Below are 53,964 nucleotides of genomic sequence, written 5' to 3' on the forward strand. Positions count from 1 at the left end.
CTAAATTAATTCGTAATGAATTAACTGTTGTTCACTCTTCAAGACTTTAAAACGTATTTTTTTGTGATACGGTCTTGTGAGTGCCCACACAGATTGTCTGATTAATTGTTAAAGAGCAGGCTGAAATAAAACGTGATATTCTCGTTCAGCCGGGCTGCGTATACTACGCTTTTCGCCCGCAGAGTCAAGCGCTTATTAGCTTTTTCTCTGCCCGACCTCACAATGTTTATCAGCGTTGTGTCGGTCAGTGGTGGCGCATTATAGGGCGTTCTTTGACGCTGGCAAGCGTTTATTTAAAAAAAACTGCCGTTAGCAGTTTTTTTCAACAAAATACTGATAAAAAGAACAAATAGGTCATTTTTTACTCACCACTTTAAGGAAATCATCGGTAAAATGATTAACTTGCTGCCAGTCGGTATATTCAACTTCTTTAGTTGTATCAGTTTCCCCACCGGTCATTTTCATAATTATTTTAACCATTATCCGATCCAACCAATGATAACGAGGATAAAGTAATGCACCAGCAAAAACACCACACAAATCTGGCTTCCACGGGGTATTAAATAGAAACTTACGAACATACACATTCGTTTCTGGTGTACGTTTCTCTGGCTTCCTTGCTGTCAAATTTACGCCAAAAAATGCGGTTGGCATTTTATTAAGTTGTTGTTGATGACAGATTGCAAACTTTTTCAGTGCTGAATTGAAATGACCATATCTGATCGAAGCTCCAACCATAATCTTGTCATAAGATTCCAAATTGATCGTTTTTACTGTTGCTAAATCTCTGAGCTCGCATACCTCCCCTGATCTGCGTAGATTTTCAGCAATGCGGGTAATGATTTTCTTAGTCTGTCCATCCCGACTGGAATAAAGTAATAAACAATTCATAGCCATATCCCTCTCCCAATAGACTATTCACGCCAGAAGGTTGGTGTAAATAAAACTAATAAAGTGAATACTTCCAAGCGACCAAACAACATCGTTATAACTAATATCCATTTGGCTGCCGGATTCATTGCAGTGAAGTTATCCGCAACAACACCCAACCCTGGCCCTAGATTATTTAGTGTAGCGGCTATTGCAGAAAACGCAGAAAGTTCATCTACACCAGTTGCGATAAGTAATAATAAACTAATGATAAATACCAAAGCATAAGCAGAGAAGAATCCCCAAACAGCTTCAATAATTCTTTCAGGTAATGCTCTTCGCCCTAGCTTGAGGGTATAAACCGCATTTGGATGAACCAATCTCTTCAATTCACGGGAACCTTGCAGGAATAGCAGTAAGATACGAATCACCTTCAGTCCTCCTCCCGTCGAACCTGCACAACCCCCAATAAAAGCGGAACACAACAGCAGTATTGGCAAAAATGATGGCCAACGAGCAAAACTATCTGTGCTGAACCCAGCTGTTGTCGCCATTGAAACAACCTGGAAAAAAGCTTGGTTTAGTGTCTCTATCCCCGACTTATAAATAGCGTGATGCCATAAGATCAGAGTGCAAATAATAACAAGCACTAATTGAATGGAGATAAACATACGGAATTCAGGGTCCCGCCAATATACTGTCAGGCTACGTCCCGTTAATACCGCGAAGTGCAAACCAAAGTTACAACCAGAAATCAGTAGAAAAATCGCAATAATGGTATTTATCGCGGGGCTATTGAAATAACCAATACTCGCGTCATGTGTAGAAAATCCACCAATTGCGATAGTTGAAAAACTGTGAGAAATGGCATCAAAAACTGACATACCCGCAGCCCATAACGCTAAAGCGCAGGCGATTGTCAGTAACACATAAATCAACCATAAAGTTTTTGCTGTTTCAGCAATTCGCGGGCGCATTTTATTATCTTTCAAGGGGCCAGGCATTTCAGCCCGATAGAGCTGCATTCCCCCAACCCCAAGTAGAGGCAGTATTGCAACAGCCAGCACTATAATCCCCATACCACCTAACCATTGCAGCATCTGCCGGTAGAAAAGAATCGCTTTAGGCAAGGAATCAAGCCCAATCAGTGTCGTAGCACCCGTTGTTGTTAAACCGGAGAAAGATTCAAAAAATGCATCTGTAATAGAAAGATTTGGCTGTTCAGAAAAAATGAAAGGTAAAGCCCCAACACTACCAAGTACTGTCCAAAACAAAGCAACGATAAGAAACCCTTCCCGGGGCTTTAATTCATGTTTTTGCTCCCGATTTGGTATCCAAAGCATCAAACCGATAATTAAGGCAAAAATAAATGTCTGACTAAATGCACGCCCAGCGCCATCACGATAGATAAGTGCTACCAACCCTGGAATTATCATGGTGACAGAGAAAAGAATGACAAGCAGCCCAACAATACGGGTTATGGCACGAAAATGCATTTAGCTGGTTCCTTAGAAATCCAGTTACAGAGAATATTTACAGATCAGGTGTTAAATACAGTACACCGCGACTTAGATCACGTAATTTATCACCGACTTCCCCCACTAAGGTAGCTGGAAGTGAAATTCGCAAAGTAACATTCTCTGCATACTCACTGGAAATAATTTGCCCTGATGATTTCTGTAATAACTGTTCAATCATAGAGATATGGGCATATTCACACTGCAAGGAACAGGGTTTCTGTGGAACCTTATTTTTTGTCTCCAGCAATTTCAGCGCCTGTTGGGCACCACTTCCATATGCCCTTACCAACCCACCGGTACCTAATTTTATTCCACCAAAATAGCGAACAACAACCGCGGTTATTTCACCGATATTATTTCCCATAAGTTGGGACAGTATCGGCTTACCTGCGGTTCCTGAAGGTTCCCCATCATCTGAAAAACCCAACTGTTGTGAATCATCCGGTGCACCAGCAACAAATGCCCAGCAGTGATGGCGGGCATCAGGGTACTGAGCTTTGATTTTCTGGATAAACGCTTTAGCCTCATCCACCCCGTCAGTATGCTCCAGCAAGGTAATAAAGCGACTTTTTTTAATCTCTTCAGTAAAACTCACTGAAGCTGCGGGTATCAAATAAGGCTTCATTATGGCAATTGAAGATCCCGAGTCATGTTTTCCACTTTATTTTCATGGATCACAATATTATCTTCAATACGAATACCACCGAAAGGTTTAAGCGTCCCAATTTTATTCCAGTCAAAATGTTTGCTGAACTCACTTTCACGCCAAGATGCAAGCAGCGATTCGATGAAATAAAAGCCTGGCTCGATAGTCAGCACCATGCGAGGTTCTAGAATACGGGTACAACGCAGATAAGGATACATATCCGGAGCGGCTAAATGTGTACCTGTATCATCCTGCATAAACCCTGCCACATCATGGACCTGTAATCCAAGAGGGTGACCAATGCCATGTGGAAAGAATGGCGTTGTCAGTCCTTTTTCAACCATGACTTCTTCACTGACATCTTTCACGATACCATATTTTTTCAACAACTTAGCAATCCGATGATGCATCTGAATATGATATTCGGTATAGCGAACTCCTGCTTTAATTGTACTAATTAACGCTTTTTGTTCAGCATCCATATCTTTAATTAGAGAAGCAAATTCATTATTACTTTTTGCTGAATAAGTGCGGGTGATATCTGCTGCATAGCCATTATATTCAGCACCGGCATCAATCAGGAAACTACGAATATCCGAAGGTGCATTGTGCTGCAATGCAGTGTAATGCAAAACAGCCGCATTCTCATTCATAGCAATAATATTGTTATAAGGCACATCTGTATCACGATGACCTGTTGCCATAAGATAAGAGATATTAATATCAAATTCACTCATCCCAGCCTGAAATGCTTCATAAGCTGCCAAATGCCCGACAATAGCCGTTTTTTGTGCTTCACGCATACAGACTAGTTCATAATCTGTTTTGTATGAACGATGGAAATGCAAATAATCAAGAACAGACTTTGGATTAATATTGCGTTCAGAGAAACCAATCTCTTTTGCTCTTTGCAGTGAACAACCGATGTAAGCAACATTCTGTTTCACATAAGTGCTTAACTCTGAATTGATATCTCCAGCATTTGCCAGATGAATCATTTCAACTTCTTTAGTCCAGTAGCTAGTCGGCAATGGTTCTACGCTGTGCCAATAATCTACCGGCGAGTAAAACCATAATTTAGGTTTATTAATACCATCTACCCACAACCAGCAATTAGGCACTTTAGTTACTGGTACCCAAGCTTTGAAGTAAGCATTAACTTTGAAAGGGTAATCTCTATCATCAAGAAAAATACGCTGTAACTCACCAGAGTGAATAAGCAAAGCATCAAATTGATTACGGGCCAATGCTTCACAGGTACGTTGCTGCAATGTAGAGATATGTTCGTGGTACAGAGATGCCAACTTTTCCATTTCAATTGACCTTTTTTATTTTATGACTAAACCATTAGCTTATCACAACCGTTGATATTTGCAGGTATCACCCAAAAATCTTCTCAATTTATCGACCCCCACTAACACCTTATTTATCAAGATATAAAAACAATTATTGCCAATGAGATACAAATCTCACTTGTGATCACCCTTGCAAAAAACTAATCACTCATTTGCATTTACTTAACATAATAACCACAATCAAACCCATCTGGTCATACCAGATGGTATGCGCTCATTTAGGAGAACGACATGCTCTATCAAAGTGAAACAATTCAAGTAAGCTGGTTGAAAGATGGCATTGCTGAACTGGTTTTCAATGCCCCAGCCGCGATTAATAAACTAGATACCAAAACCGTTGCATCTCTCGATAAGGCTGTTACCAGCCTAGAGCAACAAACTGGATTGAAAGGCGTTTTATTACGTTCTGAAAAAGCCGCATTTATTGTTGGTGCAGATATTACTGAATTCCTCTCTTTATTCGATTCACCTGTAGAAAAACTGCAAGAATGGCTTAACTTTTCAAATAGCATTTTTAACCGGATAGAAGATTTACCCGTACCAACCATTTCAGCAATAAACGGTTATGCTCTTGGTGGTGGCTGTGAATGTGTTCTGTCTACAGATTTCCGTGTGGCCTCCCCGGATATACGCATTGGGCTGCCAGAAACCAAACTTGGTATTATGCCTGGTTTTGGTGGCTCAGTTCGCCTTCCACGCCTGATCGGGACTGATAATGCACTGGATATCATTGCCGCAGGTAAAGACATTGGTGCAGAAGAAGCATTGAAAAACGGTTTGATTGATGCTGTTGTTCCCAAAGAAAAATTGGTTGATTCCGCAGTATCAATGCTGGAACAAGCAATTGCAGGGAACCTTAACTGGAAAGCCGCACGTCAGCCAAAATTAGAGCCTTTGAAACTCAATGAAATTGAACGAGGCATGAGTTTTAGTGTGGCAAAAGGTATGGTGATGAAAGTCGCCGGCCCTCATTATCCAGCTCCTATCACCGCAGTTAAATCCATAGAAAAAGCCGCTACATTTGGTCGCGATGAAGCATTGAAACAGGAAACCGCCAGCTTCATTCCTTTAGCACAGACAAATGTTGCCCGTGCCTTAGTGGGTATTTTTCTTAATGACCAGTACATAAAAGGACTGGCAAAAAAACATCTGAAAGAAGTCACAACACCTGAGTATGCCGCAGTTCTTGGTGCTGGAATTATGGGTGGTGGTATAGCCTATCAATCTGCCCGCAAAGGGATTCCTGTCATGATGAAAGACATCAGCCAGCAAGCCCTTGAATTAGGTATGAATGAAGCCGCGAAACTTCTAAACAAGCAGTTTGAACGTGGCCGTCTAGATGCTATAAAAATGGCGAGAACCCTCTCTTCTATTCAACCTACCTTAAATTATGCCGGTATCGAACAGGCTCAAATCGTGGTTGAAGCTGTAGTAGAGAATCCTAAAATCAAAGCGGCTGTACTATCAGAAACTGAAACTCTGGTTAATGAAGATTGTGTCCTAGCTTCCAACACATCAACAATTCCAATTTCAGAATTAGCTAATTCCCTAAAACGCCCGGAAAACTTCTGTGGTATGCATTTCTTCAACCCGGTACACCGCATGCCATTGGTTGAAGTAATTCGCGGTGAAAAAACTTCTGAAAAGACAATTTCAACCGTAGTCGCCTATGCCAGCAAAATGGGTAAAACTCCGATCGTCGTTAACGACTGTCCAGGGTTCTTTGTAAACCGGGTACTGCTTCCTTATCTCCTTGGCTTCGGTCTGCTATTGCGTGATGGTGGTGATTTCCGCCAAATAGACAAAATCATGGAGAAAGAATTTGGTTGGCCAATGGGTCCTGCTTATCTCATTGATGTTATTGGTCTTGACACTGCACATCATGCTCAATCAGTCATGGCCCAAGGGTTCCCAGATCGTATGCAGCGTGATTATAAAGATGCCATTGATGTTTTATATGACAATCAACGTTACGGGCAGAAAAATGGCCTTGGTTTCTACAAGTACACTCAAGATAAGAAAGGTAAGCCTAAAAAAGAGCAGGACGAGCAAACAGACCAACTGCTGGCAACTATCTGCCAACAGAAGAGTAATTTCTCCGGTGAAGAGATCATTGCTCGTACTATGATCCCGATGATCAACGAAGTTGTCCGTTGTCTGGAAGAAGGTGTCATTGCCAGCCCAGCAGAAGCCGATATGGCTCTGGTTTATGGCCTTGGTTTCCCTCCATTCCACGGTGGTGTTTTCCGTTATCTGGAAACAATGGGAACAGCGGCTTACGTAAAAATGGCTGAAAATTATGCTCACCTCGGTGCTCTTTATCAGGTACCACCTGGTCTGAAAGCCAAAGCTGAACGTAATGAAAGTTACTACTCTACAGCAGCAACGATTGCTGTCAGCACCGGAAAAACAGCGTGAGGTCTGGAAACATGGAAAATGTAGTCATTATTGATGGCATCCGCACCCCAATGGGGCGCTCAAAAGGTGGTGCATTCCGTCAGGTCCGGGCTGAAGATCTCTCCGCTCACCTGATGAAAGAGCTATTTAAACGTAATCCGGCAATACAGCAACATGAAATCGATGACATCTACTGGGGCTGTGTACAGCAAACTCTAGAACAAGGTTTCAACATTGCCCGTAATGCAGCTTTACTGGCAGATATCCCTCACTCTGTACCAGCCGTGACTGTTAACCGCCTGTGCGGTTCATCAATGCAAGCGCTGCATGATGGCGCTCGTATGATCATGACCGGAGAAGCTAATGTCACACTGATTGGTGGTGTAGAGCACATGGGCCATGTTCCAATGACACATGGCGTGGATTTCCATCCTAAAATGAGTCTGAGTGTTGCCAAAGCCGCAGGAGTCATGGGCTTAACCGCTGAAATGTTGGCAAAGATTCACCATATCAGCCGTGAAATGCAAGATGCATTTGCACTCCGTTCACACCAACGAGCAACACAAGCAACGCAATCAGGTGCATTCTCCAATGAGATATCACCGGTTTATGGTCACGATGCCGATGGCATATTGAAACGGTTTGATTACGATGAGGTAATCCGTTCAGATGCTAATCTGAAAGATCTCGCCGCTCTGCGTCCTGTATTCGATCCAGTAACAGGTTCAGTCACAGCAGGCAGCTCTTCTGCTTTATCCGATGGTGCGTCTGCAATGTTGATAACCAGTGAAAGTTATGCCAAGAACCTGGGGCTGAAACCTCGTGCCCGTATCCGTTCTATGGCAGCTGTTGGTTGCGATCCTTCCATTATGGGATATGGCCCGGTCCCTGCTACACAAATGGCGCTCAAAAAAGCAGGTTTAGTACTAGGTGATATTGGCGTGATTGAACTAAACGAAGCATTTGCCGCTCAATCACTTGCCTGCCTGAAGGGCCTGAATTTGTTGGACGGTATGGATGACAAAGTTAACCTGAATGGTGGCGCAATTGCTCTCGGTCACCCACTAGGCTGCTCAGGTGCTCGCATCACAACAACATTGTTGAACTTAATGGAACGCCGCGATGTTCAGTTTGGCCTGGCAACCATGTGTATCGGTTTAGGCCAAGGTATCGCCACCATTATAGAAAGAATGGATTAAGAACTTATCTGTAAGAATTATTATAACTGAGTCGTTGTTGCCGTAATTCCCGCCTGTCAGGGGCGGGCTTTTTATTATTATTTTAAATGAATTCGAAAGCATCACCATACATGTTGTCAGTAGAAGCATCACGCTCACCACAAAAGCGCTCTCGAGCAATTTTTGCCATTTCAAATCGCCCTGCAATGTAGATATCATAATTGGCCAAACTACCAAAATCCTCTAGTACCGCTTTAAGCACTGTTCCTGTACGTCCACACCAACCATTCTCTGACTGTTCAACAACCGGAACAACCTTCAAATTAGGGTAGTGCTCTGTAAGTAACTGTAATTCAGCAAGATCATATAAATGTTGTGATTCTCTGCCCCCCCAATACATAGAGATCTGGCGTTCAGGTTGTTCTTCCAACGCTGTCAGCAATATAGAACGGGTATAAGAAAACCCCGTACCGCCTGCAATTAATAATAGCGGATTAGTGCTGCTTTGACGAAACCAGGCTTTACCATGAGGGATATCAATATCGATCACTTTCTGATCCAGAATTCTATCCATCACAGCCATTGCATACAAATTCAGTTCAGAAGCACCAATATGTAATTCGATAAACTCCTTTTCTGAAGGCGTTGATGCCATTGAAAATGGACGTTTATCTCTCTCACCCATTACCACCATCAGATACTGACCAGCGCGGAATGAGAACGGAGAATCGGGAAGTAACCGTACCCGATAAACCGTATCAGTAATAGCCTCTACAGAGGTTACTTTGCAGCTCAGTGTTGTCATGCGTTCCCTCTTATGGTCCTAAAATATCTAATTCATCCCAGATTTTGTCGACGCGGGTACGCACTTCTTCACTCATCACAATAGGACGTCCCCATTCCCTCTGCGTCTCTCCCGGCCATTTGTTCGTTGCATCCATTCCCATTTTCGAACCCAATCCTGAAACCGGTGATGCAAAATCGAGATAATCTATCGGAGTATTCTCCATTAATACTGTATCTCTTGCCGGGTCCATCCGCGTAGTGATTGCCCAAATGACATCGTTCCAGTCTCTGGCATTGATATCATCATCACAAACGATAACAAACTTTGTATACATAAATTGCCGTAGATATGACCAAACCCCCATCATGACCCGCTTGGCATGACCCGGATATTGTTTCTTCATAGTCACGACGGCAAGACGATAAGAACAACCTTCAGGAGGCAGATAAAAATCGACAATTTCAGGAAACTGTTTTTGTAAAATCGGTACCAGCACCTCATTCAATGCAACCCCCAACACAGCAGGTTCATCCGGCGGACGGCCAGTATAAGTCGAGTGATAAATAGCATCATGGCGCTGAGTAATATGTGTCACAGTGAACACCGGGAACATATCGATTTCATTATAATAGCCCGTATGGTCACCATATGGCCCTTCTGGAGCTAACTCGCCAGGCTCAATATACCCCTCCAATACGATCTCAGCACTTGCTGGTACCTCCAAGTTATTTGAAAGACATTTCACAACTTCTGTTTTATATCCTCTTAATAACCCGGCAAATGCATATTCCGATAATGTATCAGGAACTGGCGTCACAGCCCCCAATATTGTCGCTGGATCAGCCCCCAAGGCAACAGCCACCGGGAAACGTTCTCCTGGATGTGCCTGACACCATTCCTGAAAATCAAGCGCACCACCACGATGAGATAACCAGCGCATAATGAGTTTATTTTTACCCAATACTTGCTGACGATAGATACCAAGATTTTGCCGCTCTTTATTCGGGCCACGAGTGACTGTCAGCCCCCAAGTAATCAACGGCGCAGCATCCTCTGGCCAACAGTGCATAATCGGAATACGGGTTAAATCTACATCGTCACCAACCGAAACATGTTCCTGACAAGGCGCAGTATTAAGCCGTTTAGTTGGCATATTAAGGACTTGCTTAAATTTCGGTAGCTTATCCAGTAAATCACGAAAACCTTTCGGAGGATCGGGTTCTTTCAAAAAAGCTAGCAGCTTACCCACATCATGCAAGGCTTTAACATCTTTCTGCCCCATCCCCATAGCAACACGCTCAGCAGTACCGAACAAATTACACAATACAGGCATTGAATAACCTTTGGGATTTTCAAACAACAAGGCAGGCCCACCAGCGCGAAGGGTACGATCTGCAATCTCAGTCATCTCCAAATAAGGATCAACTTCAAAACTGATGCGTTTCAACTCACCTTTATGTTCCAATAAGGTTAGAAAATCTCTTAAGTCACGGTATTTCATACTATTCATTTATGCCGGTTTTTAAGGGGGAAAACATTATAAGCCATCCCACTCAGCTTTTTTGTGTTTTTTTCAGAAGACTACAAAGTAAACCAATAAGTTACTAAAAAGCAATGAGGTTAATTCAACCTTGCGACCTTAAAGTCAAATACAACGAAATAGAGGCTAATAAGTTAATATTTGAGCATTAAATTGCCCAGTAAGATGTTTAGTTGGAACATATTGCATTGGAACATCTCGATACCTTTGTTCTTACCACAGAAATAATGCTATCACTATCTCCTCTGGGTTCACTGCACAAGATGCAGCCAATTGATCACCACGGATTTCCCATATGGCTACTCAATGACTATCAAATTTTGCAATTACTCAACAGAAATACTGATATTTTTCTTTTATTAATATTTACTGAACAAATAACAACCAACTTTATATTAATTACTTTATCTGTTACTTACCAAAATATTACTCATCGCTTTTTTATTGAAAAACATAGGACCCACTCATAACAATAAATATGCATCATTAAACAATTATCACTAAGATAATACCTGTAATGCCCTTTTCTATTTTGCTATGCTTAATAGTCATTAGATTAAGGTTAAATAAAGATGGAAAACTGGTACCTCATTTACTGTAAACGTGGGCAAATTTCACGAGCAATAGAAAATCTGGAACGACAAGATGTTGCTTGCCTAACTCCTTCCGCGAGAATTGAAAAAATAACCCGTGGTAAACGTACTGTGAATATAGAACCACTTTTTCCTAATTATCTGTTTGTTCAGTTTGACCCTGAAATTATTCATACTACAACTATCAATTCAACACGCGGTGTTAGCCACTTTGTCCGTTTTGGCGTGCACCCTGCTATCGTACCGGAAACACTGATTAAAGAGATCGTATCAGCAACTGAGCAAGAATATGTATCACCAGATACACCTGTGGCTGGCGATACCGTATTAATCACCGAAGGTATTTTTGAAGGATTGCAAGCTATCTACAATGAGCCAGATGGAGAAACCCGTTCTATTCTGTTACTTAATATTCTGAATAAACAATTACCTAAGGCACTTGATAATAAGCAGTTTGTGAAAATTTAACCAGACAAAAAACGGGCAGAATTTACATTCGCCCGTTTTTAATCAAATATTAATGCTTCTGTTCATATAACTGTTGAGCAACCTGTTTCGCAAAATAGGTCAGTACACCATCTGCTCCTGCGCGCTTGAAGCATAACAGAGACTCCACAATTACCCGTTCTTGTAACCAACCATTCTGGATAGCAGCCATGTGCATGGCATATTCGCCAGATACTTGATAAGCAAAGGTTGGTACACCAAATGTGTCTTTTACCCTGCGAATAACATCTAGGTAGGGCATACCTGGTTTTACCATTACAGTGTCAGCGCCTTCCTGCAAATCCTGTGCAATCTCCTGCAATGCTTCATCACTATTCGCAGGGTCCATCTGATAGGTTTTTTTATTGCCCCCTTTCAGATTACGATTTGAACCGATTGCATCACGGAATGGGCCATAATAACTAGAAGCATACTTAGCGGAGTAAGCCATAATTTGAGTATTTACATGTCCTTCCGTTTCAAACAGTTCACGGATTGCTCCAATACGCCCATCCATCATGTCGCTCGGCGCTACAATCTCAGCACCAGCTTCTGCATGTGACAATGCCTGTCTGCCCAAGATCTCTTTGGTGACATCATTCATTACATAACCATCTTGGTCGATGATCCCATCCTGACCATGTGTAGTGAATGGATCTAATGCTACATCAGTTAGTAACCCTAGTTCAGGAACAGCATTTTTCAACGCCCGAACCGTACGCTGAATCAACCCATCAGGGTTATAAGCTTCTTCCGCATCCAGAGATTTTTTATCTGCTTCAATAACGGGGAACAGAGACAATACAGGAATCCCCAGTCGGGCAATCTCTTCAGCTTCTTTCAGCAAAAGATCCATCGTCAGACGATACACCCCTGGCATAGAAGGCACTTCTTGACGACGATTAGTACCCTCCATCACAAATACAGGATAGATTAAATCATTAACAGTTAATTGGTTTTCAGCAACCAGACGGCGGGAAAAATCATGACAGCGCAACCGGCGCATACGTCGACCAGGGAAAGTTCCTGGAAATGCATAGCTCATATAGCTCTCCTAACTCAAACCCAGCGCACTCGCGCTGGGTTAATTAATATGCTATCGCTTCGTGCTAATTATCTTAGCACTACAGAACAACATGTTAAGATTACTATTATCACTTTTCCGTATTCACTTCTGGCGCTTCCTGCTCATCTTCCTCTGAACGATCCCCCAATTTCCGCTGTCCGGTATAAAAACGGGAGAGCAAAATCCCCAATTCAAACAGCAGATACATAGGAATAGCCAGCAAGGTTTGCGAGAAAACATCCGGCGGCGTTAACAACATGCCAACAACAAAGGCCCCGACCAAAATATACGGACGCTTTTTCTTTAAGGATTCCGGTGTAACTACCCCACTCCAACATAACAAAATAATGGCAACGGGTACTTCAAAAGAGACACCAAAGGCCATAAACAGTGCCATGACAAAGCTTAAGTAGTTACTGATATCCGTTGCAATCAGCACCCCTTCAGGCGCCGTTTTAGCAAAGAATCCAAAAGCTATCGGAAATACAACAAAATAAGCAAACGCCATCCCCAAATAAAATAGCAGGCTACTGGAAACAAGCAAAGGGATCATCAAGCGGCGTTCATGCTTATATAACGCAGGTGCAATAAATGCCCATACTTGATAGAGAACCATAGGTGCAGATACGAATATTGACACCATGATGGTCAGTTTTATTGGCGTAAAAAAGGGAGAAGCAACATCTGTCGCTATCATACTGGCACCTTGAGGCAACTGCTTAATCAAAGGTGCAGAAATCATCTGATAGATGTCGTTAGAAAAATAAACCAATGCTAAAAAAACCACTAATACAGTAAGTAAACTGTTTAGAATTCGCTTACGCAGTTCAATAAGGTGACTGATAAGTGGTTGAGTATCATCAACAGCCATGTTTTAGTGTTCACCATTAACTTAATTAGAAGTTTTTTTCTTTGTTGCAGAAGCCGCTTGATCATCCACTAGAGCAGAAGGTCCAGATGAAGCCACAACCTGAGACGCTGCTGGCTTTTGTGCCACCTCATTTATTTCTGATGCGTTCATACTCCCCGCATCAGGTTCATTTTGGTATGCTTTTTTCAAAGACTCAGCAGTTTCTTTTAGCTCATCCATCGAAGCTTTTAGTTCCGGGGATAAATTCTGCAACCCCGCTTCTTCTTGAACTTTTTTCAGGCTTTCTTGGAGCTCCTGCAATTTCAGCTCTTGGGCCAACTCATTTTGGACGTTAGCAGCTAAAGAGCGCAGTGCCCTGATCCAACCAGCAACCGTTTTTACTGCCACCGGTAGCCGTTCTGGCCCCAAAACCACCAAGCCAATGACCATAACCAGCAGCAACTCACCAAAACCAATGTCAAACACGGTTTATACCTGCTCTTTGTTTTTGCTCTCAGATGGTTCAGATTGAGCTACAGATTGTCTTTCAGTAATGTTTTTAGTCTCAAAATCGGCATCACTACTGGTTTTTTGAGCCTGTTGAGGCTGATTATCATCCCCTATCGCCTTTTTAAAACCTTTAATAGATGCCCCAAGATCAGAACCTAAAGTACGGAGTTTATTTGTGCCGAACAACAGCACCACAATGACCGCAATAATGAGTAACTGCCAAATGCTTATACCACCCATTCTGATTCACCTCTATTCAACAGGGATTATTTTAATAGCTCATTATACCCGTTATCTTTCAAGTTGCCTCTTTGTTGGCTGCACTCGCTCACCCCAGTCACATAGTTATCTATGCTCCCGGGGATTCACTCCCTTGCCGTCGCGACGCATCTTGAAATCTTTAGGGTATATATATACGACGAACTATAACCAATCTTCAAAAAAATCTGACCTAAGACAAATTTTACTCAACTTTATTCAGACGACACCAGCCAAATAACCATGAAACGGTACCCGCGCCTATAAACAACCAAGGAATATTTGCTAAGCCAGATAACAAAAACAAGCTGCCACAGAGAAACAATATCGCACCAACACCAAGCAAATACTGCGACTGCCGCTGTTTTATCTGTTGCCCTTTCAAATGACCTGATAGCTTCTCAATGCTCACCTGCAAATGTTTATGCTGCTGAAGACTGTCATACACTAATTCAGGTAGTTCTGGCAACTTTTCTGCCCAATAAGGCGCCTTTTCTTTCAACGCTCGGATAACAGCCGGCAATCCAACCTGGCTATGTAACCACTCCTCCAGAAACGGTTTTGCTGTTTTCCACAAATCAAGCTGTGGATAGAGCTGCCGTCCTAATCCTTCTACATACAAAAGCGTCTTCTGTAGAAGAACTAACTGAGGCTGCACTGCCATATTAAAACGACGTGCAGTATTAAATAGATTCAGAAGTACATGACCAAATGAAATTTCAGCAAGTGGCTTCTCAAATATTGGCTCACAAACCGTACGAATTGCAAATTCAAAATCTTCAACATTGGTATCACTAGGAACCCAGCCTGAATCCACATGAAGCTCAGCAACTTTCCGGTAATCACGATTAAAGAAAGCAATAAAATTCTCAGCCAGATAACGTTTATCATCTTTATTAAGAGAACCAACAATACCGTAATCAATACCAATATAAAACGGATCTTCAGGATGTTCATAGCTGACAAAAATATTTCCCGGATGCATATCAGCATGGAAGAAGCTATCGCGAAAAACCTGTGTAAAAAAGACCTGTACGCCCCGTTCGGCCAGCAATTTCATATTGGTATTCTGCGCTTCCAATGCTTCAATATCAGAAACAGGGATACCATAAACCCGCTCCATTACCAGAACATTTTCACGGCAATAATCAGAATAAATTTCCGGTACATAAAGCGTTGAACTATTTTCGAAATTACGGCGGAGTTGAATTGCATTAGCCGCTTCACGCAGCAAATTCAGTTCATCAATTAACGTCTTCTCGTATTCACGTACAACTTCACGAGGACGTAAACGACGTCCATCGGGTAATAACATTGGTACCCAATTAGCCAGACGGTACATTAACCGGATATCCGCTTTGATAATCGGCAGAATATCAGGGCGGATGACTTTGATAACAATTTCCTGTCCATTCTCTTTTAACCGAGCAGTATGGACCTGAGCAATTGAAGCAGAGGCCAGAGCAATAGGTTCAAAATCATCAAACCAGGTTTCCAATGCCCCTCCTAAAGCGGTTTCAACATATTGACGCGCCAGAGCACCATCAAAAGAGGCAACTCGGTCTTGCAACAATGCCAGTTGATCCGCTATTGCTGGAGGAAACAGATCACGCCGCGTTGAAAGCATCTGTCCAAATTTAATCCAAACAGGCCCTAATTCCTGTAAGGCAAGCCGTAATCTCTCCCCAAGTGATTTATCTTTATGTCTATTTGGGATCCAGAACAACAAATAACGACCAAAACGAAGAGGCCAAGTTAGGCGAATCCGAGGAATTAGCTCCTCTAATCCGTAAGAAAGAAAAACCCGTATGATCAAATAAAGGCGCCTTAATTCACCTGGAGTCATATTTTCCCTCTAATACTGCCAATCGTTGTTCTATTTGCTCGATATCTTTGGCCAACATGCTAACTTCTTCACTGAAATAAGCCACTTCAAGCTGATTTGGGGCCAGTTTCCATTCTTCCGTTAACGCTTCCGCCAGATAATTTTTCTGGCATTCCATTGAGCCGGAAACACACTGAAATCCCTTTTTAAGGGCTTGACTAATACTTTCGGCAGCGATATCCCCGAAATAAGGAGAAAGATAATGGGCCAAATCCCATTCAACCATATCTAACAAAGCAGACCATTGCTGAACAACCTGCATATCCCCTTCAATAACCATTTCACCGCTATTGAGCAACTTGGAAATTTGTTGGCGATCCCGTAGTTTAAGCAAAGCAGAAAAGTGAGTTTTAACAGTGCAATCGGCAGATTCACCCCATTGGCTTAATACGTCCACCTGTTTTTCACTGAACACCAACGTGAGTGGTGTATTCATTTCTTTTAATTCTATCGACAAAACTTTGTCCACCAGCCGCATACGAGCTGGCCTTAACACGGGTTCACGGTACAACAGGTAATTCAACGATGTTTCCATCACTGCGGTTAAAACCGGCGCAAGTGTGGAATTAATAACTGTACTCAGTGATGGTCTTTCCATCTCAGAATTTAAAACCTCTGTGTAGTGCAACAATGCCGCCAGTCATATTGGTATAAGTCACCTGTTCAAAGCCAGCTTCTTCCATCATCGTTTTAAGCGCATCCTGATCAGGATGCATACGGATGGATTCCGCCAAATAACGATAACTGTCAGCATCCTGCACAAAAACCTGACCAATCTTTGGCAGCACATGGAAAGAATAAGCATCATACGCTTTGCTTAACGGAGCGAACAAAGGCTTAGAAAATTCAAGTACCAATAAACGCCCACCCGGCTTCAACACCCGAAACATAGAACGCAGGGCTTTTTCTTTTTCAGTAACATTGCGCAGCCCAAAAGAGATAGTGATGCAATTAAAATAGTTATCAGGGAAAGGCAACGCTTCCGCATTAGCCTGCACATAGCTGACATTACCAACAATACCAACATCACGTAATTTCTCACGCCCAACCTTCAGCATAGATTCATTGATATCAGCAAGAACAACTTCGCCTTTTTCACCAACTATGCGAGAAAATTTGGCGGTCAGATCTCCGGTACCACCGGCTAAATCAAGTATCCTCTGACCTCTGCGCACCCCACTGGCATCAATAGCCATACGTTTCCAGATACGATGGATACCAAACGACATTAAATCATTCATTAAATCGTATTTCGCTGCAACAGAATGAAACACTTCGGCCACCATGCCTGCTTTTTCATCCTTTGCTACAGTACGGAAACCAAAATGCGTGGTTTGTTTCGTTTGGTCTACCATGTTATTTGCCCATTTTTTATTCAAAGCGTTATAAAAGTGTATCAGCCTTTCAGATAAAACCCTATCCTGGTATTAATCATTAGCGCAGAATGATTGGCTGGCTTTATCAACCAATTCAGGATCAATCGGACGTTTCACCTCAACACCTAAATTACGAAAACTCTCCGCCTGACTTATCAGGTTGCCACGTCCCTCAGTCAACTTTTTCATTGCCAGTCGATAATTAAGTTGAGCCTTATCCAAGCTTTGCCCCAAACCTTGCATGTCATCGACAAACAAACGCATTTTATCGTACATACGGGCAGCCTTATCGGCGATTAAACGCGCATTTTGGCTTTGATAATCATAGCGCCACAAGTTATTAATAGTACGCACAGCAACCAACAATGTTGATGGACTAACTAGCATAATATTGTATTTAAGTGCTTCATCAAGCAGCTCAGGCGCCTTGTTCAGCGCAACCAGATAAGCGGGTTCAACCGGAATAAACATCAATACATAGTCCAACGATTTCAGCCCAGGCAACTGCTGGTAATCTTTGCGGCTCAAACCACGGATATGACCTTTAATTGAGTCGATATGTTCTTGAAGGGCTAATTCCCGCTGATGCTGATCTTCACTATTAAAATAACGCTCATAAGCAACCAGCGACATTTTGGCATCAATCACCACATCTTTCCCTTGCGGCAAATGAACAATAACATCGGGTTGGAAACGGCGGTTACCCTCTACCTTGATATTCACCTGAGTGCGAAATTCATGTCCTTCCCGTAAACCAGAAGCTTCCAAAATACGAGCCAACACCACTTCCCCCCAATCTCCCTGAATTTTATTATTACCTTTAAGGGCATTTGTCAGATTGATAGCTTCCTGCGCCATCTGGACATTGAGTTGCTGTAAATTACGGATTTCATGTGCAAGAGTATGCCGTTCACGGGCTTCCTGACCAAAACTCTCCTGTACTTGCCGATGAAGGCCATCGAGCTGTTCACGAAATGGTGCCAAAAGCGTATTGAGACTTTGCCGATTTTGTTCATCAGTACGGCGCCCCGTTTGTTCAAAAATACGATTAGCCAAATTCTCAAATTGAGTATTCAAACGTAGTTCACTGTTGATCAGCAACCGCTGTTTCTCTTCAGCCGCAAGGCGACTCTCTTCCAGACGTGTCGTCACTTCCCGCAGTTCAGATTCTTGCACGCTATTGATTTCTCTCTGAGCCCGCAATTCTTGGTTCAATTGTTCGCATTCAACCCGCCAATAAGCGGATTGTTCAAGTTTCTCATTGGCAACGGCAAGCTGGCTGTCCAATTTCCGTAATTCCAACTCTTGTTGTTGAATACGTTGATGAACGGAGAACCAAACGAGAATACCACCACCCAAAAGACCGCCAAGTGTACCTATCAACGTATATAACAACTGGATACCCACCGGTACTTCCTCTATCTAATGCTTAGACCAGATAAACTAAATTGCCACTGTATAGATGTCCAGAATGATTTATACAGATGGTTCAGTCTGCGAAGCCGCTCCCAATTAACTCACCCATTTCACTAACCATTGCAAACCAAATGCTCCTGGAGCTAATACGCCAAAAGACCAGATAAGTGCGGAACAGATATTGGCAATCTGGAAGTAGCGCAACGGCATGGTACAAATGCCCGCGACTAATGGCACAATTGCACGGAATGGCCCAAAAAACCGACCAAGGAAAATGCTCCAGATACCCCAGCGCTCAAAAAAATTATGCGCTCGTGTCAGCAGTTGTGGTTTACGGGAAATCGGCCAGATTTTACCAACATCACCTTTAAAATACGCACCGGCGATATAGGATACCCAATCGCCCAAAAAGGCCCCTATCGCGGCTGCCAACCAAATTGACCAGAAATTAAGGCCACTTTCACCTATTAATGCACCTAACCCAAGCAATATGATTGTTGCAGGTAATAACAATGAGAAAAAAGCCAGAGATTCACCAAAAGCAAGTAAGAAAACAATCGGCATGATCCAGGTATCGTGTGCTTTAACAAAAGCGATTACCAACTCAACTATTTCATGAAGGCTCAAATTCAAATTCCTATATTGATTAATATACCCTATGGATTTCAAGATGCATCGCGACGGCAAGGGAGTGAATCCCCGGGAGCATAGATAACTATGTGACTGGGGTGAGCGAGTGCAGCCAACAAAGAGGCAACTTGAAAGATAACGGGTATACTACATTCAATTTAACCACCGCTGCATTAACCAGAATTAAACCAACTTTTTATTCAAGGAAATAACCTTGTAATTTCTTACGAGCAGCAAAATCAAGGCCAAGATCTTTCTCCAGCCATATATCTACACTGCCATAATGCTGGTTAATACTGTTTAATGCCGTCATTAAAAACTCTTCTCTCACGGAATAAACATAAGCGAATTTATCAACCACATCGTCACTCATGGTTTTCGCATGCTCATTTAACAGATATTCACGGTAAGGAGCCAAAGTAGAGTGAGTCACTAAATAATCTTCCATTACCGTATCCAAATCAGCCCCCAATGCAAATAATACCAGCGCGGAACCTACACCGGTTCTGTCTTTACCTACCGCACAATGCTGGACTATCCCACCTTTTTCCGGTTGTTGCAGTAATTTAACTAATGTCTTATAGGCTGAATTTTTTAGAGGCAGTAATTCATAAAGACGGAACATAAATGCCTGAGGATTAAATTGTTCCAACATCTCTGACGCCAATTTTTCCAGATTTGCATTCACTTCATCAGATAAGGGATTGGCCGGAGCATGATGATAATTAGCGCCATTCCATATCAAATCGGGTTTATCCACTATTTCACTGATATCACGATAATCTATGATTTGAAAGAGATTTTTATTTGCCAGGAAAGATTGGTCTTGTTCTGTTAAGCGATCCAGAGAACCAGAACGGAAAAGCAAGCCTGATTTGATTTTTCCACCACTCGCGACTTTTTTACCGCCTAAATCACGAAAATTAATCCCTCCATTAAGGGGAAGCACTGATGGATGCAATAAAGATGTTGTGATCATGATGACTTTTAATCAGTTGTTAGGTATTAAAACATTAACAGATTTCTATTCAAAATAAGAGTGAGCCGGAATACTCCGGCCCAAAAAGTATGATTTACAACAAACGGCGAGCAGCTTCTACTACAATCCCCAATGCGTTACTTTCTGTTTTCTCAAGTAATTCAACATTAGGAATCTCCTGCTGAGTACGGTTAACAATAACACCGGCAACCATACCTGCACGCAGCCCTTGGCTTGCACACATTGTTAATAAAGTTGCCGATTCCATTTCATAATTCATAACCCCCATCGCCTGCCATTCAGCCATTGAACCTTTAAAATGGCTCACAACACGGCCAGAATAGGTATCGTAACGCTCCTGGCCGGGATAAAAAGTATCGGAAGAGGCCGTTACCCCCACATGTACCATTGCACCTAAATCTTTTGCTGCTTCGTACAGAGCTGTCGTACATTCAAAATCGGCAACCGCCGGGAATTCCATCGGAGCAAAATGCAGGCTGGCACCATCCAAACGAACAGCTGCGGTGGTAACCAACACATCACCAACATTGATATTTTCCTGAATTGCACCTGTTGTGCCGATACGTAAAAAAGTACGCACACCCAATTGCGCTAATTCTTCAACAGCGATAGAGGTTGACGGGCCACCAATGCCCGTAGAGCACACAATGACAGCTTTACCATCAATTTCTGCCCGCCATGACGTGAATTCACGTAAAGAAGCAAGATGAACGGGGTTATCCATCAATCTTGCGATTTTTTCCACACGTTTCGGATCACCCGGAACAATAGCTAACGTTGCGCCTTGCAGGTCGCTTTTGGTCAGACCTAAGTGAAATACATCAGACATATCAGACTCCTCAGCAAGAAGAATTTATAATGAAATTAGTTGAGATCTACTGTATTGATCATTTAGACATCTTTTAGTGATAAATGTCACCTTAAAGTAATATAAAAAAGAAAAACGTACATTATTTTGAGATATAAATCACAAAAAAAACACAAAACGGACAAAACAGGGCGTTTTCTTCCATCCATAAACTAACTTGAATGAGTTCATATTATGGGAAAAAACAACCAATTGTTTAATTATATTTAAACGTACTGGGAAAAATATATCACGGACTATCTCATCGAAATATTTTCTCCTTGAGAGTTAATAGCGGTTAATATCCATCCCATCACAAAGAAAAAATTATCGTTTCACAACTCAGTCATAAAACAAAATATTTCCCATAAACTATCAACTTAAGCAAATATTAAATCACCGGCGCTATTAAAATATTTTCTTAACATTGATAAACCAACAACGCAATAAGCTGAATTATTTTGAAAATAATTTTCTCTTACGATGAACATATTAAAAAATTAACTGTATACCCTATGGATTTCAAGATGCATTGTGACGGCAAGGGAGCGAATCCCCGGGAGCATAGCTAACTTTGTGACCGGGGTGATCGAACGAAGCCAACAAACAGGCAACTTGAAAGATAACAGGTATGTCAAATAAAAATATCACGGTTATCATTTATAGGATGCATATTGTTTAGGTACGTTAGAATCTTTCCACCATATAAGGGTACTATCTATGACGACACAGAAAACAGTTTTAATTACAGGTTTTGAGCCTTTCGGCAAAGAAACGACTAATCCATCATGGGAAGCAGCTAAACAACTGCAAGGGCGAGAATTATGCGGGGCCCACATTGAGGCGCGTCAGCTTCCGTGTGTGTTCGACGTCTCTCTGTCTTGTCTGTATGCTGCTATTGATGATGTGCAGCCTGATCTGGTTATTGCCGTGGGGCAGGCAGGCGGTAGACCAAATATTACCGTGGAACGCGTGGCAATTAATATCAATGATGCTAGCACTCCTGATAATCAAGGCAATCGGCCTATCAATACCCCCATAATCGCAACAGGCCCTGCCGCCTACTTCGCCACATTACCGATCAATGCGATAGTCAAAAGTTTGTGTGAAGCAGGAATCCCTGCCTCCATTTCACAAACCGCAGGTACTTTTGTCTGTAATCACGTCATGTATGGCTTGTTGCATCATTTGGCATGCATCCATCCTGAAATACGCGGTGGATTTATCCATATTCCTTTTCTACCTGAACAAGCAGTTCGGTATTCAGGCGCTCCGAGTATGATCCTGGAAACAATTAGAACAGCACTGGAAATTGCTATCGCTGGAGCATTAAAAAACAGTGAAGATATCGCCATTAATGGAGGCACAACTCATTAATTCGATATTCTGCTTGCAGGACTAAAATTTTTTTCTCTGAGAAAACAACAGGCACAGAAAATATAATCTACTGATAATATCAATCAAACAGTAAAGATAATCCTCTCTGTGCCTGCACAATATTCATATGTAAACTATTATTACATTGAAATTTAGTTTATTCAACAAAACCGGTCATACCGTATGAAAATATAAATCATCTTTAGTTATGAAATTAGATATATTTTCCAAGTCTATCGATAGAATTATTTCACCCAGTATCCCACGGTTAATATCAGATTCATCTATTTTTGTTACTTTTATTTCTGAAAGGTGACCATTCATATTTTTAAAATATTCATCCTCATGATTTTTTGTTCTGATTACCCTCTGTTTTGAATACAGATCATATTTATAAACAGCTGTATTTATTTCTTCTGGAAAATACATTTGACCAACAAAAGCAAAGTGCTCTTTGTCAGTTATATCTGTACTCAATTTTCTGATTGCAACATGAATATGAGTCGCTCTACCAGCATAAAACCCAGGATAAATAGTCGTAAAATTAACTATCCCATTCTTATCCGATGGTTGGGCTCCTCTTAGAAAATTTTTATCATCAGTTCTATTGATAGAAGCTATTCCAGCAACGTTAGGTACTATATCGGGGCTGATATAACTCCAACCAGAATATTTCCCCCGACTATTACAATGCCAGATATCAATAAATAAATTATCAATGGGTTTACATGTTTTTTTATCCATGACAGTAATTTTCAATAAAAAAGGTATTCCTACTTCTGAATCGGTAATATCCCTTCTTACAATTTTGTCATTTCGGAAATACGGCCCTGATATCTGCTCTGGCGCAAGCGTACATACGCCTATTCCATGTTGTGGGGATAACTTTGTTTCCGCACGAGCTAAACTCATCGGAGCAAGTGCAGCAGTCGCTGTAATAACAGCACTACTTTTTAAAAAATTTCTTCGAGAGCTACTTTTCTTACCTTGCAACTTATTAACATCCATATAATCCTCTCTTTAATTATTAAGTTTCTATACCCGTTATCTTTCAAGTTGCCTCTTTGTTGGCTGCACTCACTCACCCCGGTCACATAGTTACCTATGCTCCCGGGGATTCGCTCCCTTGCCGTCGCGATACATCTTGAAATCCATAGGGTATATTACAATGCTTCCATCTTGTTACTACCCGGGTTATTTTGTTAATAAAATGTATTTTTTCAAATACCAATATGGCATATATAAGTTACTAAAAGTTTGGTAACAGAAAAGATCCCAGCCAAGCCGCACCTCTACGTGCTATTGCAAAAAGAAAGATTATTTTATGAAAAATGCCCATCACCAATTAAAGATGACAGGCAAATTACAGGATACGTTATTTCACTGATTCACGGAGGCGTTTCGCTGCTTGTACCATGTTTGCCAGTGACTGGCGAGTTTCAATCCAACCACGGGTTTTCAGGCCACAATCCGGGTTAACCCACAAGCGTTCGACCGGAATACGATCAGCCGCTTTACGTAACAGTGCTTCAATCCATTCAACACTAGGTACGTTAGGTGAATGAATGTCATAAACCCCCGGCCCGATCTCATTCGGATAAGAGAAGTTTTCGAATGAATCCAACAGCTCCATATCTGAACGGGAAGTTTCAATGGTAATCACGTCCGCATCTAATGCTGCGATGGAAGGCATGATGTCATTGAACTCGCAATAACACATATGAGTGTGAATCTGTGTGTCATCTTTGGCAATTGCAGCATTCAATTTAAATGCTTCTACCGCCCAATCTAGATAGGATTGCCACTCTTCCCGGCGCAGTGGTAAACCTTCCCGCAATGCTGGCTCATCAATCTGGATGATACCAATACCCGCTTCTTGCAAATCGTCCACTTCATCACGCAGTGCCAATGCAATCTGTTTAGCAATCGTCTCACGGCTGACATCTTCCCTTGGGAATGACCAACAGAGAATTGTCACCGGCCCGGTTAACATCCCTTTGACAGGTTTCTCCGTCAGCGATTGAGCATATTTAGCCCATTCTACCGTGATAGCTTCTGGACGACTGACGTCGCCAATAATCACTGGTGGCTTCACGCAGCGGGACCCATAGCTCTGAACCCAACCATTCTGCGTAAAGACAAAACCGTCGAGGTGTTCACCGAAGTACTCCACCATGTCGTTACGTTCAGCTTCGCCATGAACCAATACATCTAATCCTAAACGTTCTTGTTCGTTAATTGCCTGCTTAATATGTTCACAGATATTGGTACGATAGCTGGCACCATCTACCCGGCCTTTTTTGAAATCCAAACGCAAGCCACGAATTTCCGTCGTTTGCGGGAATGATCCAATGGTTGTTGTCGGCCACAATGGCAAGTTATAGCGCTGACGCTGTATTTCCGCACGCTGTGGGTATGGCTGATTACGCTCACTGTCCTGTGGCTTAATTGCCGCCAGGCGCTCAGTAACAGCCTGATTATTCACCCGTTTAGATTCACGACGTGCACGGATTGGCGCACTGTAAGCATCCAATTCTGCTTGTTTACTGCCATCTGGCTGATTCAATGCCGCAGCCAGCAAAGCTAACTCCTCACATTTCTGCAATGCGAACGCAAACCAGCTTTTCACCTCTGCATCAAGCGCAGTCTCATCACTCAGATCAATAGGGCTATGCAGAAGAGAACAGGAAGAACCGATCCACAGTGTACGGCTACCTACCAATGGCTTAATTAGCTGATGCTTAGCGGTTAAATCAGCACGCCATACATTACGACCATTAATCACACCAAGGGAAAGCACCCAATCTTTCGGCAATGACTCATTCAGTTGCGCGATATCATCCTGACCAGCAACCAGATCCACATGTAGCCCTTGTACCGGCAAAGATTTAATCGTTTCTAGATTGTGACCAACGCTATCGAAATAGGTAGTCAGCAATAGTTTAACCTGTCCTTGAAGTGCCTGATAAGCAACCGGATAAGCTGCCAACCACTCTGCTGGCAGTTCCAGTACCAGCGCAGGTTCATCAACCTGAACCCATTCGATACCACGTCTAGCTAACTCAGCTAATACTTGCTGATAAACAGGAAGAATATCTTTCAATAAAGAGAGACGATCAAATACCTGACCTTTCACTTTACCCAACCACAGGTAAGTTATCGGCCCCAGTAAAACTGGTTTCACTTGATGGCCCAGAGATAAGGCTTCATCCACTTCTTCTAGTAACTGAGTCCAACTCAGCTTAAATTCCTGCCCTTGCTGAAATTCCGGCACAATATAATGGTAGTTAGTATTAAACCATTTAGTCATTTCTGCGGCGGCGGCAGGTTCACCCGTCGGCGCACGACCGCGAGCAATACGGAACAGTGTATCTAGATCAATCGTGCCATCTGGATTCTGGTGACGCGGTGGCACATTACCGAGTAGTAAACTGGTGGTTAGAACATGATCATACCAAGCGAAATCACCAACCGGCACTAAATCAACACCAGCCTGCTTTTGTTGTTCCCAGTGACGGGCACGTAACTCACGGCCAGTTTCCGATAATTCTTGCTGAGAAATTTTCCCTGCCCAATAATTTTCCTGAGCCTTTTTGAGTTCTCTTTTCAAACCGATACGTGGAAAGCCAAGTGTGTGATTAATAGTCGTCATTTCATTATCCCGTCATTTTTAGCCGTCTAGATGTTTACACATCCATAATCAACAGGTAAGGTATAAACCACAAGCGCAATTTATTCATTATCATCCTGAAGGTTTCTCATGATCGAAATAAAACACCTAAAAACATTACAATCATTGAGTCATTGTGGTTCATTAGCGGCAGCAGCCAATCATCTGCATCAAACACAATCCGCTTTGTCTCATCAGTTCAGCGATCTTGAACATCGCCTTGGCTTCCGGTTGTTCATTCGTAAAAGTCAACCGCTTCGTTTCACACCACAGGGTGAAGTTTTATTACGACTAGCAGAACAAGTGCTCCCTCTGGTTCAAAATGCACTGCGCGAATGTAAAGAACCGAGCCAAACAAATCTGCGTATCGCTATTGAATGTCATAGTTGTATTCAATGGCTGACACCTGCACTCAAGCATTTCCGAGAAACCTGGCCACAAGTCAATGTGGATTTCAAATCCGGCGTCACTTTTGATCCACAACCTGCATTACTGCAACGAGAATTGGATGTCGTTTTGACATCAGATATTCTCCCTGAGAGTCATTTGCACTACACACCGCTATTTGATTATGAGGTCAAACTGGTTGTTGCTCCGGATCATCCTCTGGCCAATAAACTGCACATCCAGCCAAAAGATTTAATTGATGAGACGTTGATGATCTACCCCGTTCAACGTCAGAGATTCGATATCTGGCGGCGTTTCTTGCAACCGGCGGGCGTTGTCCCTATGTTGAAAAATGTGGATAACACCCTGTTACTGATCCAAATGGTCGCTGCCCGCATGGGAATCGCGGCTCTGCCACATTGGGTTGTTGAGACATTTGAAAGGCAAGAGTTAGTGGTAACTAAAACACTGGGAGAAGGTTTATGGAGCAGGCTGTACGCTGCCGTTCGTGAAGGAGAACAGTATCAGCCTGAGATTGACGCGTTTATCCATTCCGCACGCCAGCACGCGATGGATAATCTGCCATTCGTAAAAGGAATTGCAAAATTAAACGTTGATGCCCCCAGAACAACGCAACAACCAAACTCCCACCAATGGTAAATTGATCAGCCATTCCACCGGAACCAACATATTATTCATCATTGCCGAGAGGTTCCGGTATCCACGGCGGGAAACCCAATACCACCAGCCAGATACGAGTAAACATATAAAATCAGTTATCAACCTGACAGGCGAAATATCCACCGATCAGGCTGAACACGGCGACTCACAAGATTATCGTGACAACTCACAAATTATAAGATATCAATGCTCTTTCTGTACCAGTAGAGCTTCCAGTAAATCCAAATCATGCAGCAAGGTTTGAAGTGTCTCATTACTGATTTTTCTAGTTGCACGCAGATGATATAACTCACCACGCTCTGCCCTTAATGCAGTCAGACGAAAACGACGCTCCAAATCTTCCACTAGCAGGCTATGTTCTATCTCATCTTGCCCCACAGTACGGCGACGCAAATAGCCAATTACCCTGGAAGCAACTTCAGTAATCACTTCAGCATCCAATTGCTCTTCGGGACTAGCAGAAAGACGCTCTTCCATCTTATTCATACTGACAATCGCCACTTCCGCCATAGCTGCCCGCGCCATTCGGACCTCACTGATATCTGCCTCCTTATCGGAAGTTTGCATTCCCCGTAACAGGAATGGCAAAGAGAGAACGCCAATTAACAACGAGAACAGAATGACTCCCGCGGCAATAAAGATAAGCTGATAACGGGCCGGGAATGGCGTACCATCCGTCAGAAACAGAGGAACAGACAGTGCGCCAGCAAGTGTGATTGCTCCACGAACTCCGGCAAAAGATGCCAGCCATAATTCACGAGTGGTATAAGTCGCAAAATTCAGTGGATTTTTTTTCATAAAAAATTTGCTGATATTCTTCATCAGCCATAACCAGCAGAAACGCAGTAATAAAAGGGCTCCATAAATCACTGCAACTGCGGCGAACAGCATCCAGGTTTCAACAGTTGGATCAATTTCTGCCTGTATAACGGAAGTTTGCCAGATCCCCGGTAATTGCAGGCCCAGCATGACAAACACCAGGCCGTTAAATACGAACGCCAGCATTGACCAGACACTATCAGCACGCAAACGCATTGCCAACGGAGCATTGCGGATGACCCCAGATTTACTGATCGTCATACCCGCGGCAACCGCGGCAAGGATACCGGAAACACCAATATGTTCTGCAATCAGATAAGAAGCAAACGGCAACAGCAACATGAAAACAATTTGGGTTGCCGGATCGCCACCGCTCCAACGATTCATTAAGCGCAGGGATTTACTGTACAACCAGGTTACTGCAATACCGGATAACAAACCGCCAATAGCAACTTTGAAGAATTCTATGGTCATGCCAGTAACAGAAAATGCCATCGTTCCCATTGCTATCGCTACAGCGAACTTTAAGGCTACCAGGCCGGAAGCATCGTTCATTAACGCTTCCCCTTCCATCACATTCATCATGCGCTTAGGCATACGCCTTTTTCCAACAATGGATGATAAAGCCACCGCATCTGTTGGCGATAGCACAGCAGCAAGGGCAAAAGCAGCAATTAACGGAATACCAGGCATCAGCCAGTAAATCAGATAACCAATACCGACAACAGTAACCAGCACCAATACCAGCATCAGTATGAAAATTTCCCGTCCATACTGGAAAAACTCTCTGGTCGGCATTTTCCAGCCATCAACGAATAACAAAGGAGGAATTAGCAGAACGAGAAATATCTCAGGATTAAAAGTCACATGTAAGCCAAAGTGCGGCCAAGCCAGCAATGCTCCCATAGCAATTTGCATTAACGGCAGAGGTATGCGGAACGGAATCACTTTAGTCAGAACGCCAGAAACTGAAACCACCAAAATCAAGATCAGAATAGTAAAGAATATTTCCATGTTGCCCTTACAATTTGCCTAAGAACCGTTGGTATACAGATTGAAACTCTTTTTCTTCCCGTTAACACAAAACAGTGAGAATAAATCTTAATACTAAAATAACTGAATCAATCGAAAAAGGTAGATACACGCGGAGCCGTATCTGAAAGAATTACAGGAATATTGTAAACTAATCAGATAAATACAGGGGAAATAATTGAGAATTTAAAAGTAATCGCAAGAATTGGCAAAGTGCGCAGGGGTGAACACCCATTACGCACTTTTTAATCAATCAAATAGCCCAATCACCAGCATAAAATGCTACTAAAGCGATCGTAATTACCACGGTACCGATATTCAATTGGCGCCATTCACCGGAACAGATACGACCAACAACCAGCGAACTGAAACCCAACATAATACCGGTTACAATATTGCAGGTCAGAACAATAAAGACTGCACAAAGCATACCGGACATCGCCCCAACAAAATCATCGAAATCCAGCTTTCTGACATTACTCAGCATCAACAAACCAACATACATCAACGCCGGCGCGGTGGCATACGCCGGTACAAGATAGGAAAGTGGAGAAAAGAACAAAATTAACAAGAACAGGATACCGACAACTGTTGCGGTTAAACCTGTTTTACCGCCGGCTGCGGTACCCGCGGCTGATTCGATATATACCGCAGCCGGAGAAGCACCGATAGCACCGGCAAAAATACTACTAACAGAGTCGGCAGTCAGTGCTTTACCGCCATTAATAATCTGTCCGCCTTTATCCAACAGGTTCCCTTGCCCTGCTACCGCACGGATGGTACCGGTCGCATCAAACACCGCAGTCATGACTAACGCCAACACACTGGGTAACACAATTGGCTGCAAAGCCCCCATAATATCCATACTAAAAATCAAGGACAGGCCATCATCTCCCAGACTTGGTATCTTAAAGAACCCTTGATATTTTACCGCCGGATCAAAAACCAGCCCAATAACTGAAATCACCACGATCACTAACAGCACACCACCGGGAACTTTCAATTTTTCCAGACCAAAAATAACAGCCAGCCCAAGCAGAGTCATCATAACCGGAAAAGAGGTGAACGACCCCAAAGCAACAGGCAAACCTTCCAGAGGGTTCTTAATGACCAGACCAACACCGTTTGATGCAATCAGCAACAAAAACAGCCCAATACCAATCCCTGCACCATGCGCAATGCCCATGGGTATATTGCGTAGAATCCAAGAACGAATACCGGTAACAGAAATCACTGTAAACAAACACCCCATCAAAAATACCGCACCGAGTGCAACCGGAATAGTGATTTGCTGTCCTAAAACCAGACTAAAAGCGGTAAATGCAGTCAACGAAATTGCACAACCAATTGCCATTGGCAAGTTAACCCACAGCCCCATTAACAAAGAACCAAAACCGGCAACTAAACAAGTCGCAATAAAGACAGCAGTATGGGGAAACCCTGCCTGCCCTAACATTCCCGGTACAACGATGACTGAATAAACCATCGCCAAGAAAGTTGTGATCCCCGCCAGAATTTCACGGCGTACCGTTGTGCCACGTTCAGTCAATTTAAAATACTTATCCAGTTTGCATTTAACTGGTGCCTGAGTGCCAGACATGTCGTTCCCCTGCATTATGTTAATGGTACTTCTTCCACTTCCTCATCAAACGAAAACGATTACCTTGCTTAATAACACAACAACTTAATGAACATTGCACCAATCGGTTCAACAAATCATAAAAGCAATCGTTTAGCTTTTAGAATAGAAAACAGTGAGAGAATTTGAGGCGAAAGATTATCCAGTGATCATAGTGTCGAAATCAATAGCTAAGGTATTATTTAGCCAAGCATTAACAAAATGACTTCCAGAAATTAAACTTTTCACAATAATTAATCGCAATGTTTCAATCTTAGGATTCGACTCCCCAGCCATTTGAAAAAACATAATATTTACTCAGTGCTGACTGCTATTCACCGCCAGCTTTTGCACCTGTACAGCTACCGACTGAATACTTCAGCTTTTATCACTTTTATTACTTTTATCACTTTGTGGATTAAACCGATCCATGGTTGAAACCAGAAACAGTGCTGCAATGATGACAAGCAGAACAGGTAAACCTGATGGCGTCACTGAACTCGCTATACCGGCAAGCAGTGGTCCAAACAAACTCCCAATTCCCCACAACATAGCCGCCGCGGCATTAGCCACTATCAGATCATTTCCTGAAAAATACTGACCGATTTGGACCAATGCAATGGTGTAGATAGCCCCCGCAGTTGCCCCTAAAACAATCAACAAAGGCCAGATAAGATATTGATATGTCATAACAAACGGCAATAATGCACTTGCTCCGAGCGTTGCTACACCACAAATCTGGTATAGGCGCATACGATTCATATGATCCGCCAACCAACCAAACGGAAGCTGCATCACTGCATCACCAGCAAGAATGACACTTATCATCAGTGCAGCTACCGCTTCGGTATACCCACAACTCATCCCGTAGATGGGAAACATAGAAAGAATGGTCCCGTCGAAAAAGGAAAAAAATAGCACACCACCACAGATCGCCGGTGCAATCTTCACAAATTGAACAATAGAGAAATTAGATTTCTTACTGTGTTGCGGCAACTTATCGCCTTTCTTCTGATCTACCATGACAAAGAGCACCAGTGAAAAGATATGGATCAGAGTACAAATCAGTATCGGCGTTTTATCTGCGATACCATAAAAAGCAATGATAGAAGGGCCAAGCAACTGACTGATAGTAAAAACTGTTGTATAAACAGCCAGTACCCTGCCTCGTTTATTCTCTTCAGAGAGTTCATTAATCCAGGTTTCACCGAGACAGATCATTAACCCGTTAGCAGCACCAGTAACTAACCGCAGAGGAAAAAGCAACTCCATCGGCAACGAACCCAAAAGTGGGAGCAAACTACCAGCAGAAACCCCTGTTGCAATCATCATGGCGTGTTTCTTACCTACCAGAGCTACAATTTTCTGGACTACCGGAGCACTCAAAAGAACCCCCAATGCCGGAGCCGCAGAAATTAAACCAATGTACAACTCATCAATACCTTGGCTATTCAAGCGTAACGCTATCATTGGGATAGTCAAACCAATGACAATGCCAATAACAGCGACACTCGTGGTAATAGTAAAAATGGCAAAAAAATTATTATTTCTATAATCACGACTACTCATTTTATTTATGCCTATCCAGCAAAAACAAAGAGAATAAATATGAAATGAACTGAAAACAACAAATTAATAATATTATATTGAATACATTAATTCCAATTAGTTACTATACCCTATTGATTTCAAGATGCATCGCGGCGGCAAAGGAGCGAATCCCCGGGAGCATAGATAACTATGTGACTGGGGTGAGTGAGTGCAGCCAACAAAGAGGCAACTTGAAAGATGACGGGTATATTTCAAATAGTAAATATATAACGATATATCAGCATTAACCCCGAAGCCAGTACAATAATATTGATAAACTTCAAGAACGTTTCTCTGGAGATTTTCAGTGTCACCTGGCGACCAAAATAGATTCCCAACAACATGGCTGGAATAAATACCAGTATCAATAACAAAAATGAGGTATCCAGATAAATCCCCATGACAACAAAAATAATCACTCTCGTCAGGGTACTGAAACCAATTAAAGTCGTCTGAGTGATCCTGAAAATTTCCTTATCTGCTATCCGCCCAGTTAGATAAATTGCATAAAGAAAACCCCCACTACCAAATAGCGCACTGAAAATACCTCCACCCAGACCAAATGGAATAGCGGCTTTAGCGGGGAATTGACGGTAGGTTTTACTGAAAAATAGCGAATAAATTGAATAGAAAACAACAAATAACCCCAACACCAGAACTAAAACATCAGGTCGGGCCATCAATAAAATGGCGGCGCCAATCAAGCTACCGACAACCATTAATGGAATCATTAATTTGAACTCACTAAACTCTGATTTTTTACCCTCTCTAGTAATATTAATCACTGCGGCGATTAAATCTACCAACGCGAGCATAGGAACAATTTTCGCTACAGGAATATAAAATGCCAGAACTGGGCTAGCAATAAGAGCAGAACCAAACCCGGCCATACCAAAAACCAGATAAGCAAAGAAAACGACAAAAATGCAAATAAACAGATCAGGCCACGCAAGTACATGTAACATTTCTACTTCCCTGAAAATAAGTTTTCAATCTAAAGTGATCGTTTTCCCAATACTAATAGTTTTTACTATCATTTGTCAGGTCAGTCTGCAAAAAATGGGACACGCCAGTTAAAGAGGTACTTATGCACATATGGTGCGGGTATGGTCCTGTGGAAAAATAATATGTTTAAATTATAATCAATTTAAAATATTTCCTAACAATAAATAATTGGGGCTGCTCTAGATAAGTAATTTGATCTAGGATATCCAAATGAGAAAAAGTCGGATTAGCCAATACAAGCAAAAACGTCTTCAGGAACTCTTTGTGGCGGGGGCTACAGCCCGCACTGCGGCAGAGTTAGTGGGTGTCAACAAAACGACTTCAGCTCTTTGGCACCTTGCTCTATTTAATTGATTTTTAGGAACTTTATTATAACTTGTGACCACGACACATATCGTTGTAATCTAATGGCATATATGGATAGAAAAAATGTTAGATGGAAAATGATAGAGCGCCAAATTTTTGAGACCTTATTAACTAAGGCAACAGAAAAACTCACTCAAGACTTGAAATCATCAAACGAGCATCATAACTCAAAAAAATTTGAGCAAAGAGTCAGAGCGGTTTTAGGAGAAATATTAACGGACATGGGGTTATCTGTAGATATGAATCCGCCTGCACAAGAGTTTCCAGACATAATTATTGGAAACTTTGGTGTAGAAGTAAAATATTCAGATAATAATACATGGAGATCAATAGCAAATAGCATTTTCGAAGGGAGTCGTAAGCAGGGAGTAGATTATATATATCTACTTTTTGGAAAAATTGGCGGAGAACCAGAAGCTAAATGGGGACGTTATGAAGAATGTATCATGCATGTAAGAACGTCTCATGTTCCAAGATTTGAAGTGGAAATTAATGCCAAAGAACCATTATTCGATAAGCTCAATATAAGCTATAACGACTTCAGGATTTTAAGTCCGGAAGAAAAAATGCCCTTCATTAGAAAGTATGCAAAAAATAGGTTAAAGCCCGGTGAAAGGCTTTGGTGGATTGATGATCAACCTGATGAAAGAACTCTACCATTGGAAATAAGGCTATATACAAAACTTTCTCAGCCGGAGAAGCGAAAGTATCGAGCAGAATCAGCAGTACTTTGTCCACAGATTGTTAAATCTAGCCGAGTATTGGGAAAATACGATGATGTGACAATGTTTCTTCTAACATATTATGGCATATTGTGTAATCAAGCTAGAGATTTATTTTCTGCTGGAAGTGTTGCAATGAGATCGTCGCCAGAAAGAGGTGGCAATTATATAGAAAGGACATTAAAAGATATAGAGGTCGAAATGCTTCGAGCGTTTTATGAATTAGAAGATGCCTTATTTGAAGAGTATTGGGGAGTAATTCTTCCCAAAGAAGAAAGAATTAAGTACTGGTTAAAACTGGCAGATACCTATGCTGTAGGATGGAGACCATCAGAAACTCTATTTATAACTGCTAAATATTGAGTCTTTACAACAATACCATGACTGTTATTTGTTATCAGTCATGGTATTCTAAATATATTGTTTATAATTTATCGAGATATTCTTCAACAGCTTGCGCTAAATGCCAAGCTAAAACCGGTGGAACAGCATTTCCAACCTGTCTTTCGGTTTCCCTCAAGTTCGATTCAAAAACAAAATTATCAGGAAATGACTGGAGACGTGCAGCCTCTCGCATCGAAATACGACGATCTAATTTATAATGGAACTGAATATTACCATGACATTCCGCTCTTATAGTCTGAGATGGCTTATCTTCCTTTAAACGTCTACTTCCTTGGTCTGGGCTTTTTTTAGCCTTACTCCAAATATGATTAAGATTGCGATCTTCATCAACGGTTTCTAAATCATGAATCGCATCATAACAAGTCAACCATTCGTTTTTATGGAGAATATCAACAGGTTCTTTGAATAAAAGATTTCCATGTAATGTTCCAACAATAAAAACTCGCTCTCTCGTTTGGGGTACACCAAAATTGGCTGAATTATATAGTTTATAACTAACATTATAACCCAATTCACTGAAATCCTTTATAACACGGGCTAAAGATTCTTCGTTATACTTCATGAGTAGCCCTTTGACATTTTCAGCAATAAAAATCTTTGGTCGTGAGCGTTTAACAGCTTCGACCATAGCAAGATATAAACCGCTGCGCTTTCCGTCTACGCCAGCTCTTTTACCATTGATAGATATATCTTGGCAGGGGAAGCCTCCTATCAGTACATCACATTCTGTAGGGGTTGAATCGATAAGTTCCCATATGTCGCCTTCAACGATATCATGAGAAAAGTTTTTCTTATATGTTTTTACTGCATTGGGGTTGAATTCATTAGCCCAAATAATTTCAAATTTTGTTTTTTTATATTCTTTATTCAAGACAGAAAAACCGCCACAGAAGCCTAAATCCATTCCGCCACAACCAGCAAAAAGCGAAACCAATTTATATTTTTCTTTTTGAAAGATATCACTATTCGATGCTAATGCCATCGATATTTTATTTTCAATCCATGCTGCTAAACTTACACCTTGCGCCTCAGCTAAAGCTTTCCATATTTCCTTTTGAGATGGAGTAATCCGTAAATGGATTTTCTCGCTTTTAATTTCTGGTGTAATGCTTGTTGTCATTTCTTCACTCTCGTTCTCATCGGCCTTAACCTGATCTTTTATACATGATAAACAAAACCTGATGTGTGCACAACATAAGTTGTGAAATAATTTTTTTATTTTTATCTTATTGTTTTTATAGTTTTTTTGTTTATTTAAGTGTGCGCAAAACCGTATAAAAAACGCCATAATGAAGGATGAAGTAAGAGCTTAATGAGTCAAAGAAAGGAGAGAGGGATGATTTCTCGATCTTCACTGTTTAGGTTTGCTAGCATAACGACTGCATAAGTTTAATCCCTTGATAGTCTATCTCGCAATTTCTAATACCTGTAAAAATCCACTCTTCAATACAATCCTGCAAAATAATGCTGTCCAGTTTTTTCTTCCCTAACAATGCACACTCCCATACAACCAGAACCCTATAACCAAGATTGTTTAAATTAGATATAACACGCATATCCCTTTCTATATTATTTTTGAGCTTTTTGGTCCAATATTCACTTGTAGATTTTGGCGGCCTAAACATGTGGCACGAATGACTGTGCCAAAAACAGCCATTAACAAGTATGGCGGCCTTATGCTCGACACACACAAAATCTGGTTTGCCATATATTTTTTCACATTGGGAGATGTGATTAATCTCAAGATTGTTTAGGATTTTTCCGACAATGATTTCTGGCTTTGTGCTTTTTGAGTGTATAGACCTCATGATATGCGAGCGTTTAATTTTTGATATCGCTTTCATTCCATTTTCCTCCTTAACAAAAACAAATATACCCGTACTCATTGAAACTGCTTGACTTTCCCCAAAGTGAGGATCATTGTATCAGTCATGAAAATATTCATTACCGATGAACAAAAAGCCGAACTTGAACACCTCCATCACACCTGCCGTGATAAGAGGGAGTGTGATCGCATAAAAGCGGTTCTGCTGGCCTCTGAGGGCTGGAGTTCAGTGATGATCGCTCAGGCCCTGCGTCTTCATGAAACGACCGTTAACCATCATATCAGCGATTACCTTAATCACCGCAAACTGAAACCCTAAAATGGCGGCTCTCAGAGCCATCTCAGCGAAACACAGACCCAGGAACTTATCGCTTATCTGACCGCCAATCTTCTGCCCACTACACAGGCGGTTATCCGTCTTGTCAAAGAAGGGTGGGATATCAGTTACACCGTTCCCGGCATGAACAAATGGCTGCACCACAATGGCTTCAGCTATAAAAAACCGACCGGCGTGCCACACAAGTTCAATGCGGAACAGCAACGGGCCTTTATGGAAGCCTACAGGAAACTGAAGCAGGAAGCCGGAGACCATGAGCCCATCCTGTTCATTGATAGCGTCCATCCCACGCAGGGGACGAAACTCGCTTATGGCTGGATGCGCAAAGGCCAGAAAATGCGGTGAAAACAATGGACAGCCGTACCCGTCTGAACCTGATGGGTGCCCTGAATCTGGCCGATATCAGTAAAACGGTGGTGTGCGAATATGACCGTATCGACAGTTATCACATCGCCGAGTTCTTCATTACCCTGCGTGAAACCTATCAAGGTTCATATTATCCTTGACGGAGCCGGTTACCACCGGAGTAAGTTGGTGAAAGACTGGGCTTATGTGATGAATATCGACCTTCATGACTTACCGCCATACAGCCCGAATCTGAACCCGATAGAAAGGCTGTGGAAGGTGATGAATGAACAGGTCAGAAATAACCATTATTTCGCCTCGACGGCCTTGTTCCGGCAGGCAATACATCGCTTTTTTACGGAAATATTACCGGAACTTGCCGGGAACCTGTCGTGCCGTATTAATGACAACTTCCAGGTTCTGAATCCTGCATCTTCAAGTTAAGCGGGTATAGAATTCTTCGATTTCTGTACTGGATAATAAGTGAATACGCTTGATATTTTCCATTGTAAGTCCCGGATTCAATGAGGCCAAACAGTCAAATCATCCCGCGTCCGTCCAGATGATTTGCGGGCACCATTCGTTTGTGCAGTACACCAAATATAAAGGGTTGCCGTTCATGGATTATGTAATAAATAACATGACTGGCATGAGGGAAACTCAATACTTCCGCTCCCACGTCCGGCCTGCTTCTCCCCAGAGCAGGGGTAACAGCCAGCAAACGAAAGGTTTGTTGAAGTTCTAACAGGTATTTTTCCGATTGCATCTTACCCCATTGCTGTACAGTAAAACGGCGGATTTCGATAAAATCGGCCTGTGCATCAGGCGTTAAGCGGTAGTTTGGTATGTCCATTATGGTTAATGATCCCTGGGAGCGTCGATAATGCCCTCAGCAATACCCTGAGCCAGCATTTCCATCAGTTTGGCGAATCGGAAAAACCCGGTGTATTGCTGGCAGATATCATCCAGTTGGGCAGTTGATGTACTGTCTATCACTTGTTTGAATATACCCATATAGTCGTAACACGTTTTCAGTAATTGCGTATTGCCAGTTTCGGTAAGAGGAAAACGGGTAGTATAGTCGTGTATACGCTACACCCGCTGTAATTGTTCTGCACTCAGCCCGGCTACAGACATTTTTTTCTCCTTAATATCTAATCGTACAGACCTGATCTCAGTTCATTAAAAAAAGCTTCACCATCGGCGGTGTTACCGGATTCAATATCAACGCTGGCCTGTGCCGCTCTTGACTGTAATAATTTTAACCGGAGTGTTTCAATACCTTCGTACTCATCCATTGAGATAACCACCGCGACGGGTTTTCCGTTTTTATTTATTTGAATTGGGGCACGTTGTGCTTTGAGTAGCATGTCGCCAAACTGGGTTTTGGCTTCATTGGCAGAAAGAGCATCCATAATAATCCCCTCATTGAATAATGGTATGATTCAAACAATATAAACGAATCGAACGACTTGATCAAATTTAAAGCTATCAAAAAGTATACGAAATGACATTTATCTACGTCGTCAGTCTGGAGCCACGATTGGTCAATTAGCCAAGGAGTTCAAGCTAGGCGAAGCGACAATCTACCGCGTTTTGAACACATTTAAGTGCACTGACAATTCGTAGCATTCACAAGTTTACAGATCTGGGGGTTCTTCCACTGGACCCGAAACTGGGCAGCAAACACCAGGTCCATGTTAAAATAAGAGCCGTTTGAGTGTCGGTGATTCTACGTTGCCATGTCACCTGAATGAACAGACACACAGCTTGAAACGAAGACACCAGCGAACAGTACTGCCACGATCTCATGCTTCTCAAACATACCACTGACCCCATGAGTTACTGGCCAGTAACTCATAATGAATGTACCCGCCAGCAACTGCCAAAAAACAAGGGTAAAACGACTCACACCAAGAAGCCGGGAAAGATTCTCAGTGATGATTATGGCTGCCGATATACACAATGCAGCCATCAATCCATACATATAACCTATATCAAGGCCATTAAGACGCAGACCAGACATAAGACATAAGACATAAGACATAAGACATAAGAGCTACCCCACAAGTGATAAAATTACAGAAAAGGATTAAAAGAACTTGCGCACTCTCGTACTTTATCCCCCTATCCAGAAACATCAACCGTGTCTATCGACTTTTCAAGAATGATCATTTGGCAGTTTCTCCACCATCAATTATAAAATTCTGTCCAGTTATAAATGCAGCTTCATCTGAGCAAAGGAATGCGGTCATCGCAGCAATTTCTTCCGGTCTGGCATGCCTTCCAAGGGGGATACCCTTGTTCACCTCTTCAATCATTTCAGGGGTATATTCAGCAAGTTGCATGGGAGTAAGGACTGCGCCGGGAGATATTGAGACAACACGGATTTTGGGGGCGAGCTCGATAGCCATTGTGCGAGTGAGTGAAACAATAGCGCCCTTTGATGCATTATAGTCCGCATAGTGTGGAAACGCCCCTAAAGCATTTACAGATGCAGTATTAACAATTACCCCCTCATGCATGATATCTAGTGCCGCTTTACTAATGTTAAATAGTCCATTAAGGTTAGTATTAATTACCTTATTCCATGCCTCAGAAGAGATGCTCCTGAAGCTTTGGTGTCGAATGCTAATCCCAGCATTATTGACGAGAATATCGATTCCACCCCAGCATTCACGAATGGTCGCAAATGAGTTTGCTACAGACTTTTCACAACAAATATTGCAGACAAGAAAAAGTTCGCCCCCATACTTAATATATGTTTCGTCTATAAGTGGCATCTCGTTTAAATCAATGACAGCAACTCTCGCGCCCTCTGATGCAAACCGCCTTGCGGTAGCTTCTCCTATCCCGCTTGCCCCGCCAGTTACAACCACTCGTTTATTTTCAAACCTCCTCACTTTGTGCTCTCCTCAAATACGGGGTTATAAGTTGCACTTATTTTGCTGCGAAGATATGGGAAATCCCGAGTCAGTTGTGAAATCAGATGATTACCAATATTAAAATCAGGTTTGCCTGGCCGTTTTAAGTGTATATCAGGGTTAAAGTTCATAAAGAATGCGAAACTATATCGTTCGTCACCATTAGCCAACACCCGGTGAATAAGTGAGCGAATTTCTCCATTTGAAAGTACTTCCAGTACATCGCCCGCAATTAGTAATAGAGAGTTTTTCATTGCAGGTATGGCCTGCCAAGGCTCGTTATTATTCATTCTATAGAACAGTCCCGGAGAATCCTGCAATAAAAGAGTGAAAAACTCATAGTCTGTATGGGCACCCATGCTGGACGCCTGTTGGATTTCTTCTGGCTCATGCGAAAGATAATGAATCAGTCGGAGCTGGCTTGCTGGATTACAGGTTGCATCAACAATGTTGATTTCATGATAGCTGTAATGTGATATGAACGCAGAAGTGATCAAACGCCCGAGTGAAAGCGAAAAATCAAAATACCTATCGATAACCTCGCTTGCGTTTAAAACCTGTCTTGGATAGCGATTTTCTCCGCTCAGAATCCACCCAGGCGCACCACCTGCGGGGCCGATATCAAACGCCTCGTACACTCGATCCTTTTCGTCTGCATATTGTCCTTTCTCAGTAACCGGAACGTATCCTCGATGACCGTCAGAGTTACCAATATAAAACTGCATTTTAATTTCGTCAGGTAGATAAAATAGTTGCTGAGCAACACGCTTTAGATGTACGGATCCAATGGCAAAAGCAGGATCAATAATATTGGTGATGTGAATATGTCCGAACTTTTTCAAAATTTCAATAAACTGGCTGACTTCAAAATGGCCAGTAGAAATATCCTTATACTCCATGACTGGTACTTGTTGAATCTTCATATTGTGATGCCCTATTTGGTAATTTCAAGGATTCGTTACTTTTTAGCAATATATGCAGAAGTCATGTTTGAAGCATTCATGATTCAAATTTTCCAACAATCTCATATCCATATCTATCTCTGTATCTATTTCGTTTTATTTTCTGCCTGGCCTCCTGGAGCATATTTAAGTATAAACCGACCGGCTTCAAAATGGTCAGTATAAATATCCTTATACTCTATGACTGGTACTTGAATCTTCATTTTATGATGCCCATTTGGTAATTTCAAGGATTCGCTACTTTTTAGCAATATATGCAGAAATCAGTTTGAAGTATTCATGATTCAAATTTAGTAATATATGCAGAAATCAGTTTGAAATATTCATGATTCAAATTTAGCAATATATGCAGAAATCAGTTTGAAGTATTCATGATTCAAATGTTACTGAAAAAGAGACAGATTCAGCACCATTTTCCTTTTTGAATTTTTCTAATTGCGAAGCAAGCGTGGCCATAGCTTCTTCCCAACTGATGCTTTCCCAACCGGGATCTGTTGCTCCTTTTGGTTGCGTCCTTTTCATAGGAAAATCAGGGCATTGTTTAACAATCAGCTTGTTCCGGTTCGCGCGACAGAATGTTGGCGGTTAGGTTGCCGATATGATGAATTTCATTTGCAATTAATTTGAGCCGAAAAAACGGATAAATGCGAGTCCGCTGGATTTTAAACGCGGGCTGTTACACATAGTACACTTGCCTCTTTTTCCAGATTCTAAAACCACACTGATAGACAAAAATGGCTTTTCTTAATACCTGTTTTATCACGTTTAGGATAAGGCGTATTTACTTGAATGAGTGATAAGTCTCCCGACTACACCGACTCGAATCATATCAATATGAAATAAAAAACCTTAGTAATGATTGTAATGATAACCATTCTCACATTAAGATGATGCCGTGATTATTGACTTTTGATGTTATAGGTTATGTCTGACCACATTGTTGTTTCCGCTGAGCTAACACTTGAATCGCTTTACGGCGAGCATCATGGCTGGCTGAAAAACTGGCTCACTCGCAAACTGCAATCGTCCTTTGACGCCGACGACGTAGCGCAGGATACCTTCCTGCGTGTGATGGCCGGCGACTCGCTGCAAGCCATTCGCGACCAAAAATCTTTCCTCTGCACGATCGCCAAAAGAGTGATGATCGATCTGTTTCGCCGCAACGCGCTGGAAAACGCCTATCTGGAACTGCTGGCGCAACGGCCCGAGGCATTTATGCCCTCGCCTGAGATCCGTCAGTGTCAACTTGAAACACTCCAGCAAATCGACCAGATGATCGATGGCCTGAGCAGCAAAATGCGCCAAGCATTTTTATTGTCTCAGCTTGAAAATTTGACCTATAGCGACATTGCTTCACGCCTCAATGTGTCCGTCAGTTCCGTGAAAAAATATATGGCCAAAGCCACCGAGCACTGCCTGCTGTTTCGTCTGGAGCATGGACTCTGATATGGACACCATGTTAACCCATTCTCGCCGCCAGGCATTAAAATCAGCATCACACTGGTATGCGATACTGAATAGCGATCAGGTAAGCCCGCTGCAAACTGAAAAATGGCAGCGCTGGTACGAACAGCATCAGGATCATCAGTGGGCATGGCAGCAAGTGGAAAATCTGCGCAACCAGATGCTTGTAGTGCCAGGTAATGTGGCAAGCCACGCACTTCAGGAAACTTACCTGTCACGACGCAAGGTGATGAAAGGCATACTGTTACTACTAGGAGCTGGCGGTGGCTGGCAACTGTGGTGTTCGGAGGTGGGAGAAGGCCTGCGGGCCGATTACCATACTACTAAAGGGGATATTCAGCATCATCGACTGAGCGATGGCACACTGCTTACACTTAATACCGACAGTGCCGTAGATGTCCATTTTACTCCTCAACAACGTCTGATACATCTCTGGTACGGCGAAATTGCCATCACTACCGGGCATGATACCGAAGCAAAGCTGTTGCGTGTACAAACCCGTCATGCACAACTGACTGCGCTAGGCACCAAATTTACGGTTCGTCAGGAAGCCAACGCCACACTACTCAGCGTGCAGCAACATGCCGTAGAGGTGATACTGACCGGTGCCGACCGTAAATGTATTGTGCGTCAGGGAGAAAGTCTAAGATTCAGCTCCACCGATTTTGGTGAACTGACCGCGGCAACCGCCGAAGACAACGCATGGACGCAGGGTGTACTAAGTTTCAGCGATAAACCACTGAATGAAGTGATAGCAACCCTCTCCCGCTATCGAAGCGGTATATTACGCTGCGACCCAGCCGTCGCCTCGCTACGGTTAAGCGGCACTTTCCCGATGAAAAATACCGATACGATATTAACCGTCATAGAGAAAACACTTCCCGTTAAGATTCAATACATTACCCGTTTCTGGGTGAATGTTCTGCCCGCAGAAAAATCATTAACGTAAAAAATAATCATTTTCAATTGTCCTTTTTGTTTCCTCGTTCGACTTCATAAATGAATACAGCAACAAAATGATTACGGAGACGTTATGATGCCTTTACGTGCACAGCCACTGCGCGCGCTTCACAAAGCAACACCGCTGGTAATGGCGATTCGTTTGAGCCTGTTACCGGTGGCTTGCCTAACCTCAGGGATAACGTATGCTGCGGTAGAGCCAACTAGCGCACACTATGACATTAATGCGGGCGAACTGGATAAAGTCCTTAATCAGTACTCCACCCACGCCGGTATTACCCTTTCAGTAGATGCCAGCTTAACCCGCGGCAAACAGAGTAGCGGTCTACACGGCAATTACTCCATCACCGATGGACTGAACACCTTGCTGGTCGGCACTGATTTGCAGGTGAAAACATTGGGCAATAACACGTTCACACTCGAACCTGCCCCTGTTGCGCAGAAAGACGTGCTGACCGTAGTAGGCGACTGGCTAGGGAGTGCCCGTGAAGCTGACGTGTTTGAACATGCAGGCGCACGTGATGTCATCCGCCGAGAAGATTTTGCTAAAACAGGCGCAACCACAATGCGTGAAGTGCTGAACCGCATTCCCGGCGTCAACGCACCGGAAAACAACGGTACCGGCAGCCACGACCTGGCGATGAACTTTGGCATTCGTGGCCTGAACCCACGTCTCGCCAGCCGCTCTACGGTTCTGATGGACGGCGTTCCGGTACCCTACGCGCCTTATGGACAGCCACAGCTATCATTAGCGCCAGTATCTCTCGGCAATATGGACGCAATAGACGTGGTACGCGGCGGCGGCGCTGTACGCTACGGGCCACAAAGCGTAGGTGGTGTGGTGAATTTCGTGACCCGCGCTATCCCGCAGGATTTTGGTATTGATGCCAGTGTGGAAGGACAACTTAGCCCCACATCCTCACAAAATAATCCAAAAGAGACCAATAATCTGATGATTGGCGGTACGGCAGATAATGGTTTCGGCACAGCGCTTCTCTACTCCGGCACACGCGGCAGCGACTGGCGCGAGCACAGCGCCACGCACATTGACGACGTGATGCTCAAAAGCCGCTATGCACCCAATGAAGTGCATACCTTCAACAGCCTACTACAATATTACGATGGCAGTGCGGATATGCCCGGTGGCCTTTCACGCGCCGATTACGATGCCAATCGCTGGCAATCCACTCGCCCATATGACCGCTTCTGGGGCCGCCGTCAGCTCGCAAGTCTCAGCTATCAGTATCAACCCGACCAGCAGCACAAATTCAATATTCAGGGCTTATACACTCATACCTTGCGCAGCGGTTATCTTGAGCAGGGCAAGCGCATTACCCTTTCCCCGCGAGAATATTGGGTGCGCAGCATCGAACCACGCTATAGCCAGCTCTTCAATTTAGGTCCTTCAGCCCACGAAGTAGGGATTGGCTACCGTTATGTGAATGAATCCAGTCACGAAATGCGTTACTACACCGCCACCAGCAGCGGCGAATTACCCAGCACATCAAGCCCTTATGACCGTAATACTCGCTCCGGCACCGAGGCTCATGCTTGGTATATTGACGACCGCATTGATATCGGCAACTGGACCATCACGCCTGGAATACGATTCGAACATATCAAATCCTTCCAAAACAACAATGTGAAAGGCACCCGCCAAGAAGTAAGTTACGATGCGCCGCTGCCTGCACTCAATGTTCTTTATCATATTACTGATAGCTGGAATCTTTACGCCAATACGGAAGGCTCATTCGGTACCGTACAGTACAGCCAAATTGGCAAGGCTGTGAAAAGCGGCAATGTAGAACCTGAAAAGGCGCGAACTTGGGAAGTTGGAACTCGCTACGATGACGGCGCATTGGCAGCGGAAATGGGGCTGTTCCTGATTAACTTCAACAATCAGTACGACTCCAACCAGACTAATGATACCGTTACGGCACGTGGGAAAACCCGACACACAGGACTGGAAACTCAGGCACGTTACGATCTTTCCGAACTTACGCCCAAGCTGAATAACGTTTCGGTTTACGCCAGTTACACGTATGTCAACGCAGAAATTCGTGAAGAAGGTGACAGCTACGGGAATCAAGTGCCGTTCTCACCGAAACATAAAGGTGCATTTGGCATAGATTACAAACCGGGTAGCTGGACTTTCAACCTCAACAGCGCATCCCAATCCAGCCAGTTTGCTGATAACGCTAATACCGTGCAGGAAAGCGCCAATGGAAGCACCGGCCGTATTCCGGGCTTTATGCTGTGGGATACGCGCGTGGCGTATGACTTCGGTCCACAAATGGCTAATCTGAGTCTGGCCTTTGGGGTGAAAAACATCTTTGACCACGAGTATTACACCCGTTCCTATGATGATAATAACAAAGGTCTCTACGCCGGGCAGCCACGTACGTTCTATATGCTGGGTTCGCTAAAATTCTGATGTTACACTCATCCGCTCGCCGGGCTATTGCCCGGCTTTGCTATTTCTGGAGCTAAGTTATGCTTGCACCGATTCACGTAATGTTTATCGTTTTGCTCTTCTTCACCAGCCTGCCCCATGCCATTGCGGTCACGGTACAGGATGAGCAGGGCAGTTTTACCCTCAATACCGTTCCCCAGCGCGTCGTTGTGCTGGAATTATCGTTTGTTGATGCATTGGCCGCCATCAATATCAGCCCGGTAGGTATTGCCGATGATAATGATCCGCAGCGCATCCTCACGGATGTTCGCCAGCGTATTAAACCCTGGCAATCAACGGGCACTCGCGCTCAGCCAAGCCTTGAAGCCATCAGCGCGTTAAAACCTGATCTCATCATTGCAGACAGCCAACGCCACGCGGGGATTTATCGGGCGCTCAAAGGCATCGCGCCCGTCCTACTGCTAAAGTCCCGCAACGAAACCTACGAAGAAAACCTGCAATCTGCCGCGATCATCGGCAAAATCATGGGGAAAGAGAGTGAGATGCAACAACGGCTGGCAGAACACCGTGAACGCATGAAAGGCTATGCCAGTCAGTTGCCACAAGGCGTCAGTGTGGTTTTTGGCACCTCGCGCGAACAGCAATTTAACCTGCACTCCAGCGATACTTATACCGGCAGCGTCTTAACGGCATTAGGGCTGAAAGTTCCGGCGCCAGTTAATCATGCAGCAATGGCTTCTCTCAACTTAGAGCAGTTACTGGCACTCAATCCTGACTGGCTTATCGTCGCCCACTATCGCCAAGAAAGCATCGTGAAGCGCTGGCAGCAAGATACGCTGTGGCAGATGATGACAGCACAGCACAAGCATCAGATAACAGCGGTAGATAGCAATACTTGGGCTCGTATGCGCGGGATATTTGCCGCTGAACGCATTGGCAGTGATGCGGTAAAAATCTTCCATCATCAACCCGTTAATGAAACACCATGAGACGCCATCACCATGCGGTCTGGCGCTGGGGATTGCCGCTGGTTGCCCTGTTTAGTGCGTTCTGGCTAAGCCTGTTTTGCTACTCCGCTATTCCCATTCCCGCCATTAGCGCACTTAAGGCGCTGGTGCCAGGTCATACACCGACATTGCCTGAAGCGCTGGTTATCAATCTGCGGCTACCACGCAGTCTGGTTGCTATTCTGCTTGGCGCAGCTCTGGCATTGTCCGGCGCACTACTCCAGACGCTCACTCATAATCCGCTGGCCTCACCCTCCTTACTGGGCATTAACAGTGGAGCAGCACTGGCTATGGCGCTGACCAGCGCTTTCAGCCCGGCACCGCTGGCCGGATATTCCATTTCTTTGGTGGCAGCTTGCGGCGGTGCCATTAGCTGGATGATGGTGATGGCCGCAAGTGGTAGCTGGCAGCAAAAATACGATCGCAACCAACTAATTCTGGCGGGCATTGCCTTATCTGCCTTATGTATGGCACTAACACGTATTACGCTACTGCTTGCCGAAGATCATGCTTACGGCATTTTCTATTGGCTGGCGGGTGGAGTCTCCCATGTCCGCTGGCCTGAATTCTGGCAGCTATTCCCTTTCGTGGTGGTCACTGTACCTGTAGTTTTGTTGCTGGTGAAATCACTTAATCTGCTCAACGCTGGCGATGTCAGTGCCCATACGCTTGGCGTGAACCTGACGCGACTGCGCATCTTCGTCAGTCTGGCAGTACTGATTCTGGTAGGGGCCTGCGTCAGTGTAGCGGGACCAATCGTGTTTATTGGTCTGCTAATGCCCCATCTGGCGCGGTTCTGGGTTGGCTACGATCTGCGCCGCACACTGCCAATGTGCATGTTGCTGGGAGCGGTATTTATGCTACTTGCGGATTTACTGGCCCGTTCACTGGCCTGGCCAGGAGAACTCCCGGCAGGTGCGGTACTGGCGCTGATTGGTGCCCCTTGCTTTGTCTGGCTAGCAAGGAAGCGAACATGAATCGTCAGGTTATCTTACTTTTAGTCGTGTTGCTGGCAGTTACGCTGGTGCTAGCGCTACGCATGGGCACGCAACCACTTCCCTGGGACGCTTTAATAAGCGGCTGGCAACCCGGTGACAAACACCACTTTGTGCTAACGCAGTACCGTCTACCACGTATTTTACTCGCCATCACTGTAGGCGCTGCACTGGCGCTCTCCGGCGTCTTGGTCCAAGGGATTGTTCGTAATCCACTGGCCTCCCCCGATGTACTGGGGGTAAATCATGCAGCAAGCCTGGCGTCGGTAAGTGCGCTGATACTTTTCCCTTCTCTGTCGGTGCAGTGGCTTCCGCTACTCGCTTTTTGCGGTGGAATAGCCGCGCTAATCCTGCTGCGGGCGATTGCCGGTCCCTCTTCGCCACTGCGCCTTGCACTGGTTGGCGTGGCACTTTCAGCTACCTGGACAAGCATCACCGATTACCTCATGCTCTCACGCCCACAAGATATCAACAATGCGCTTTTGTGGCTGACGGGCAGTCTGTGGGGACGCGACTGGCAGTTTGTGGCTATAGCCCTGCCGGTATTGATGATACTGATACCGCTCAGCCTACGCTTTTGTCGCGATTTAGATTTGCTGGCACTCGGTGATGACAGCGCCAGCACACTGGGCGTCTCGCTCCTACACGTACAATCCTGGGGATTAATGCTGGCAGTCGCGCTCGCCGCAACAGGCGTCGCCGTTTGCGGTCCGATTGGCTTTATCAGCCTCGTGGTACCCCATCTCGTTCGCAGACTTGTGGGAGGACGACATCGCTGGCTTATACCAGCATCCATGCTTATGGGTGCACAGGTTCTGCTGCTAGCCGATTTGCTGGCAAGGACCATAGCTCCACCAATGGAATTGCCTGCTGGCGTACTGACCGCCATCATTGGCGCTCCTTATTTCTTCTGGCTTTTAGTGAGGACACGTTAAATGGAACTGGCTACGGAAAAGTTATCTGCGGGCTACGGGGAGAAACGCATTCTGAATGACCTGTCGCTCACCCTCCCGACCGGGAAAATCACGGCGTTGCTCGGCCCTAACGGCTGCGGGAAATCAACATTACTGAAATGCTTTTCGCGGCTATTAACACCATTATCTGGAAAGATAACAATAGATAGTGAACCTTTAGCGCACTTTTCCTCACGCAAGCTCGCCAGACATCTGGCGCTTTTACCGCAACACCCTCTCACACCAAAAGGGATCGCCGTCCATGAACTGGTTGCATACGGACGTAGCCCTTGGCTGACATTTTGGGGGCGTTTAGCACCTCATGATCATCATCTTATACAACAAGCAATGGAAAAAACGCAGATTAGCCATCTTGCCGATAAACGCGTTGCCGACCTTTCAGGCGGGCAGCGCCAGCGTGCTTTTCTGGCGATGGTTTTGGCCCAAGATACGCCGTTGGTGCTACTCGACGAACCCACTACGTATCTTGACATCAACCATCAGGTGGAATTGATGAAGCTGCTGCGTGAGCTGAACAACGAAGGAAAAACGGTCGTGACCGTACTTCATGACCTCAATCAGGCTAGCCGGTACTGTGACCATCTGGTACTACTTTCTCAAGGGCAGGTTGTCGCCCAAGGCTCACCCGAGGAAGTTATGACACCGAAATTATTACAGCAGGTATTCAGCATTGAAGCGGAAATTCACCCCGAACCCGTTTCAGGTAAACCAATGTGTGTAGTGTGTTAAGCAGGAATCTAATGTAACGTGTTGGTTCTCTTTTCCAGTGCGGCTTAATATGTTCGGCTTTTTGTTAAAGGTTGTTTCGGGATTAATTGTTTATACCTTCCAACCCAAAAAGCCGAGCTTGAATTTATGTGATGCTTATAATTGCTGTTCTTAGGTAAAGTTAACGTTATTTAGGCTTTGCGGTCTCGATTTGACGAACATTAGGCTTCATTTTGGGGCTCATTTTTATCGAAGTGAAGATGCTCTCGCATCCGCAACATCAGGGAATAATTTTGTTAAATCATCCATTTAATTTGCTGTTCTCCTCTGGCTATTTCTTCATCACAGCAAATATACGACACTTAACCTATCTTGTAGCTAGCATTCCCGAATAGTGCTTCGTGATAAGGAAGATGAATAAAGTATGGGGGGCTTTGTTACCAGACTGTGACGTATGTCATAACGCTTAAGCCAAACGCCTACAAAACCCATATTGATTGCTGTACTCTTATCATTCAAGGCATTTATTAGATAATTCAAAGAGCTATGATGGCCGCAATTTCCCTTTCGAATGATATTCTCCGTACCTGGCAACGTATAGAGTTCTTCCAACCTTATACACTTGAAAAAAAAGATAAAAGCTTACTAATTCCGCTTAAAACACTCTATCAGCTGGGAGATAAGGCACTACCCTGGCTTTCGTCAGAACTCCGTCAACAACATGATATTCCCGATCAAAAAGTCTTATACAACTTGTACGTCGGTTTGTTTGATAAAGCTATCGCTAACGCGATCAGCCAAGCGGTGTTTGGTCCAGATGAAGGGTATTATGCAGAAGAATTTGAGCAACGGCTGGATAAAGAAGGAACAACCTGCTTTGCCAAAATTCCATTAGGCACGGAAGGAAACCCTGCTCTGGATAAATTTTCAGTGAGTTCTCTTCCTTGGGCTTTAGGGCACCTGCGTGATGAACGTTTTGAACAGCTTAATACGAAGGTATTTTCAGCCAGTTGCGAGCATCTTAAAAATACCCTCGGCAACTTTAGCGTCTCTCTGAAGCCAATACGAGAAAATGGCCCCGGTATTTTAAAAGCAAATGATATTTTAACACTGTTGACGACACATCTGGTGAGTTGGGCAGATTTTGAACCCCAATGGCAATATGCTTTACAAATAGACTGGATGGAGGGAAATGGCGACTGTACAGAAGCATCACAAGAAAATAGCGATGAAATTGAAGAAGAAGTCAGCGCTAATGATAAAACCTTTGCACTTCCTATTTTAAATAGTTTTTTCTTTGAGGACATTGAATACGCTATTACGGCCCTAAAACGAGGAGATAGATGCAAAGCTCTCAGAGCATATCTTTCTCATCATAGTGTCCCCAGGAATCCAGACCTTTATTCACAAGACGGGCTTGCCTCCATCATCAGTAAACTCCATCCAGCGAAGATGCCTCATGGACGCTGGCCTTCCGATCCCAAACATGCCATGTCGCTAATGCAGCAATTTGCTATTAATACGGCGATAGAAGAGCTCGCTGATGGTGGGCTGCTTTCCGTCAACGGCCCTCCGGGAACTGGAAAAACAACGCTTCTGCGCGATCTAATAGCACATAACATTGTTGAACGAGCGAAGATACTTACGCGTTATCAAAAAGTTGATGACACGCTGGACAATTCCGGTTTTATTGTGAATGCACTCACTGGTTTCGAAATGGTCATTGCGTCATCCAACAACGCCGCAGCAGAAAACATATCAAAAGAATTGCCGCAAAAGAAATCATTGGCTGAAGAATTCCAATCGCTTGACTATTTAGCACCAACCGCAAACCAGATAGCTGCCGAGAACCGCCCGAAGCGCGAACATAAAAAAAGTAAAAATAGTCAGGGAAAAGTTAGAACCTATCACCTCTATCGTCCATTGAAGGAAGAGAAACAATGCTGGGGGATCATTTCCGCTGCTTTGGGCAACAAACCAAACCGGACTAAATTTTCTGATCGCTTATTTTTTGATGAACATTTTTTACGCGACACCCCAACTGAAGCCTCTCGTCCCGCTGAAGAGAACTTTCTCAGTCTTTGGCGCTTGAGGCACTATCACAACCCCATCTCTTTCGCCACCGCTAAAAAACGTTTCCTCGTATGTCTGGAAAAGACAAAAAAACTTCAACAGCAACTAGAAATGTTTGTGCATCTGATAGAAAAACAGCATAACGATTCATTCGACACGTTATCACTGAAGTTGAAGCAAATAGAAGGACTGTACGAAACACAGCTTAACAGGCTGGAACAGGTGAAAACAGAGCAAGATGTATTAGGAAAACAGCTCCAACATGCGGAACAGCAACAAAAAATTATCGAAAGTGATGCACCAGGATGGCTAATGCGTCTGATGAATCGCAAGCGAGTGCATGTGTATAAAGAAACGTTGCAGTGTGCACAACACGAAGTATTAAGACTGATGAGATTGCAAGCCGAACAAGCCCAGCGTGTTGCGGAACAACGCAAGTCAGTTAATGACATAATTGAAAAAAAGCGAACCTTACAACAGAATATCGAAAAAATTATCCAACAGCGGGTGAATGACCATCGTTCTCTACAAACTTTGAAGCAGCAGTTTTCCGATATCACATTGCCAGATATCAACCAACCTATCACTGATGCAACATTACAACGAACGGCCCTTTGGCAGAACGCACAGATAAATCGTCAACGTTCCGCATTATTTATCACAGCGATGGAACTTCATCAGGCTTGGCTTTATGAAGCACTAGGAGTACCTCGTTTTAGAGACTTCATAATATTTAATCTCGCGGCTTTTTTAGCACAACCTCATTCCAAAATCACGCCTATACGCTGGTGGCAAACGCTGTTTATGTTTGTGCCCGTATTATCCACAACTTTCGCATCTATAGGGCGCATGTTCCACGGAGTGGAAAGCGAAGAACTTGGCTGGTTAATGATCGATGAAGCCGGCCAAGCACCTCCACAACAAGCTGTCGGGGGACTCTGGCGTGCAAAACGGGTACTGGTTGTTGGAGACCCTTTGCAGATTGAACCGGTATTTACGACCCCTCCGCCGTTGGTTGAACGTCTTTGCCTAGATGCTCTGAATGAAAAGGCTAAAGACTGGAATCCGGGATTACTTTCAGTGCAACAGGTTGCTGATCGCGTCAATCATTGGGGATGTGAATTAGAAGTCATGAACAACCTGATCTGGCTAGGTATTCCATTGTGGGTACACCGTCGTTGTATTGAACCAATGTTCAGTTTGGCTAATAAGATGGCCTACAATGGCCGCATGATTCATGGGCTTGATGCTGACAAGATTCGCTGCCAACCTATGAACAACATTCTGGAAAACCATTGGCTGGCATCGGTTGGAGGGACAGGTGAAAAACAATATCGTGACAGCCACGGTAAAGATTTGCTCAAGTTATTGGACCAACTGCTTGTTGCAAATGTTTCTCTTCATTCGATTTATGTTATTACACCGTTCAAAGCAGTTAAGTCAGCACTGTGTGAATTATTAGGAAAGCGTGATCTGGCTACCTGGCGGCAATCTATGCCATTGATGACACGAAAAGAACTCAACGTATGGCAAAAAAATTGTATTGGTACAGTGCATACTTTTCAGGGCAAAGAAAACGATATTGTCATTTTTGTCCTAGGCTGCGACGAAAATAATGATGGCGGCGCAAAATGGGCTGCCAGCAAGCCTAATCTGTTAAACGTTGCGCTCACCCGAGCAAAAAAACACATTTTCATAATTGGCGATCCAGCGGTATGGCATGGTTTGCCTTGGTTTCGTGATGTAGCCAAGGAGTTGCCAGTGGGAACATATCATCATTTACAATAACTCCAAGGTGGAATGATCAAAAAACGAATAACGAAATGAGTAAACAGATTATTGACAAAATGCTGATTTTTTATCCGGCACTTTGTTTTAATTAAGTTGCGTTTACCAAACGGAGCTTGCCACCATGTTAAGAATACCCCCTAAAGTTCTTCTAAAGTAACCATAGCCTGAGGATCTCCACGATTTTGTTTTCTTTAGCAAAATTTGATCGTACCTCAGGCGCTTTAGTTCCCTGCTTAAGCGAAGTTCAGGTTAATTAAATATGATTAACCATAGGATATCCCATTGTTCTATTGAGATATCCTAT

Annotated in this window: 50 protein-coding genes and 2 pseudogenes; 19 read left to right on the forward strand and 33 right to left on the reverse strand. The window is 43.5% G+C overall.

The features are described 5' to 3' along the window. Window positions 1–354: 354 nt before the first annotated feature. The 4 genes from hemG to pepQ are packed head-to-tail and all read right to left on the reverse strand — an operon-like array spanning window position 355 to window position 4,349. On the reverse strand, window positions 355–891 hold the full coding sequence (gene hemG / locus LGZ98_RS12520) for a menaquinone-dependent protoporphyrinogen IX dehydrogenase (protein WP_262978150.1): 537 nt from the start codon (window positions 889–891) through the stop codon (window positions 355–357). A 23-nt stretch (window positions 892–914) separates the two neighbouring features. Beyond that, on the reverse strand, window positions 915–2,366 hold the full coding sequence (trkH, locus tag LGZ98_RS12525; protein ID WP_113043571.1) for a Trk system potassium transporter TrkH: 1,452 nt from the start codon (window positions 2,364–2,366) through the stop codon (window positions 915–917). 37 nt (window positions 2,367–2,403) lie between these two features. Then, window positions 2,404–3,015 (reverse strand): IMPACT family protein, encoded by a 612-nt coding sequence (locus LGZ98_RS12530; protein WP_113043572.1) that lies wholly within the window; start codon window positions 3,013–3,015, stop codon window positions 2,404–2,406. Next, window positions 3,015–4,349 (reverse strand): Xaa-Pro dipeptidase, encoded by a 1,335-nt coding sequence (gene pepQ, locus LGZ98_RS12535; protein ID WP_228899592.1) that lies wholly within the window; start codon window positions 4,347–4,349, stop codon window positions 3,015–3,017. The genes LGZ98_RS12530 and pepQ overlap by 1 nt, the downstream gene beginning before the upstream one ends. A gap of 273 nt (window positions 4,350–4,622) precedes the next feature. Between pepQ and fadB the strand changes: the two genes are divergently transcribed. Both fadB and fadA read left to right on the forward strand, forming a co-directional pair. Next, the gene (gene fadB / locus LGZ98_RS12540) at window positions 4,623–6,809 is read left to right on the forward strand and encodes a fatty acid oxidation complex subunit alpha FadB (RefSeq protein ID WP_113043574.1); all 2,187 of its coding nucleotides are present in this window, start codon (window positions 4,623–4,625) and stop codon (window positions 6,807–6,809) included. 11 nt (window positions 6,810–6,820) lie between these two features. After that, on the forward strand, window positions 6,821–7,987 hold the full coding sequence (gene fadA / locus LGZ98_RS12545; RefSeq protein ID WP_113043575.1) for an acetyl-CoA C-acyltransferase FadA: 1,167 nt from the start codon (window positions 6,821–6,823) through the stop codon (window positions 7,985–7,987). An 82-nt stretch (window positions 7,988–8,069) separates the two neighbouring features. Here fadA and fre read toward each other — a convergent pair whose 3' ends face one another. Together fre and ubiD are read right to left on the reverse strand one after the other, a co-directional pair. Next, the gene (fre, locus tag LGZ98_RS12550) at window positions 8,070–8,771 is read right to left on the reverse strand and encodes an NAD(P)H-flavin reductase (RefSeq protein WP_113043576.1); all 702 of its coding nucleotides are present in this window, start codon (window positions 8,769–8,771) and stop codon (window positions 8,070–8,072) included. A gap of 10 nt (window positions 8,772–8,781) precedes the next feature. Further along, a complete protein-coding gene (gene ubiD, locus LGZ98_RS12555; protein ID WP_112878800.1) occupies window positions 8,782–10,254 on the reverse strand; it encodes a 4-hydroxy-3-polyprenylbenzoate decarboxylase in 1,473 nt (490 codons plus the stop codon). Window positions 10,255–10,865: 611 nt separating this feature from the next. On the opposite strand from ubiD, the gene rfaH reads away from it, so the two are divergent. Next, a complete protein-coding gene (gene rfaH, locus LGZ98_RS12560; RefSeq protein ID WP_262978141.1) occupies window positions 10,866–11,354 on the forward strand; it encodes a transcription/translation regulatory transformer protein RfaH in 489 nt (162 codons plus the stop codon). 49 nt (window positions 11,355–11,403) lie between these two features. Here rfaH and hemB read toward each other — a convergent pair whose 3' ends face one another. The 9 genes from hemB to LGZ98_RS12605 form a co-directional block, all read right to left on the reverse strand. Continuing rightward, complete coding sequence (hemB, locus tag LGZ98_RS12565) at window positions 11,404–12,417, reverse strand: porphobilinogen synthase (RefSeq protein WP_262978142.1); 1,014 nt, start codon at window positions 12,415–12,417, stop codon at window positions 11,404–11,406. Window positions 12,418–12,526: 109 nt separating this feature from the next. Beyond that, entirely contained in the window at window positions 12,527–13,309 is a 783-nt protein-coding gene (gene tatC, locus LGZ98_RS12570) for a Sec-independent protein translocase subunit TatC (RefSeq protein ID WP_011148498.1), read from the reverse strand. A 21-nt stretch (window positions 13,310–13,330) separates the two neighbouring features. Continuing rightward, a complete protein-coding gene (gene tatB, locus LGZ98_RS12575; RefSeq protein WP_113043579.1) occupies window positions 13,331–13,774 on the reverse strand; it encodes a Sec-independent protein translocase protein TatB in 444 nt (147 codons plus the stop codon). 3 nt (window positions 13,775–13,777) lie between these two features. After that, the gene (tatA, locus tag LGZ98_RS12580; protein ID WP_113043580.1) at window positions 13,778–14,038 is read right to left on the reverse strand and encodes a Sec-independent protein translocase subunit TatA; all 261 of its coding nucleotides are present in this window, start codon (window positions 14,036–14,038) and stop codon (window positions 13,778–13,780) included. Between the two features lie 223 nt (window positions 14,039–14,261). Further along, complete coding sequence (gene ubiB / locus LGZ98_RS12585; protein WP_113043581.1) at window positions 14,262–15,902, reverse strand: ubiquinone biosynthesis regulatory protein kinase UbiB; 1,641 nt, start codon at window positions 15,900–15,902, stop codon at window positions 14,262–14,264. After that, complete coding sequence (ubiJ, locus tag LGZ98_RS12590) at window positions 15,889–16,539, reverse strand: ubiquinone biosynthesis protein UbiJ (protein WP_113043582.1); 651 nt, start codon at window positions 16,537–16,539, stop codon at window positions 15,889–15,891. The genes ubiB and ubiJ overlap by 14 nt, the downstream gene beginning before the upstream one ends. A gap of 1 nt (window position 16,540) precedes the next feature. Further along, entirely contained in the window at window positions 16,541–17,296 is a 756-nt protein-coding gene (gene ubiE, locus LGZ98_RS12595) for a bifunctional demethylmenaquinone methyltransferase/2-methoxy-6-polyprenyl-1,4-benzoquinol methylase UbiE (RefSeq protein WP_113043583.1), read from the reverse strand. Window positions 17,297–17,368: 72 nt separating this feature from the next. Continuing rightward, the gene (rmuC, locus tag LGZ98_RS12600; protein ID WP_387493078.1) at window positions 17,369–18,664 is read right to left on the reverse strand and encodes a DNA recombination protein RmuC; all 1,296 of its coding nucleotides are present in this window, start codon (window positions 18,662–18,664) and stop codon (window positions 17,369–17,371) included. Window positions 18,665–18,829: 165 nt separating this feature from the next. Beyond that, on the reverse strand, window positions 18,830–19,360 hold the full coding sequence (locus LGZ98_RS12605) for a DedA family protein (RefSeq protein WP_113043585.1): 531 nt from the start codon (window positions 19,358–19,360) through the stop codon (window positions 18,830–18,832). Window positions 19,361–19,452: 92 nt separating this feature from the next. Between LGZ98_RS12605 and LGZ98_RS12610 the strand changes: the two genes are divergently transcribed. Continuing rightward, a complete protein-coding gene (locus LGZ98_RS12610) occupies window positions 19,453–19,575 on the forward strand; it encodes a hypothetical protein (RefSeq protein WP_262405156.1) in 123 nt (40 codons plus the stop codon). Here the strand turns inward: LGZ98_RS12610 and LGZ98_RS12615 are convergent. Next, a complete protein-coding gene (locus LGZ98_RS12615) occupies window positions 19,560–20,342 on the reverse strand; it encodes a tyrosine-protein phosphatase (RefSeq protein WP_113043586.1) in 783 nt (260 codons plus the stop codon). The genes LGZ98_RS12610 and LGZ98_RS12615 overlap by 16 nt on opposite strands. Before the next feature lie 94 nt (window positions 20,343–20,436). Continuing rightward, entirely contained in the window at window positions 20,437–21,192 is a 756-nt protein-coding gene (gene udp / locus LGZ98_RS12620) for a uridine phosphorylase (RefSeq protein ID WP_113043587.1), read from the reverse strand. A gap of 738 nt (window positions 21,193–21,930) precedes the next feature. Between udp and pcp the strand changes: the two genes are divergently transcribed. Beyond that, window positions 21,931–22,587, forward strand: coding sequence for a pyroglutamyl-peptidase I (gene pcp, locus LGZ98_RS12625; RefSeq protein WP_113043588.1), 657 nt, complete (start codon window positions 21,931–21,933; stop codon window positions 22,585–22,587). Window positions 22,588–22,761: 174 nt separating this feature from the next. Here the strand turns inward: pcp and LGZ98_RS12630 are convergent, their stop codons facing one another. From LGZ98_RS12630 to metE, 3 genes are all read right to left on the reverse strand, one after another. Further along, complete coding sequence (locus LGZ98_RS12630) at window positions 22,762–23,595, reverse strand: dioxygenase family protein (protein WP_113043589.1); 834 nt, start codon at window positions 23,593–23,595, stop codon at window positions 22,762–22,764. Beyond that, entirely contained in the window at window positions 23,541–23,681 is a 141-nt protein-coding gene (locus LGZ98_RS12635) for a hypothetical protein (protein ID WP_158536601.1), read from the reverse strand. Before LGZ98_RS12635 ends, LGZ98_RS12630 begins: the two co-directional genes overlap by 55 nt. Window positions 23,682–23,962: 281 nt before the next feature. Beyond that, a complete protein-coding gene (gene metE / locus LGZ98_RS12640; protein ID WP_113043590.1) occupies window positions 23,963–26,239 on the reverse strand; it encodes a 5-methyltetrahydropteroyltriglutamate--homocysteine S-methyltransferase in 2,277 nt (758 codons plus the stop codon). Window positions 26,240–26,347: 108 nt separating this feature from the next. On the opposite strand from metE, the gene metR reads away from it, so the two are divergent. After that, on the forward strand, window positions 26,348–27,304 hold the full coding sequence (gene metR / locus LGZ98_RS12645; RefSeq protein ID WP_113043591.1) for an HTH-type transcriptional regulator MetR: 957 nt from the start codon (window positions 26,348–26,350) through the stop codon (window positions 27,302–27,304). A gap of 204 nt (window positions 27,305–27,508) precedes the next feature. Here the strand turns inward: metR and LGZ98_RS12650 are convergent, their stop codons facing one another. The 3 genes from LGZ98_RS12650 to LGZ98_RS12660 form a co-directional block, all read right to left on the reverse strand. Then, window positions 27,509–29,158 (reverse strand): Na+/H+ antiporter, encoded by a 1,650-nt coding sequence (locus tag LGZ98_RS12650; RefSeq protein WP_262978143.1) that lies wholly within the window; start codon window positions 29,156–29,158, stop codon window positions 27,509–27,511. Window positions 29,159–29,429: 271 nt separating this feature from the next. After that, window positions 29,430–30,776, reverse strand: a complete 1,347-nt coding sequence (locus LGZ98_RS12655; protein WP_113043593.1) for an NCS2 family permease — start codon at window positions 30,774–30,776, stop codon at window positions 29,430–29,432. Between the two features lie 396 nt (window positions 30,777–31,172). Next, window positions 31,173–32,363: an MFS transporter gene (locus tag LGZ98_RS12660; protein ID WP_262978144.1), complete on the reverse strand. Its 1,191-nt coding sequence runs from the start codon at window positions 32,361–32,363 to the stop codon at window positions 31,173–31,175. A 77-nt stretch (window positions 32,364–32,440) separates the two neighbouring features. On the opposite strand from LGZ98_RS12660, the gene LGZ98_RS12665 reads away from it, so the two are divergent. Beyond that, window positions 32,441–32,632 (forward strand): hypothetical protein, encoded by a 192-nt coding sequence (locus LGZ98_RS12665; RefSeq protein ID WP_146748117.1) that lies wholly within the window; start codon window positions 32,441–32,443, stop codon window positions 32,630–32,632. Here LGZ98_RS12665 and LGZ98_RS12670 read toward each other — a convergent pair. Continuing rightward, window positions 32,597–33,349 carry a sulfite exporter TauE/SafE family protein gene (locus tag LGZ98_RS12670; RefSeq protein ID WP_113043595.1) on the reverse strand — a complete coding sequence of 251 codons (753 nt, stop codon included), beginning with the start codon at window positions 33,347–33,349 and terminating at the stop codon, window positions 32,597–32,599. The two genes, LGZ98_RS12665 and LGZ98_RS12670, sit on opposite strands and share 36 nt — an antisense overlap. A 250-nt stretch (window positions 33,350–33,599) precedes the next feature. Between LGZ98_RS12670 and LGZ98_RS12675 the strand changes: the two are divergent. Beyond that, window positions 33,600–33,722, forward strand: a pseudogene (locus tag LGZ98_RS12675) (IS1595 family transposase); the annotation flags it as partial. A 110-nt stretch (window positions 33,723–33,832) separates the two neighbouring features. Further along, window positions 33,833–34,840 (forward strand): restriction endonuclease, encoded by a 1,008-nt coding sequence (locus tag LGZ98_RS12680; protein WP_262978145.1) that lies wholly within the window; start codon window positions 33,833–33,835, stop codon window positions 34,838–34,840. A 61-nt stretch (window positions 34,841–34,901) separates the two neighbouring features. Here LGZ98_RS12680 and dcm read toward each other — a convergent pair whose 3' ends face one another. Together dcm and LGZ98_RS12690 are read right to left on the reverse strand one after the other, a co-directional pair. Next, window positions 34,902–36,002, reverse strand: a complete 1,101-nt coding sequence (dcm, locus tag LGZ98_RS12685) for a DNA (cytosine-5-)-methyltransferase (RefSeq protein ID WP_228899554.1) — start codon at window positions 36,000–36,002, stop codon at window positions 34,902–34,904. Between the two features lie 247 nt (window positions 36,003–36,249). Further along, the gene (locus tag LGZ98_RS12690; protein WP_113043597.1) at window positions 36,250–36,726 is read right to left on the reverse strand and encodes a very short patch repair endonuclease; all 477 of its coding nucleotides are present in this window, start codon (window positions 36,724–36,726) and stop codon (window positions 36,250–36,252) included. 87 nt (window positions 36,727–36,813) lie between these two features. Between LGZ98_RS12690 and LGZ98_RS12695 the strand changes: the two are divergent. After that, a pseudogene (locus tag LGZ98_RS12695) lies at window positions 36,814–37,833 on the forward strand (IS630 family transposase). Between the two features lie 94 nt (window positions 37,834–37,927). On the opposite strand, the gene LGZ98_RS12700 reads toward LGZ98_RS12695, so the two are convergent. The 3 genes from LGZ98_RS12700 to LGZ98_RS12710 form a co-directional block, all read right to left on the reverse strand. After that, window positions 37,928–38,242 (reverse strand): type II toxin-antitoxin system RelE/ParE family toxin, encoded by a 315-nt coding sequence (locus LGZ98_RS12700; RefSeq protein ID WP_113043598.1) that lies wholly within the window; start codon window positions 38,240–38,242, stop codon window positions 37,928–37,930. A 5-nt stretch (window positions 38,243–38,247) separates the two neighbouring features. Next, entirely contained in the window at window positions 38,248–38,403 is a 156-nt protein-coding gene (locus LGZ98_RS12705) for an arylsulfatase (protein WP_315901995.1), read from the reverse strand. Window positions 38,404–38,543: 140 nt separating this feature from the next. Then, window positions 38,544–38,804 carry a type II toxin-antitoxin system Phd/YefM family antitoxin gene (locus tag LGZ98_RS12710; RefSeq protein WP_113043599.1) on the reverse strand — a complete coding sequence of 87 codons (261 nt, stop codon included), beginning with the start codon at window positions 38,802–38,804 and terminating at the stop codon, window positions 38,544–38,546. Window positions 38,805–38,901: 97 nt separating this feature from the next. Here LGZ98_RS12710 and LGZ98_RS24265 point away from each other — a divergent pair, with 97 nt between their 5' ends. Then, the gene (locus LGZ98_RS24265) at window positions 38,902–39,018 is read left to right on the forward strand and encodes a helix-turn-helix domain-containing protein (RefSeq protein WP_390904684.1); all 117 of its coding nucleotides are present in this window, start codon (window positions 38,902–38,904) and stop codon (window positions 39,016–39,018) included. A gap of 103 nt (window positions 39,019–39,121) precedes the next feature. Here the strand turns inward: LGZ98_RS24265 and LGZ98_RS12715 are convergent, their stop codons facing one another. The 4 genes from LGZ98_RS12715 to LGZ98_RS12730 all read right to left on the reverse strand — a co-directional run bounded on the left by LGZ98_RS12715 (window position 39,122) and on the right by LGZ98_RS12730 (window position 41,797). Continuing rightward, window positions 39,122–39,436, reverse strand: a complete 315-nt coding sequence (locus LGZ98_RS12715; protein ID WP_262978146.1) for a hypothetical protein — start codon at window positions 39,434–39,436, stop codon at window positions 39,122–39,124. Between the two features lie 124 nt (window positions 39,437–39,560). Beyond that, window positions 39,561–40,292, reverse strand: a complete 732-nt coding sequence (locus tag LGZ98_RS12720; RefSeq protein WP_113043601.1) for an SDR family NAD(P)-dependent oxidoreductase — start codon at window positions 40,290–40,292, stop codon at window positions 39,561–39,563. After that, window positions 40,289–41,236, reverse strand: a complete 948-nt coding sequence (locus tag LGZ98_RS12725; RefSeq protein WP_262978147.1) for a 2OG-Fe(II) oxygenase family protein — start codon at window positions 41,234–41,236, stop codon at window positions 40,289–40,291. The genes LGZ98_RS12720 and LGZ98_RS12725 overlap by 4 nt, the downstream gene beginning before the upstream one ends. 408 nt (window positions 41,237–41,644) lie before the next feature. Then, complete coding sequence (locus LGZ98_RS12730; RefSeq protein ID WP_113043603.1) at window positions 41,645–41,797, reverse strand: molybdopterin-dependent oxidoreductase; 153 nt, start codon at window positions 41,795–41,797, stop codon at window positions 41,645–41,647. 402 nt (window positions 41,798–42,199) lie between these two features. Here LGZ98_RS12730 and fecI point away from each other — a divergent pair, with 402 nt between their 5' ends. The 8 genes from fecI to LGZ98_RS12770 all read left to right on the forward strand — a co-directional run bounded on the left by fecI (window position 42,200) and on the right by LGZ98_RS12770 (window position 53,657). Next, complete coding sequence (gene fecI, locus LGZ98_RS12735) at window positions 42,200–42,721, forward strand: ferric citrate uptake sigma factor FecI (protein WP_113043604.1); 522 nt, start codon at window positions 42,200–42,202, stop codon at window positions 42,719–42,721. Window position 42,722: 1 nt separating this feature from the next. Beyond that, window positions 42,723–43,688, forward strand: coding sequence for a ferric citrate uptake sigma factor regulator FecR (gene fecR, locus LGZ98_RS12740; RefSeq protein ID WP_113043605.1), 966 nt, complete (start codon window positions 42,723–42,725; stop codon window positions 43,686–43,688). Between the two features lie 84 nt (window positions 43,689–43,772). Further along, window positions 43,773–46,133 (forward strand): TonB-dependent Fe(3+) dicitrate receptor FecA, encoded by a 2,361-nt coding sequence (gene fecA / locus LGZ98_RS12745; RefSeq protein WP_262978148.1) that lies wholly within the window; start codon window positions 43,773–43,775, stop codon window positions 46,131–46,133. Between the two features lie 59 nt (window positions 46,134–46,192). Next, window positions 46,193–47,101 (forward strand): Fe(3+) dicitrate ABC transporter substrate-binding protein FecB, encoded by a 909-nt coding sequence (locus LGZ98_RS12750; protein ID WP_113043607.1) that lies wholly within the window; start codon window positions 46,193–46,195, stop codon window positions 47,099–47,101. Continuing rightward, entirely contained in the window at window positions 47,098–48,096 is a 999-nt protein-coding gene (gene fecC / locus LGZ98_RS12755; protein ID WP_113043608.1) for an iron-dicitrate ABC transporter permease FecC, read from the forward strand. The genes LGZ98_RS12750 and fecC overlap by 4 nt, the downstream gene beginning before the upstream one ends. Then, a complete protein-coding gene (gene fecD / locus LGZ98_RS12760) occupies window positions 48,093–49,049 on the forward strand; it encodes a Fe(3+) dicitrate ABC transporter permease subunit FecD (protein WP_113043609.1) in 957 nt (318 codons plus the stop codon). Before fecC ends, fecD begins: the two co-directional genes overlap by 4 nt. Continuing rightward, window positions 49,050–49,817 (forward strand): Fe(3+) dicitrate ABC transporter ATP-binding protein FecE, encoded by a 768-nt coding sequence (gene fecE, locus LGZ98_RS12765; RefSeq protein WP_113043610.1) that lies wholly within the window; start codon window positions 49,050–49,052, stop codon window positions 49,815–49,817. A 528-nt stretch (window positions 49,818–50,345) separates the two neighbouring features. Next, window positions 50,346–53,657, forward strand: a complete 3,312-nt coding sequence (locus LGZ98_RS12770) for a DEAD/DEAH box helicase (protein ID WP_262978149.1) — start codon at window positions 50,346–50,348, stop codon at window positions 53,655–53,657. Window positions 53,658–53,964: the final 307 nt, after the last annotated feature.

The sequence above is a fragment of the Photorhabdus kayaii genome, assembly GCF_025384895.1.
In the GTDB taxonomy this organism is placed as follows: domain Bacteria; phylum Pseudomonadota; class Gammaproteobacteria; order Enterobacterales; family Enterobacteriaceae; genus Photorhabdus; species Photorhabdus kayaii.

Coding starts and splice junctions, on each gene's coding strand:
- fecD (WP_113043609.1), top strand. CDS start 48,093: ATGAATCGTCAGGTTATCTTACTTTTAGTCGTGTTGCTGGCAGTTACG.
- dcm (WP_228899554.1), bottom strand. CDS start 36,002: ATGACAACAAGCATTACACCAGAAATTAAAAGCGAGAAAATCCATTTA.
- fecA (WP_262978148.1), top strand. CDS start 43,773: ATGATGCCTTTACGTGCACAGCCACTGCGCGCGCTTCACAAAGCAACA.
- fre (WP_113043576.1), bottom strand. CDS start 8,771: ATGACAACACTGAGCTGCAAAGTAACCTCTGTAGAGGCTATTACTGAT.
- pcp (WP_113043588.1), top strand. CDS start 21,931: ATGACGACACAGAAAACAGTTTTAATTACAGGTTTTGAGCCTTTCGGC.
- LGZ98_RS12615 (WP_113043586.1), bottom strand. CDS start 20,342: ATGATCACAACATCTTTATTGCATCCATCAGTGCTTCCCCTTAATGGA.
- rfaH (WP_262978141.1), top strand. CDS start 10,866: ATGGAAAACTGGTACCTCATTTACTGTAAACGTGGGCAAATTTCACGA.
- fadB (WP_113043574.1), top strand. CDS start 4,623: ATGCTCTATCAAAGTGAAACAATTCAAGTAAGCTGGTTGAAAGATGGC.
- LGZ98_RS12725 (WP_262978147.1), bottom strand. CDS start 41,236: ATGAAGATTCAACAAGTACCAGTCATGGAGTATAAGGATATTTCTACT.
- fadA (WP_113043575.1), top strand. CDS start 6,821: ATGGAAAATGTAGTCATTATTGATGGCATCCGCACCCCAATGGGGCGC.
- trkH (WP_113043571.1), bottom strand. CDS start 2,366: ATGCATTTTCGTGCCATAACCCGTATTGTTGGGCTGCTTGTCATTCTT.
- hemB (WP_262978142.1), bottom strand. CDS start 12,417: ATGAGCTATGCATTTCCAGGAACTTTCCCTGGTCGACGTATGCGCCGG.
- metR (WP_113043591.1), top strand. CDS start 26,348: ATGATCGAAATAAAACACCTAAAAACATTACAATCATTGAGTCATTGT.
- fecI (WP_113043604.1), top strand. CDS start 42,200: ATGTCTGACCACATTGTTGTTTCCGCTGAGCTAACACTTGAATCGCTT.
- tatA (WP_113043580.1), bottom strand. CDS start 14,038: ATGGGTGGTATAAGCATTTGGCAGTTACTCATTATTGCGGTCATTGTG.
- LGZ98_RS12705 (WP_315901995.1), bottom strand. CDS start 38,403: ATGGGTATATTCAAACAAGTGATAGACAGTACATCAACTGCCCAACTG.
- hemG (WP_262978150.1), bottom strand. CDS start 891: ATGAATTGTTTATTACTTTATTCCAGTCGGGATGGACAGACTAAGAAA.
- LGZ98_RS12680 (WP_262978145.1), top strand. CDS start 33,833: ATGATAGAGCGCCAAATTTTTGAGACCTTATTAACTAAGGCAACAGAA.
- fecE (WP_113043610.1), top strand. CDS start 49,050: ATGGAACTGGCTACGGAAAAGTTATCTGCGGGCTACGGGGAGAAACGC.
- LGZ98_RS12770 (WP_262978149.1), top strand. CDS start 50,346: ATGGCCGCAATTTCCCTTTCGAATGATATTCTCCGTACCTGGCAACGT.
- pepQ (WP_228899592.1), bottom strand. CDS start 4,349: ATGGAAAAGTTGGCATCTCTGTACCACGAACATATCTCTACATTGCAG.
- LGZ98_RS12650 (WP_262978143.1), bottom strand. CDS start 29,158: ATGGAAATATTCTTTACTATTCTGATCTTGATTTTGGTGGTTTCAGTT.
- ubiJ (WP_113043582.1), bottom strand. CDS start 16,539: ATGGAAAGACCATCACTGAGTACAGTTATTAATTCCACACTTGCGCCG.
- LGZ98_RS12710 (WP_113043599.1), bottom strand. CDS start 38,804: ATGGATGCTCTTTCTGCCAATGAAGCCAAAACCCAGTTTGGCGACATG.
- LGZ98_RS12690 (WP_113043597.1), bottom strand. CDS start 36,726: ATGAAAGCGATATCAAAAATTAAACGCTCGCATATCATGAGGTCTATA.
- LGZ98_RS12660 (WP_262978144.1), bottom strand. CDS start 32,363: ATGAGTAGTCGTGATTATAGAAATAATAATTTTTTTGCCATTTTTACT.
- LGZ98_RS12530 (WP_113043572.1), bottom strand. CDS start 3,015: ATGAAGCCTTATTTGATACCCGCAGCTTCAGTGAGTTTTACTGAAGAG.
- tatC (WP_011148498.1), bottom strand. CDS start 13,309: ATGGCTGTTGATGATACTCAACCACTTATCAGTCACCTTATTGAACTG.
- fecC (WP_113043608.1), top strand. CDS start 47,098: ATGAGACGCCATCACCATGCGGTCTGGCGCTGGGGATTGCCGCTGGTT.
- LGZ98_RS12700 (WP_113043598.1), bottom strand. CDS start 38,242: ATGGACATACCAAACTACCGCTTAACGCCTGATGCACAGGCCGATTTT.
- ubiE (WP_113043583.1), bottom strand. CDS start 17,296: ATGGTAGACCAAACGAAACAAACCACGCATTTTGGTTTCCGTACTGTA.
- LGZ98_RS12670 (WP_113043595.1), bottom strand. CDS start 33,349: ATGTTACATGTACTTGCGTGGCCTGATCTGTTTATTTGCATTTTTGTC.
- LGZ98_RS12715 (WP_262978146.1), bottom strand. CDS start 39,436: ATGTCTTATGTCTTATGTCTTATGTCTGGTCTGCGTCTTAATGGCCTT.
- fecR (WP_113043605.1), top strand. CDS start 42,723: ATGGACACCATGTTAACCCATTCTCGCCGCCAGGCATTAAAATCAGCA.
- metE (WP_113043590.1), bottom strand. CDS start 26,239: ATGACGACTATTAATCACACACTTGGCTTTCCACGTATCGGTTTGAAA.
- LGZ98_RS12730 (WP_113043603.1), bottom strand. CDS start 41,797: ATGAAAAGGACGCAACCAAAAGGAGCAACAGATCCCGGTTGGGAAAGC.
- LGZ98_RS12655 (WP_113043593.1), bottom strand. CDS start 30,776: ATGTCTGGCACTCAGGCACCAGTTAAATGCAAACTGGATAAGTATTTT.
- ubiB (WP_113043581.1), bottom strand. CDS start 15,902: ATGACTCCAGGTGAATTAAGGCGCCTTTATTTGATCATACGGGTTTTT.
- LGZ98_RS12630 (WP_113043589.1), bottom strand. CDS start 23,595: ATGGATGTTAATAAGTTGCAAGGTAAGAAAAGTAGCTCTCGAAGAAAT.
- LGZ98_RS12750 (WP_113043607.1), top strand. CDS start 46,193: ATGCTTGCACCGATTCACGTAATGTTTATCGTTTTGCTCTTCTTCACC.
- ubiD (WP_112878800.1), bottom strand. CDS start 10,254: ATGAAATACCGTGACTTAAGAGATTTTCTAACCTTATTGGAACATAAA.
- udp (WP_113043587.1), bottom strand. CDS start 21,192: ATGTCTGATGTATTTCACTTAGGTCTGACCAAAAGCGACCTGCAAGGC.